The organism is Flavobacterium zhairuonense, from assembly GCF_004352915.1.
In the GTDB taxonomy this organism is placed as follows: Bacteria; Bacteroidota; Bacteroidia; order Flavobacteriales; family Flavobacteriaceae; genus Flavobacterium; species Flavobacterium zhairuonense.
Window position 1 is genome coordinate 1 of sequence record NZ_SJSY01000062.1, and the last position, 57,671, is coordinate 57,671.

General features: G+C 34.0%; 57 protein-coding genes (1 of these 57 running past the window's edge). 20 read left to right on the plus strand and 37 right to left on the minus strand.

All coding sequences use genetic code 11. The features are described 5' to 3' along the window. Window positions 1-666: T9SS sorting signal type C domain-containing protein (locus EYY60_RS02225; RefSeq protein WP_132987778.1), on the plus strand; the 666-nt coding region annotated here is incomplete at its 5' end. Window positions 667-736: 70 nt separating this feature from the next. Here EYY60_RS02225 and EYY60_RS02230 read toward each other — a convergent pair. The 16 genes from EYY60_RS02230 to EYY60_RS02305 form a co-directional block, all read right to left on the minus strand. Next, window positions 737-1,906, minus strand: a complete 1,170-nt coding sequence (locus EYY60_RS02230) for a beta-ketoacyl synthase N-terminal-like domain-containing protein (RefSeq protein WP_132987779.1) — start codon at window positions 1,904-1,906, stop codon at window positions 737-739. Window positions 1,907-2,079: 173 nt separating this feature from the next. Beyond that, the gene (gene bioA / locus EYY60_RS02235) at window positions 2,080-3,351 is read right to left on the minus strand and encodes an adenosylmethionine--8-amino-7-oxononanoate transaminase (RefSeq protein WP_132987780.1); all 1,272 of its coding nucleotides are present in this window, start codon (window positions 3,349-3,351) and stop codon (window positions 2,080-2,082) included. Window positions 3,352-3,449: 98 nt separating this feature from the next. Then, on the minus strand, window positions 3,450-4,067 hold the full coding sequence (gene bioD / locus EYY60_RS02240) for a dethiobiotin synthase (RefSeq protein ID WP_132987781.1): 618 nt from the start codon (window positions 4,065-4,067) through the stop codon (window positions 3,450-3,452). Between the two features lie 160 nt (window positions 4,068-4,227). Beyond that, window positions 4,228-4,845: a hypothetical protein gene (locus EYY60_RS02245; RefSeq protein ID WP_132987782.1), complete on the minus strand. Its 618-nt coding sequence runs from the start codon at window positions 4,843-4,845 to the stop codon at window positions 4,228-4,230. Then, the gene (locus tag EYY60_RS02250; protein ID WP_394346635.1) at window positions 4,835-5,266 is read right to left on the minus strand and encodes an RNA polymerase sigma factor; all 432 of its coding nucleotides are present in this window, start codon (window positions 5,264-5,266) and stop codon (window positions 4,835-4,837) included. Before EYY60_RS02250 ends, EYY60_RS02245 begins: the two co-directional genes overlap by 11 nt. Window positions 5,267-5,345: 79 nt before the next feature. Beyond that, window positions 5,346-6,209, minus strand: a complete 864-nt coding sequence (locus EYY60_RS02255; RefSeq protein WP_132987783.1) for a TraB/GumN family protein — start codon at window positions 6,207-6,209, stop codon at window positions 5,346-5,348. A gap of 87 nt (window positions 6,210-6,296) precedes the next feature. Then, entirely contained in the window at window positions 6,297-6,494 is a 198-nt protein-coding gene (locus EYY60_RS02260; RefSeq protein ID WP_132987784.1) for a hypothetical protein, read from the minus strand. Between the two features lie 225 nt (window positions 6,495-6,719). Then, window positions 6,720-7,874 carry an aminotransferase class I/II-fold pyridoxal phosphate-dependent enzyme gene (locus EYY60_RS02265; RefSeq protein ID WP_132987785.1) on the minus strand — a complete coding sequence of 385 codons (1,155 nt, stop codon included), beginning with the start codon at window positions 7,872-7,874 and terminating at the stop codon, window positions 6,720-6,722. Window positions 7,875-7,951: 77 nt separating this feature from the next. Continuing rightward, the gene (locus tag EYY60_RS02270; protein WP_132987786.1) at window positions 7,952-8,590 is read right to left on the minus strand and encodes an NAD(P)-dependent oxidoreductase; all 639 of its coding nucleotides are present in this window, start codon (window positions 8,588-8,590) and stop codon (window positions 7,952-7,954) included. A 211-nt stretch (window positions 8,591-8,801) separates the two neighbouring features. Continuing rightward, window positions 8,802-9,083 (minus strand): F0F1 ATP synthase subunit epsilon, encoded by a 282-nt coding sequence (locus EYY60_RS02275; protein WP_132987787.1) that lies wholly within the window; start codon window positions 9,081-9,083, stop codon window positions 8,802-8,804. A gap of 81 nt (window positions 9,084-9,164) precedes the next feature. Then, window positions 9,165-10,676 (minus strand): F0F1 ATP synthase subunit beta, encoded by a 1,512-nt coding sequence (atpD, locus tag EYY60_RS02280; protein WP_026727486.1) that lies wholly within the window; start codon window positions 10,674-10,676, stop codon window positions 9,165-9,167. A 234-nt stretch (window positions 10,677-10,910) separates the two neighbouring features. Beyond that, the gene (locus EYY60_RS02285) at window positions 10,911-12,380 is read right to left on the minus strand and encodes an SGNH/GDSL hydrolase family protein (RefSeq protein ID WP_132987788.1); all 1,470 of its coding nucleotides are present in this window, start codon (window positions 12,378-12,380) and stop codon (window positions 10,911-10,913) included. An 89-nt stretch (window positions 12,381-12,469) separates the two neighbouring features. Beyond that, window positions 12,470-15,259 carry a TonB-dependent receptor domain-containing protein gene (locus EYY60_RS02290; RefSeq protein ID WP_132987789.1) on the minus strand — a complete coding sequence of 930 codons (2,790 nt, stop codon included), beginning with the start codon at window positions 15,257-15,259 and terminating at the stop codon, window positions 12,470-12,472. 305 nt (window positions 15,260-15,564) lie between these two features. Beyond that, window positions 15,565-17,415: a glutamine--fructose-6-phosphate transaminase (isomerizing) gene (glmS, locus tag EYY60_RS02295; RefSeq protein WP_132987790.1), complete on the minus strand. Its 1,851-nt coding sequence runs from the start codon at window positions 17,413-17,415 to the stop codon at window positions 15,565-15,567. Window positions 17,416-17,424: 9 nt separating this feature from the next. Then, a complete protein-coding gene (locus tag EYY60_RS02300) occupies window positions 17,425-19,125 on the minus strand; it encodes a DUF4270 domain-containing protein (protein WP_132987791.1) in 1,701 nt (566 codons plus the stop codon). 18 nt (window positions 19,126-19,143) lie between these two features. Then, window positions 19,144-19,950, minus strand: a complete 807-nt coding sequence (locus EYY60_RS02305; RefSeq protein WP_132987792.1) for a glycogen/starch synthase — start codon at window positions 19,948-19,950, stop codon at window positions 19,144-19,146. A 78-nt stretch (window positions 19,951-20,028) separates the two neighbouring features. Between EYY60_RS02305 and panC the strand changes: the two genes are divergently transcribed. The 5 genes from panC to EYY60_RS02330 all read left to right on the plus strand — a co-directional run bounded on the left by panC (window position 20,029) and on the right by EYY60_RS02330 (window position 25,969). Continuing rightward, window positions 20,029-20,907: a pantoate--beta-alanine ligase gene (gene panC / locus EYY60_RS02310; RefSeq protein ID WP_132987793.1), complete on the plus strand. Its 879-nt coding sequence runs from the start codon at window positions 20,029-20,031 to the stop codon at window positions 20,905-20,907. A 14-nt stretch (window positions 20,908-20,921) separates the two neighbouring features. Further along, window positions 20,922-21,272 (plus strand): aspartate 1-decarboxylase, encoded by a 351-nt coding sequence (gene panD / locus EYY60_RS02315; RefSeq protein ID WP_008465481.1) that lies wholly within the window; start codon window positions 20,922-20,924, stop codon window positions 21,270-21,272. A gap of 196 nt (window positions 21,273-21,468) precedes the next feature. Then, complete coding sequence (locus EYY60_RS02320) at window positions 21,469-22,623, plus strand: alpha/beta hydrolase (protein WP_132987794.1); 1,155 nt, start codon at window positions 21,469-21,471, stop codon at window positions 22,621-22,623. Beyond that, entirely contained in the window at window positions 22,623-23,984 is a 1,362-nt protein-coding gene (gene radA / locus EYY60_RS02325; RefSeq protein ID WP_132987795.1) for a DNA repair protein RadA, read from the plus strand. Before EYY60_RS02320 ends, radA begins: the two co-directional genes overlap by 1 nt. A gap of 20 nt (window positions 23,985-24,004) precedes the next feature. Continuing rightward, window positions 24,005-25,969, plus strand: coding sequence for a transglycosylase domain-containing protein (locus EYY60_RS02330; protein ID WP_132987796.1), 1,965 nt, complete (start codon window positions 24,005-24,007; stop codon window positions 25,967-25,969). 161 nt (window positions 25,970-26,130) lie between these two features. Here EYY60_RS02330 and EYY60_RS02335 read toward each other — a convergent pair whose 3' ends face one another. The 5 genes from EYY60_RS02335 to EYY60_RS02355 all read right to left on the minus strand — a co-directional run bounded on the left by EYY60_RS02335 (window position 26,131) and on the right by EYY60_RS02355 (window position 29,874). Beyond that, complete coding sequence (locus EYY60_RS02335) at window positions 26,131-27,168, minus strand: aldo/keto reductase (RefSeq protein ID WP_132987797.1); 1,038 nt, start codon at window positions 27,166-27,168, stop codon at window positions 26,131-26,133. Window positions 27,169-27,341: 173 nt separating this feature from the next. Further along, window positions 27,342-27,635 carry a type II toxin-antitoxin system RelE/ParE family toxin gene (locus EYY60_RS02340; protein WP_132987798.1) on the minus strand — a complete coding sequence of 98 codons (294 nt, stop codon included), beginning with the start codon at window positions 27,633-27,635 and terminating at the stop codon, window positions 27,342-27,344. After that, a complete protein-coding gene (locus EYY60_RS02345; protein WP_132987799.1) occupies window positions 27,628-27,879 on the minus strand; it encodes a hypothetical protein in 252 nt (83 codons plus the stop codon). Before EYY60_RS02345 ends, EYY60_RS02340 begins: the two co-directional genes overlap by 8 nt. 206 nt (window positions 27,880-28,085) lie before the next feature. Further along, a complete protein-coding gene (locus EYY60_RS02350; RefSeq protein ID WP_132987800.1) occupies window positions 28,086-29,030 on the minus strand; it encodes an OmpA family protein in 945 nt (314 codons plus the stop codon). Between the two features lie 82 nt (window positions 29,031-29,112). Continuing rightward, on the minus strand, window positions 29,113-29,874 hold the full coding sequence (locus EYY60_RS02355; RefSeq protein ID WP_132987801.1) for an exodeoxyribonuclease III: 762 nt from the start codon (window positions 29,872-29,874) through the stop codon (window positions 29,113-29,115). 120 nt (window positions 29,875-29,994) lie between these two features. Between EYY60_RS02355 and EYY60_RS02360 the strand changes: the two genes are divergently transcribed. Then, a complete protein-coding gene (locus tag EYY60_RS02360; RefSeq protein WP_132987802.1) occupies window positions 29,995-31,797 on the plus strand; it encodes a GNAT family N-acyltransferase in 1,803 nt (600 codons plus the stop codon). 86 nt (window positions 31,798-31,883) lie between these two features. On the opposite strand, the gene EYY60_RS02365 is transcribed toward EYY60_RS02360, so the two are convergent. From EYY60_RS02365 to EYY60_RS02375, 3 genes are all read right to left on the minus strand, one after another. Then, entirely contained in the window at window positions 31,884-32,249 is a 366-nt protein-coding gene (locus EYY60_RS02365) for a DUF805 domain-containing protein (RefSeq protein WP_132987803.1), read from the minus strand. A gap of 197 nt (window positions 32,250-32,446) precedes the next feature. Next, on the minus strand, window positions 32,447-32,722 hold the full coding sequence (locus EYY60_RS02370; RefSeq protein ID WP_132987804.1) for a TM2 domain-containing protein: 276 nt from the start codon (window positions 32,720-32,722) through the stop codon (window positions 32,447-32,449). Between the two features lie 173 nt (window positions 32,723-32,895). After that, window positions 32,896-33,858 (minus strand): 2-hydroxyacid dehydrogenase, encoded by a 963-nt coding sequence (locus EYY60_RS02375; RefSeq protein ID WP_132987805.1) that lies wholly within the window; start codon window positions 33,856-33,858, stop codon window positions 32,896-32,898. Between the two features lie 155 nt (window positions 33,859-34,013). Here EYY60_RS02375 and nhaA point away from each other — a divergent pair, with 155 nt between their 5' ends. The 3 genes from nhaA to EYY60_RS02390 are packed head-to-tail and all read left to right on the plus strand — an operon-like array spanning window position 34,014 to window position 35,872. Continuing rightward, complete coding sequence (gene nhaA / locus EYY60_RS02380; RefSeq protein WP_132987806.1) at window positions 34,014-35,162, plus strand: Na+/H+ antiporter NhaA; 1,149 nt, start codon at window positions 34,014-34,016, stop codon at window positions 35,160-35,162. Continuing rightward, window positions 35,162-35,461 carry an antibiotic biosynthesis monooxygenase gene (locus EYY60_RS02385; RefSeq protein WP_208749445.1) on the plus strand — a complete coding sequence of 100 codons (300 nt, stop codon included), beginning with the start codon at window positions 35,162-35,164 and terminating at the stop codon, window positions 35,459-35,461. The genes nhaA and EYY60_RS02385 overlap by 1 nt, the downstream gene beginning before the upstream one ends. Window positions 35,462-35,473: 12 nt before the next feature. Further along, entirely contained in the window at window positions 35,474-35,872 is a 399-nt protein-coding gene (locus tag EYY60_RS02390; RefSeq protein ID WP_132987808.1) for a c-type cytochrome, read from the plus strand. Window positions 35,873-35,896: 24 nt separating this feature from the next. On the opposite strand, the gene EYY60_RS02395 is transcribed toward EYY60_RS02390, so the two are convergent. The 8 genes from EYY60_RS02395 to serS all read right to left on the minus strand — a co-directional run bounded on the left by EYY60_RS02395 (window position 35,897) and on the right by serS (window position 43,439). After that, a complete protein-coding gene (locus tag EYY60_RS02395) occupies window positions 35,897-36,196 on the minus strand; it encodes a type II toxin-antitoxin system RelE/ParE family toxin (protein WP_132987809.1) in 300 nt (99 codons plus the stop codon). After that, a complete protein-coding gene (locus tag EYY60_RS02400; protein WP_132987810.1) occupies window positions 36,186-36,413 on the minus strand; it encodes a DUF2683 family protein in 228 nt (75 codons plus the stop codon). Before EYY60_RS02400 ends, EYY60_RS02395 begins: the two co-directional genes overlap by 11 nt. Before the next feature lie 221 nt (window positions 36,414-36,634). Then, complete coding sequence (gene proC, locus EYY60_RS02405) at window positions 36,635-37,420, minus strand: pyrroline-5-carboxylate reductase (RefSeq protein WP_132987811.1); 786 nt, start codon at window positions 37,418-37,420, stop codon at window positions 36,635-36,637. Window positions 37,421-37,533: 113 nt separating this feature from the next. Next, window positions 37,534-38,883 carry a magnesium transporter gene (gene mgtE, locus EYY60_RS02410; RefSeq protein ID WP_132987812.1) on the minus strand — a complete coding sequence of 450 codons (1,350 nt, stop codon included), beginning with the start codon at window positions 38,881-38,883 and terminating at the stop codon, window positions 37,534-37,536. Next, window positions 38,867-39,652 carry a 16S rRNA (adenine(1518)-N(6)/adenine(1519)-N(6))-dimethyltransferase RsmA gene (gene rsmA / locus EYY60_RS02415; protein WP_132987813.1) on the minus strand — a complete coding sequence of 262 codons (786 nt, stop codon included), beginning with the start codon at window positions 39,650-39,652 and terminating at the stop codon, window positions 38,867-38,869. The genes mgtE and rsmA overlap by 17 nt, the downstream gene beginning before the upstream one ends. Before the next feature lie 196 nt (window positions 39,653-39,848). Then, entirely contained in the window at window positions 39,849-40,160 is a 312-nt protein-coding gene (locus tag EYY60_RS02420) for a DUF4286 family protein (RefSeq protein ID WP_132987814.1), read from the minus strand. Window positions 40,161-40,299: 139 nt separating this feature from the next. Continuing rightward, entirely contained in the window at window positions 40,300-42,081 is a 1,782-nt protein-coding gene (locus tag EYY60_RS02425) for a tetratricopeptide repeat protein (RefSeq protein ID WP_132987815.1), read from the minus strand. An 86-nt stretch (window positions 42,082-42,167) separates the two neighbouring features. Continuing rightward, on the minus strand, window positions 42,168-43,439 hold the full coding sequence (gene serS / locus EYY60_RS02430; RefSeq protein WP_132987816.1) for a serine--tRNA ligase: 1,272 nt from the start codon (window positions 43,437-43,439) through the stop codon (window positions 42,168-42,170). Between the two features lie 417 nt (window positions 43,440-43,856). Here serS and EYY60_RS02435 point away from each other — a divergent pair, with 417 nt between their 5' ends. Further along, the gene (locus EYY60_RS02435) at window positions 43,857-44,339 is read left to right on the plus strand and encodes a hypothetical protein (protein WP_132987817.1); all 483 of its coding nucleotides are present in this window, start codon (window positions 43,857-43,859) and stop codon (window positions 44,337-44,339) included. A 40-nt stretch (window positions 44,340-44,379) separates the two neighbouring features. Here the strand turns inward: EYY60_RS02435 and EYY60_RS02440 are convergent, their stop codons facing one another. The 3 genes from EYY60_RS02440 to EYY60_RS02450 form a co-directional block, all read right to left on the minus strand. Beyond that, complete coding sequence (locus EYY60_RS02440) at window positions 44,380-45,930, minus strand: patatin-like phospholipase family protein (RefSeq protein WP_162847838.1); 1,551 nt, start codon at window positions 45,928-45,930, stop codon at window positions 44,380-44,382. A gap of 86 nt (window positions 45,931-46,016) precedes the next feature. Then, window positions 46,017-46,583 (minus strand): hypothetical protein, encoded by a 567-nt coding sequence (locus EYY60_RS02445; RefSeq protein ID WP_132987819.1) that lies wholly within the window; start codon window positions 46,581-46,583, stop codon window positions 46,017-46,019. 153 nt (window positions 46,584-46,736) lie between these two features. After that, window positions 46,737-47,432 (minus strand): DMP19 family protein, encoded by a 696-nt coding sequence (locus EYY60_RS02450; RefSeq protein WP_235832271.1) that lies wholly within the window; start codon window positions 47,430-47,432, stop codon window positions 46,737-46,739. A gap of 321 nt (window positions 47,433-47,753) precedes the next feature. Between EYY60_RS02450 and EYY60_RS02455 the strand changes: the two genes are divergently transcribed. The 4 genes from EYY60_RS02455 to EYY60_RS02470 all read left to right on the plus strand — a co-directional run bounded on the left by EYY60_RS02455 (window position 47,754) and on the right by EYY60_RS02470 (window position 51,096). After that, window positions 47,754-48,203, plus strand: coding sequence for a protease complex subunit PrcB family protein (locus EYY60_RS02455; protein WP_132987820.1), 450 nt, complete (start codon window positions 47,754-47,756; stop codon window positions 48,201-48,203). 54 nt (window positions 48,204-48,257) lie between these two features. Beyond that, window positions 48,258-48,815 carry a YdeI/OmpD-associated family protein gene (locus EYY60_RS02460; RefSeq protein WP_132987821.1) on the plus strand — a complete coding sequence of 186 codons (558 nt, stop codon included), beginning with the start codon at window positions 48,258-48,260 and terminating at the stop codon, window positions 48,813-48,815. Between the two features lie 520 nt (window positions 48,816-49,335). Continuing rightward, window positions 49,336-50,238 (plus strand): PhzF family phenazine biosynthesis protein, encoded by a 903-nt coding sequence (locus EYY60_RS02465; protein WP_132987822.1) that lies wholly within the window; start codon window positions 49,336-49,338, stop codon window positions 50,236-50,238. A gap of 123 nt (window positions 50,239-50,361) precedes the next feature. After that, a complete protein-coding gene (locus tag EYY60_RS02470; RefSeq protein WP_132987823.1) occupies window positions 50,362-51,096 on the plus strand; it encodes a hypothetical protein in 735 nt (244 codons plus the stop codon). Window positions 51,097-51,149: 53 nt separating this feature from the next. On the opposite strand, the gene EYY60_RS02475 is transcribed toward EYY60_RS02470, so the two are convergent. Together EYY60_RS02475 and EYY60_RS02480 are read right to left on the minus strand one after the other, a co-directional pair. Next, a complete protein-coding gene (locus tag EYY60_RS02475) occupies window positions 51,150-52,286 on the minus strand; it encodes a DinB family protein (RefSeq protein ID WP_132987824.1) in 1,137 nt (378 codons plus the stop codon). 143 nt (window positions 52,287-52,429) lie between these two features. Then, window positions 52,430-52,657: a CDGSH iron-sulfur domain-containing protein gene (locus EYY60_RS02480; protein WP_026727451.1), complete on the minus strand. Its 228-nt coding sequence runs from the start codon at window positions 52,655-52,657 to the stop codon at window positions 52,430-52,432. Window positions 52,658-52,957: 300 nt separating this feature from the next. Between EYY60_RS02480 and metG the strand changes: the two genes are divergently transcribed. From metG to EYY60_RS02505, 5 genes are all read left to right on the plus strand, one after another. Further along, a complete protein-coding gene (gene metG, locus EYY60_RS02485; RefSeq protein ID WP_132987825.1) occupies window positions 52,958-55,093 on the plus strand; it encodes a methionine--tRNA ligase in 2,136 nt (711 codons plus the stop codon). 101 nt (window positions 55,094-55,194) lie between these two features. Further along, window positions 55,195-56,082 carry a DMT family transporter gene (locus EYY60_RS02490; protein WP_132987826.1) on the plus strand — a complete coding sequence of 296 codons (888 nt, stop codon included), beginning with the start codon at window positions 55,195-55,197 and terminating at the stop codon, window positions 56,080-56,082. A 110-nt stretch (window positions 56,083-56,192) separates the two neighbouring features. Next, entirely contained in the window at window positions 56,193-56,900 is a 708-nt protein-coding gene (locus EYY60_RS02495) for an HAD family hydrolase (RefSeq protein ID WP_132987827.1), read from the plus strand. Then, window positions 56,900-57,529, plus strand: coding sequence for a chloramphenicol acetyltransferase (locus tag EYY60_RS02500; RefSeq protein WP_132987828.1), 630 nt, complete (start codon window positions 56,900-56,902; stop codon window positions 57,527-57,529). Before EYY60_RS02495 ends, EYY60_RS02500 begins: the two co-directional genes overlap by 1 nt. A 107-nt stretch (window positions 57,530-57,636) precedes the next feature. Beyond that, on the plus strand, window positions 57,637-57,671 hold the beginning of the coding sequence (locus EYY60_RS02505) for an OmpA family protein (RefSeq protein ID WP_132987829.1). It continues 1,099 nt past the right edge of the window; only the first 35 of its 1,134 coding nucleotides appear in the window; its start codon is at window positions 57,637-57,639; its stop codon lies beyond the right edge, outside the window.

Consider the following 57,671-nt stretch of genomic DNA (forward strand, 5'->3'; position numbering starts at 1 on the left):
CTTTGGTTGAATATGACTAACGATGGCGGAGCTTTCAAACAATTATTAGTGGCTTATATCGAAGGCGCAACTAATAACTATGAGAGATTATATGATGGAAAAACTTTTGATGGAAATCAATATTTAGATTTTTATAGTATTAATGAAAATCAAAAATTAGTTATTCAAGGACGTGCTTTGCCTTTTACAGATATTGATGAAGTGCCACTAGGTTATCGTACAACGATTGCAGGTGCTTTCACCATTTCGATCGATCATGTTGATGGAAGTATGACTTCTCAAGTCATTTTTATTGAAGATAAAAAGACTGGAACAATCCATGATTTAACTAAGAGCAACTTTACCTTCAATACTGAAATTGGAACTTTCGGCGATCGTTTTGTACTTCGTTATACTAATAAATCTTTAGGAACTGGGGATTTTGAAAATATCGAAAATGGAGTTTTAGTTTCGGTAAAAAACAAAACGGTAAAAGTACTTTCATCTAAAGAAAATCTGAAAGAAGTCAATATTTATGATATTTCAGGAAGACTGCTTTACAACAAAACAAAAGTAAATTCAACTGAATTGCAAATTCCAAACTTACAATCAAGCAATCAGGTATTAATTGTAAAAGTCACTTTGGAGAACGATTTTACTGTTTCGAAAAAAATCGTTTTTCAATAATTCACAATAATAATTTACAAAAAAATCCAGTCTGTATAAGACTGGATTTTTTTATTTCTACAAAACGTTATTATCTTTTTTCAATCAAAACACTAACCGCATTCCCACCAAAACCAACTGCGTTTATCAAAACTTTTTTAATTGGTTTAGTTTGAATTTGTTTTTCTCCAAATGGAACTCCAATAAAAGCATTATGTTCCATCATCAAAAGAGCCAATTCTAAGCTCAATATCCCTGAAGCTCCAAACGTATGCCCGATTTTCCATTTATTTGTCGTCAATAATGGCACATTAGAACTGAAAACCTTCTCGATTGCACGAAGTTCTGTCAAATCACCTTTAATCGTTCCTGGCGCGTGCATTACGATCGCATCAACATTTTGAATATCTTCATTTTCCAAAGCCATTTTCATTGATTTCTGAAAACAAGTAGCCTCGGCTGAAATCGAAATATTATGCTCCAAAACTTCGGTTGCATAACCAACTCCTGTTACATAAGCAATTGCATTATCTTTTTCTCCAGCTTCTAAACAACACACAGCGGCGCCTTCGCCCAAAATCATCGTGTTTTGTGTTTTCTCAAAATCAAAAGCCAAATTTGGCCAAGCTTCCTGATCTTGATCAATTCGCGAATAAATCTTCAAAGCTCTCATTTGAGCAATTGTAAAGTCGGTCAATGGCGCTTCACTTCCACCCACCAAAAATTTATCTGCCATTCCTGATTTTAGCCATGCAATGCCATTCAGCAAAGCATGAAGTGCCGTTGAACAGGTTATAGAATGCGAAATTTCAGGACCAGCACTCTGCAAATCATGAGCAATCCAAGATGAAATATTTCCTAAAGTTGTTGTTGGAGAAGCTAAAGTCTGTGCTTTTCCAGTATCGATATATTCTTTATAATGCTTTTCAAATAAATCTGTAGCCCCTCTCGAAGATCCAATATTTATTCCGAAAACATCCTCTGAATTCCAGCCAGCTTGTTCTACTGCTTTACGTGAAGCAACCAAAGCAAATAATACTGAATCATCCAAAAACTTATATTTAGGATCAGATTCTCTTAACTCAGCAACAATTCGCTTCGATTCCTCGCTAAGTGGAGCTGTTGAAGTTTGCTGTTGATCCAAAAATTGTTTTGAAAAACAATGATTCCCGTTTAGATAGTTTTCCCAAACTTCGTCAGCATTATTTCCTAATGGAGAAATCGATGAAAAAGCCGTTATGGAGATTTTATTTGTATTCAAAATAATGTTTTTATGCGTGATGCATTATTAACCGCAATCCCGACAGCTATCGGGAGCAAAAGTTTACGCAAAGCTCGCTCAGTTTGAGTGCAAAATTAAACCATATAAGTGATATAAGTAAATTTAAGAAGGTTTTATTAAATGAACTTAATCACTTATATGTTGAAAAAACATTACACCATTTCAATCGCTTCTTCGATTGTTTTATAAACTTTCTGAAGTTGTTCGTCAGTCATTATATACGGTGGTAAAATATAAACAATATTCCCAACCGGTCTTAAAACAACTCCATTTTCAATAAAGAAATTATACAATTTGGTACGCATTGAACCATAATAACTTTCTTCTGAATCTGATTTTATTTCCACTGCAAAAATAACTCCAAGTGTTCTAGCTGTTGTTACTTTCGGGTGATTTTGAATTTTCTTCTGAAACTCTAAATGGCTTTTATTTATTCTTTGAATATTGGCCTGCATTTCATCTGTTTGCAACAATTCAATACTTGCCAAAGCGGCTGCACACCCAGTTGGATTTGCAGTAAAAGTATGACCGTGAAATAATGCTTTATTGATATCATCATCATAAAAAGCATCAAAAACTTCTTGCGTAAAAGTAGTAATCGCCATTGGAATTGTTCCTCCGGTTAAAGCTTTCGACAAACAAATCATATCCGGATCAGCATCGACATAATCCATTGCAAAGGTTTTTCCTGTTTTACCAAATCCTGTCATTACTTCATCAGCAATAGTCAAAACGTTGTTTTTTTTGCAAATTTCAATCAGTTTCGCCAATGCTTCAGGCTCATACATAACCATTCCGGCTGCACCTTGTACCAAAGGCTCGAAAATAAATCCGGCGCAATTATGATTTTCAATTGCATTTTTCAGCGCTTTAAAACTGGTCTCTTCTTCCCCTTTTACTGGAACCGGAATTCGGACCACATCGATAAACATTCCTTGAAAAGCCTGCGTATAAAATGAAATGCCACTTGCAGCCATTGCGGCAAAAGTATCTCCGTGAAAAGCATTTTCGAAAGCAATTATCGTAGTTCGTTTTTCGCCTTTATTAAAAAAATACTGCAATGCTACTTTTATTGCTACTTCAACCGCGGTTGAACCATTATCAGAAAAGAAGATTTTTTGCTGATTCTTTGGCAGAATTTCCATTAACTTTTCAGCCACTTTGATTGCTGGTTCGTGCGTGAATCCACCAAACAAAACGTGTTCTAAAGTTGTCAGTTGTTTGTAAATCGCATCAGCAATAAATCTATTGCTGTGCCCAAACGGATTTACCCACCAAGATGCAATCGCATCGATATATTCTTTATTGTTTTCGTCCCAAAGCAATGCACCTTCGCCTCTTGAAATCGCAATTGGTGTTTTTGAAGTTTTGTGCTGGGTATAAGGATGCCAAAGGTATTGACTGTCTTTTTCTGTTAATGTCATTTTTAAGAAAATAGAAGAAAGAGAATAGAACAAAGACTAAACTCAATTGTTTTAGCAAAGATAGGAAAGTCTATTTTCTTTATTCTATATTCTTTACTCTATAAATTCAATAGATTCTCTCGAAACAAATCGGCGTATTCTTTAATTACGTTTTGATCGAAATATGGTTCTTCATCAATTCTTCCGATGCATTTGATTCCGGTTTTATTCAGAATCAAACTTTCTGTTGATTTATTTTCGCTTCCGCTGAAGATAATTCCGTCGACTTGAAAACCACGATTCTGAATGGCCTCAATAGTCAGTAGAGTGTGATTGATACTTCCGAGATAATGTCTTGAAACCACAATTACTTTATAATCCTTCTGAATCAAATCGGCAATAGTATCTTTTTCGTTTAACGGAACAAAAATGCCGCCCGCGCCTTCAATCACCAAATGATTTTCTGTTTTTGGCTCTTGAATTTTCTTCAAATCAATTTCGATTCTGTCAATTTCAGCCGCTAAATGCGGACTTGCAGGTGTATTCAACTCATAGGCATTTGGGAAAAATTGAGATTTAGAGTTTGAAATTTTAGATTTTACTTTGTGCATGTCACTCAAATCTAAATCTCCGGCTTGTATCGGTTTCCAATAATCAGCTTCTAAAGCTTCAACGACAATTGTCGATGCTACTGTTTTGCCAACATCGGTTGAAATTCCTGTAATAAATATTTTCATAGATTGTTGTTTCTCAGAGATTCGTAAAGAAAACACAAAACAACACAAAGAGTAAAAAAACTTTGTGAACCCTGGTGTATTCTTTGCGAATCTCCCTGTAATATTCTTTGCAAAAATACCAATAAAAACAACAAACCCATCAATTGCGATGGGTTCCATTTTACTCTTCTTTCAGTTCGTCGATTACTTTCTTGATTTCTTTGGCATATTTTCCGTAAAATAATTTTGTATGTCCTTCTGTCATAAACCACATCAAAATCATAAATACGAAAACGATCAATATAAAAATTACTGCAACATATTCTTTATTTGAATTTAAAATAAGATTTAAAAGTTTCCCCGATTTTTTTCCTAAAGGCAATAAAAACATATAAAATAGTCCAAAAGGAAAAAAGGTATAACTACATGATTTATAAGTTTCAATAAACAGCCTTATGTTATAATATATCTCATATAAATTATCTTTAGTTGTTGCCGCAACATTTGCAAAATTCTTATAATACATATATAATCTTATTGTGAATCCAACTGAGATTATTATTGAAACTGCATAAAGCAAATAATATGCAAGAAAAAAACCATATTTCAAATCGATAATTAACGGAATTATCGGGACTAAAATCATCGAAACTAATTGAACTATGCATTCTTTTTTTAAATTTTTTCTGATTTTATCCAAAGGCGTATTCACCGATTGTATTTTTTCTAAATTATCTGGAAGAACTACATTATCGGTCTTTTCGCTGTTCCATGCGTTTTGTATATCGTTAAAATCCATATCCTTGATTTTTAATTATTTCTTTTAATTTTTCTTTTGCTCTATTCAATTTCACTCTGGCATTTCCTTCTGAAATTCCGAGATTTTCGCCGATTTCTTTATGAGAAAAACCTTCTAACTGATAGAAAATGATAGCCTTATCAATTTTTTCCAATTTCTGAACTGCTTTGTAAAAATGATCGAGCTGACTTTCTTTTATATGTGAATCGCCTTCATCATCTTTAATATTTTCTGATGCAATTTCGTATTTGTCAACCTTTCGTTTTTCTTTTCTAAGGAAAACAATTGCGGTATTTACGGCCACCCGATACATCCAGGTCGAAAACTGGCTTTCATTGCGAAATGTTTCATACGATTTCCAAAGCTGGCAGACAATTTCCTGAAATAAATCCTGCTGATCATCATAATTATCCATGTACATTTTTGAAACCTTGTACAGAATTCCCTTGTGACTTTCTATCCGATTTAAAAACTCTTGTTCCTTCTCTTTCAAAATAGTTTTAGTTCATTACTGGTTTTACAATATATCCTGCTTTTTTTAATAAATAAAGTACTCCTTGCTCACCTACTAAATGTGCTGAACCAACCGCCACAAATAAACTTTCCTTTTTCATCATGCCAGACATTTTTTGCACCCAATCCTTGTTTCTATCATCCAACATCCATTTTTTGGTATTGTTGCTCATTTCTTTTTCACTTGCGGTATCATCATAAAGATTAAGCAAGTTTTCATCTTTATAGTCTTGAACCATTTTTTTTGTTTCTTCCTTGTTTATATCTTCTATAGTTGCTATTAATTCAGCGTCACTGTAAGCATTAGACAATGTATTTAACTGTCCTTTTACCGTTTCGAAACCTGCAATCTCTTTATTCTCACTTTTCGCCAAAGACATAAATTCCATTTCGTAAGATTTTAATATTTCACAATCAAATGCCTTCATCGAAATTAAGCTCATTATGGTTGCTAAACTATAATTATCGAGCTGTTGCAATTTTAATCCAGCAGTTTTCTGTAAAATTAAATCTAACTTAGAAAATTGCTCTGGTGTTAATTTTTTGCTTAACGGCTCTGAAGATAATGCTAATTTTTGTACATCGGCCATTTCATTTGGATCAGAAAAGTTGATTTCGACAATTAATTTCTCTGATTTCTCAAATGCTTTTTTTGTTTTTTCCGATAAAAAATAATCGGTCGGGCAAATAGAATGAATTGTTCCGTAAACATAAGAAGGTTTTTCTAAACCATTTCCTGAAACTTCCCATAAAAGAGAGTTTTCAAGTTTTGGAGATTTTGTTTGTGCTTGCGCAGATGAACTAAAAACAAGTACAATAATTGCTATAACTGATGTGATTAAATTTTTCATGATTTTGATTGATTAAAATTGATTGATGATTGATTTGATTAATTGTTTGATTGACTAATAATGATTTGATTGATGATTGAAATCCAGTTATTTTTTACTGTACTTTTTTCGAAGCCAAGAGGCAATCGATGCAACAAATAAACAGATCATTGGCACAAGCGAACCGTTGTCTGGTTTACCAAAAATAAATTGTTTTGCTAAAACATATCCAAGTCCCAAAGAGGTTAAAAAGATAAATATGTAAGCTGATTTTTTTTCGCTAACAGAAGTTGATGTAGTTTTCATAATTATTTTGATTTATTTGATTACGGCTCGTAAGTGACCAAACAATCAAAACGTTACAAAAAAAAATAAAAAATTTTAAAATTTTTTAAGAAAGCGAGCAAACAAAGCACTTCAGAAGAGAATATTTTTTTTTTGCACAGAGATTCACAAAGAAAAAAAACACAAAGATTCTCAAAATTAGCTTTGTAAATCTTTGTGTTTCTTTTGTGTATCTCTGTGAAATAACTAAAAAATAAAATCTCTAAGAAATTCTAAAATCTGATTAATTTCTTCCTCAGTATTATAACTATGAATACAAAAACGAAGTCGTTCCTGACCTTCCGGAACAGTAGGCGACAAAATAGCTTTGACATCAAAACCTTTATCCTGCAATTGCTGTGCAATTCGTTTTACATTTTCATTGCCGGGAATAATAGCTGACTGAATTGCCGATTTACTTCGTACAAACATTGGCTTTAAGCCAAGCAAATTTTTCTGCTGATTAAAGAATACGATGTTTTGACGGAGTTTGTCAATCATTTCTTTTTCAATCTCCAAATGCTGATAAGCAGTCAAAATTGTAGCAACAGAATGCGGAGATAATCCTGTAGTATAAATAAAGCTTCTTGCAAAGTTGACTAAATACTCTTTGAGTTCAGGACTTCCAAGCACAACAGCACCATGACAACCCAGACCTTTCCCGAAAGTCATTATTCGGGCAAAAATTCTGTTATGCAATTGAAGATTTTGCATAAGTCCTTCGCCTTTTTCTCCAAAAACACCTAAAGTATGTGCTTCATCAACGACTAAATAACAATTGTATTTTTCAGACAACTGCACTAATTCTTCGAGATTTGGACTGTCGCCATCCATTGAAAAAACCGTTTCAGTAACGATATAAATATTAGTTGGAGTTTCCGATTTAGAAAATTGGAATTTAAGAATTAATCGTTCTAAATCCTCAAAATCATTATGATTGAATTTATACGATTTAGCATTAGACATTGTAATTCCATCTCGTATTGATGCATGACTTAATTCATCATACAAAATAACATCATTTCGTTGCGGTACAGCGCTAAAAAAACCCGCATTAGCATCATAACCCGAATTAAAAATTAAAGCGTCTTCAGCTTCATGAAATTGCGTTATAAAATTTTCTGCTATTTGGTACAAAGAATGATTGCCTGAAATCAATCTAGAACCAGTCGCGCCATTTTGAACAATTTCGTTTTCAATTAAATAATGATGACTCTGTTTAAAAATAGCTTCCGACTTAGAAAAACCAATATAATCGTTTGACGAAAAATCAACCAAATTATTAAAACTTGGCAATTTTCTCAACGAGTTATTTTGCTTCCTGTTTTCAAGCTTTTGAATAAGATTTTCAGGTAATTTCATAAAAGCAAAGTTATGAAATTGAAATTTGATATAAATAAACAGCGGGATTTCATATTCCCGCTGCTTTCTAATTTATCTTAATTAGTACTTATAAAAGGCGATTGCCTGCCATAATTTGATTCGGTCATTTCTTTTACCATAAATCGAGCAATGTCAAAGGAGCTGATTTTATCTCCTAAACAATCTTCAAGACTTACCGCAATTTCAGAGCGCTTACTAACAAATTCAATAAATGGAACACGAACTTGTGTCCAATTAATATCACTTTGAACCAAAAGATCATAAGCTTTCTGACGATCTTCTTGAATTAATGGAAAATTAGTTTTCATCCAGTCGGTAGCCAAAATCGTTTTTGAGCTTTTTTTATCAAATGGCGTATCAATGTTGAGCCCCGCCAATAAAACAAATCGATCGATTTCTTGTTCCTTCATGATTTTAAGTACATTCTTCACCGATTGACTTGCAACCATAGCTTCGCCTGGTCTTTGACCAATCGTACTAATCACCGCTTCACAATCTTTTAACAACAACCGAATGCTATTCTCATCAACAGCATCACCTTTGATGATTTCTAAATTAGAATTTTGATTTGTGAATTTATCAGGATTTCTGATTAATGCTTTTACATTGAATCCTTTCTCCAACAACTGGTTTATAAGATAGTTTCCAGTTCTTCCTGCACCGCCAAGAACAGCGACTTTTGATATATTTTTCATTTATCTTTTTTATAAAATTTGACATAAACAATTGCGCTTTGTCCTGTTGACAAAACGAAACTGTAAAAGCTTACTGAGCTTTTACAACAAAATCAATATTTTATAAAGAGATTTTAATATTTCAAAAGTAAAAAATAATTTTCAAAAAAGACTTAAAAACAAAAAACCATTCACTTTCGCGAATGGTTTTAAAATTATTTCGAAACTGTTTTTAGTCAACTAAAACAATTACTTTATTGTCTTTCATTTCGATAGTACCTGACGTGATCTCTAATGTATAAGTTTGGTCATTAACTTTCGAAAATTTATCTGCTACCTCTTTAGAAAAATTAAAGCTAGATGCTGCAATTTTTACAGTTCCTTTCTCAAGAGTAGAAACAATAGGTGCGTGATTATTTAAGATCTGAAAGCTTCCATCAACCCCAGGAACTGTAACCGAAGTTACTTCTCCTGAAAATAATTTTGCCTCTGGTGATACTATTTCTAAAATCATGTTTTTTTAGTTTATAGTTGATGGTTGATGGTTGATGGCTGCTTTCTAACAACTGACAACTAACAACTAACAACCAAATTATTACGCTTCAGCTAACATTTTCTCTCCAGCTTCGATTGCATCTTGAATAGAACCTTTCAAGTTGAAAGCCGCTTCTGGAAGGTGATCTAACTCACCATCGATAATCATATTGAAACCTTTGATAGTATCTTTAATATCAACTAATACACCTGGGATACCTGTAAATTGCTCTGCTACGTGGAATGGCTGAGACAAGAAACGTTGTACACGACGTGCTCTAGATACTGCAAGTTTATCTTCTTCAGATAACTCTTCCATACCTAAGATTGCGATGATATCTTGTAATTGTTTGTATTTTTGAAGAATTTCTTTTACTCTTTGTGCACAGTTGTAGTGCTCATCTCCTAAGATGTGTGGAGTTAAAATTCTTGAAGTAGAATCTAACGGGTCAACCGCAGGATAGATACCTAGCTCAGCAATTTTACGAGACAATACAGTTGTAGCATCTAAGTGCGCGAAAGTTGTAGCCGGCGCAGGGTCAGTTAAGTCATCCGCAGGAACGTAAACCGCTTGTACAGACGTAATAGATCCTTTGTTTGTAGATGTAATACGCTCTTGCATTGCACCCATCTCAGTTGCCAATGTTGGTTGGTAACCTACCGCAGATGGCATACGTCCTAAAAGTGCTGATACCTCAGAACCTGCTTGAGTAAAACGGAAGATGTTATCAACGAAGAACAATACATCTTTACCTTGGTCAGATCCAGCTCCATCACGGAAATACTCAGCGATAGATAATCCTGAAAGTGCCACACGTGCACGAGCTCCAGGTGGCTCATTCATTTGTCCGAAAACGAAAGTAGCTTTAGACTCTCTCATTCCTGGCATATCTACTTTAGATAAATCCCATCCTCCATTTTCCATAGAGTGCATGAAATCATCACCGTATTTAATAATTCCTGACTCTAACATCTCACGAAGCAAGTCATTTCCTTCACGTGTTCTTTCACCTACTCCAGCGAATACTGAAAGTCCACCGTGACCTTTTGCGATATTGTTGATCAACTCCTGAATCAATACTGTTTTACCAACACCAGCACCACCAAACAATCCAATTTTACCTCCTTTTGCATAAGGCTCGATCAAATCGATTACTTTGATACCTGTGAATAAAACTTCAGATGAAGTTGATAAATCTTCGAATTTTGGAGCTTGTCTGTGGATTGGCAAACCGTTTTCTCCAGTTTTTGGCAATTCACCTAAACCATCAATTGCATCTCCAACAACATTAAATAATCTTCCATATACATCTGGACCGATTGGCATTTGGATTGGGTTACCAGTTCCAACTACCTCATATCCTCTTGACAAACCGTCTGTAGAGTCCATAGAGATTGTACGTACAGTGTTTTCTCCAATGTGAGATTGTACTTCTAGAACTAATAAAGTTCCATCTTTTTTTGTGATTTCTAATGAATCATAAATTTTTGGAAGTTCAACATCCTTACCGTTGAAAACTACGTCAACTACTGGTCCAATGATTTGAGCAACTTTTCCTATTACTTTTGACATTACTTATGTATTTATTAAATAGCTATTTAGGTTTATCGAAAATACCTCTTTTTTCAGAGCGCAAAGATAATTTTTTAAAATATAAAATCAATTTTTTTTTCATAAAAAATACCATCATTTTGTTTGATTCCTAAAAGTTGGGCTTCAAATAACTAAAACAGTAAATTTTAACACTATAAAAAAAAGCCACTGCATTTTAAAAATGAGTGACTTTCTTACTAAAAAAAATTGGCTTTATTGAATTGTTTGCGGATATTGAATTGGATATAAAGCCAAATCAACATGGCGCAATGTAGAACCATATTTTGCATTGATTGCATCGATAAAGATATTAGCGATCAAACCATAACCTCTTGCACTTGGATGAACTCCGTCTAAAGAGAACGCCCCTCCAGTAACATATGTAGATGACATTACATAGTTTCCAAATTTAATTCCTCCGCTTGACAACTGCGTCAAAACTGATCTTGTATCCACGAAAGCTAAGCCTTTTTCAGCAGCAACTGCTTGAATTGCGACATTATATGCATCTGTTGCTTTTTTAACTTCAGCAACTTCGTCTTTTGTCAAAACCCAGCTGTCTGCCAATGGCACTGAAAGCCCATTTACTTTTGTTGGGTCTCCTCCAACAGTAGTCCCTATGAATGTTCTTGCCGACAAAACAACTAAATCCTCTTTTGTAGCTTGTCTGTATGACGGAATACCATAAGCAGAAAGATTAGTCAAATAGCTATCAACCAAAACAACTGCATTACTTCCTGCTTTAAAATTAATTGTTCTTCTAGCGGCTTCATCAGCTGTCAACAATTTATTAGCAACCATTTGCTGCAAACCTCCATTATATGCTGCATAACCAGCATTCAATTGAGTTGCTAAAGTAGCCGTAAGTGTAGCTGGATTATAAGGTACAGTTATAAAATAAGGCAAACTTGTGATATAAGGCAAATTAGCCACAACACCTTTTGCTCCTTTTGAAGTCAAAGCTGTTGCTAAATTCGTAAAAACAGTTTTGAAAACAGCTGGATCTGTTATGTCACTTCCTCCATAAGTTGAAGGATCCATATTTCCAGTCTGATCTTTCCCAGTTCCTCCAGAAGTTGCATATGCCAAGACATCATTTCCTCCAATAAACAAAGAAAAGAAAGTTGGATTTTGCGCCATTGCATCTGCCAAAACAGTTGTAGATGGAGCACTTGAGAATCTAGCAAAATACGGATTAGCTAAACCCGAAGCAACTCCAGCAGTATTTCCGTAACCTGCCGCAATCAAGTGATAACTTTTTGCTCCCGGAACCCCCATGTTATTAAATGCACCTGAGAGATGTGATGTAACTTCAGTTGTAGGCTTCCCTGCAACGTTAACTGGCGCCTGACCATTAAAATACATACGCGTACCCGCAATAACGTTACCACCTAAAAGCAAACCCCCAATATTGTCATTCGTTAAAGGCGTTTTAAATTCTCCTCCTCCTGCAGCAACAAACTGCTGTGCTAAAATATTCGGATATGCATTACCCTGTCCTTTTATAAACAAAGCGTTATCACTGTATCCCGCCGCAAAAGAATCTCCAAGCGCTACATATTTAGTAAAAACCGCCGACCCAGGAACAACCGGCACTTCTGCTGGTGTATCACTGTCATCACTATTACATGCTGCCATAAAGGTTAAAGAAACCAATAAAAGCCATTTTATATTTTTTTTCATGTCATTTAAAATTTAAAAATTATTACTTCTTTCCATTCATTTTCATCAGAAGAAAAGAAAACCCACTTCATCAAATTAACTTCTTTTAATTATGGATTGATTGTCCAAGAAGCAAACCACATCTGACCAATTGCTCCGGCACCAATTACTTGAATATAATCTTTTCCGAAAAGGTTAGTTGCTCCAACTTTAATAACCGATTTAAGTTTTGGCAAAGCATAATTAACTTGTGCATCAAGAACAGTATTTTCTGGAATCATTCCGTCTCCAAAAGAAGATTGCCATAAATATTCTGTATTCCATCTCACATTTACATTAAATCCTAAATTTTTAGCCACTTTTGCATTTCCAAGAGAAGCTTTAATTCTATGTTTTGGAGTGTTAAATCCAGCCACAAAACCTGGATCTTCTGATTGATCAAAATCAAATTGAGCATAATTATAATTCACACCAACTTCAAAATCTTTATAAACTTTTTTAGACAAACCAACTCCGAAACCAAATGATGAAATTTGCGCCGTTGTGTTTGTATAAACTTGATACACTCTTCTGTCTCCAAAAGCCAATGCAGCATAAGTCATTTGAACATTTGGATCTGCAGCATTTGTTCCTACAGTACCATAGTAAGGAGAAATTACCCTTGCTGTATTCATAAAGTCATTATAAATATTGTAATAAGCATTCAAATCGATTGACAAATCATTTTGAACTACAGAACGATATCCAACCTCAAAAGCCTGAACTTGCTCTGGTTTCACTAAACCAATGTTAGCCACTTGAAGATCTGCAGGATTTGCTGAAGCAGCAAAAGCCTGAACTGAAGCTAATGTATATGCATTGTGATATGCGTTTTGACCTGATAAATTAACAGTCGCAGGAACCCCCAATGCTTGACCCGCTAAACTCACTGGCATAGTTTCTTGGAATCTATCTAAGTTTTCAGGCGCTGAACCAATCAAAGCGAATGGCCCTAAATCTAAACCAATATACTGATCTTGTGTTGTTGGGTTACGGAAACCTGTTTGGTATGACGCTCTGAAATTATGTCTTTTTGATTCTCCTGCAGCGTATGTAAACGATACTCTTGGAGAAATATTTCCATCAAAATTCTGGCTTTTGTCATAACGCAAAGATCCCGTAAATTTCAATCTGTCGTCTAACCATTTTTTTTGCAATTGCGCATAAGCTCCGTATTCTTTATATTCAATCGGACCGTCATAATCGGTAAAAATAGTTCCTTCTGAATCCATGATGTATTTTCTCCAAGAACCACCTACTTGAATTTCTGCCCATTTAACCAAATCTCTAAAATTATAATTCACATCTGAATGGTATAATTTTGAATGATCTATAAATTTCGCTCCCTGAGTCAAATCAGGATTTACAATTACTTTTGCTAGAGCACTGTTAAACTGTGAAGAACCTGGTTCAAATCTAGCAGAACCTGTTGGCTTTGGAAGGAAAGAAAGTGCAGGAGGAAGAATATTGTAATCTGCAAAATTTCTCGCAATAGCAGCAGATTCGTTTGCATTTGTTCCCATTACCGCTCCAGAATATTGATAAGCTGTTGCATAATTAGTAAACCATTCTTGGTCTGATTTTGCCGCTCTGTTTACGTTCCAGGCCGCGAATCTCATATCGTAAGAATCTCCAGCATCTTCACTTGTAAAATAAACTCTACCAAAGAAGTTTTTACCTTTTACCTCAAATTTCCCTTGTTGCATTAAGAAATCTTTTAATGCATATCTGTTTGCACCTTGATAAATTGTACTTCCTGTACCAATTTTATATTGTAAAATAAATTCAGTATCGTCTTTCCATGGCTTGAAATGTGCACTGAAATCAGCTTTCATACTTTTAACTTTATTATCAGTCAAGTCTTGTTCACGATATCCAGTTCTACTTACTTGCCCAACATTTGGAATAAATGTAGTTACCTCGTCACCATAAATGTTCAATCCATCATAATTCTGATTTACCGCATGGCTGTCACCTCCTGCCGTCATACTTCTTTTATCCGCAGCAATCCATTCCGTTGCTTCCATATAAGTGAAATTCGCTTTTAAAGCAAAAGTCTCTGTAAATGCTTTTGCAGCTCTAATTCCGAAATCATTATAATCATTAGTTCCGGCAACATCCTGAGATGTTTGTCCGTATTTATAGTAAACACTAATTCCTTCATTTGTAAAAGGACTTTTGCTGCTCATAAACATAATACCATTAAATGCATTTGCTCCGTAAAGTGCTGAAGATGCTCCAGGCAAAAGCTCAACACTCGCAACATCAATATCAGAAACACCAATTAAATTCCCCAAAACAAAATTTAATGCTGGTGATGAGTTATCCATCCCATCAACTAATTGCATAAAACGCGTATTTGCAACCGTAGCAAAACCACGAGTATTGACAGATTTGAATGAGATACTGCTGGTATTAAAATGCACCTCTTTCAAATTCTCCAAACCATCATAAAAAGTTGCCGCTGTTGTATTTTTAATTTCCTGAATTCCCATTCTTTCAACAGTTACAGGCGACTCAATAATCCTTTCAGGAGTTCTGGAAGCCGAAACTACAATTTCATCCAATTTATTCTCCTCATCCTTTAGGACTACATCAATTTTTTGGCTTAAAGACGCAACACTAATTGTTTTTGTTTCAAAACCTACTGCAGAAACCTTAATAGTAAAAGGTGGTTTTGAAGTAGTATTCAACTTAAACGTACCATCAAAATCGGTCGAAGTTCCAGTTGAACTTCCTACAATATTAATGTTGGCACCAGGAATAGATTGTTTGTTACTATCGGTAACAGAACCAGTAATCGTATTCTGCGCAAAAGAAACGCCACAGAAAAACAACATAATCAGCAAGTAGATTCTCATTTTGGGTTAGGTTTTTGGTTAGTTTATATAGCCAAAATACAAATATTTTTGAGATTAATAAAAAAACGTTAAAAAAAATTAATATACCGCATAAATTTTGTTAGTATTTTAACTTTTTCTCATTATGTTTTATTCAATTAACAGCAAGAACAGGGCTTTTCAAATCTTAAATAGTATGCATACATATAAAATTTGATTAAAAAAATGAGGATTTAATAAAAATAACGGGGTCAGAAAAAAAATTCGACAATAAAAAAAAGCGAGACCTAAATCTCGCTTTTTTAACATTTATATGTCGTAAAATATTATTCTACTGTAACTGATTTTGCTAAGTTACGCGGTTGATCTACGTTACAACCTCTCATAACTGCAATGTAATACGAAAGCAATTGCAATGGAATTGTCGTAATAAGTGGTGATAAAGCATCTGAAGTTGCTGGAATTTCAATAACATAATCAGCCAATTCACGAACTTGAGTATCCCCTTTTGTAACAACTGCGATAATTTTACCACTGCGAGATTTAATCTCCTGGATGTTACTTACAATTTTATCATAATGACCTTGACTAGGCGCAATTACAATAACCGGCATATGCTCATCAATCAAAGCAATCGGGCCGTGTTTCATTTCGGCTGCAGGATATCCTTCAGCGTGGATATACGAAATCTCTTTTAACTTAAGAGCTCCTTCTAACGCTACTGGAAAATTGTATCCACGACCTAAATAAAGACAGTTTGGCGAATCTTTAAAAGCAGCAGCAATTTCTTTTGCCTTATCATTTGTTTCCAAAGCCTCAGCTACCTTCTCTGGAATTATTTCTAATTCTTGCAGGTAAGCATGAAAATCGCTGTTAGTCAAAGTTCCTTTTGCCTTTCCTAATTTCAAGGCAATCATAGTTAAAACTGTGATTTGAGTAGTAAAAGCTTTAGTAGAAGCTACTCCAATTTCTGGCCCAGCATGTGTGTAAGCACCTGCATGGCTTTCTCTTGAAATAGAAGAACCCACAACATTACAAACTCCAAAAACAAAAGCACCATTCTCTTTTGCTAATTTGATAGCCGCCATTGTATCTGCCGTTTCTCCAGATTGAGAAATTGCAATTACGACATCATCTTTATTAATGATTGGGTTTCTGTATCTAAATTCAGAAGCATATTCAACTTCAACTGGAATACGCGTAAATTCTTCAAAAATATATTCTGCTACCAAACCTGCATGCCATGAAGTACCACAAGCTACAATCAGAATTCTTTTTGCATTTAAGAACTTTTCAAGGTTATCTTCAACACCTGCCATTTGAACAATTCCTTCATTTGCATGAAGTCTTCCACGGTAAGTATCTTTAATTACACTTGGTTGCTCGTAGATTTCTTTTAGCATGAAATGATCATATCCGCCTTTTTCAATCTGCTCCAAATTCATTTGAAGTTCTTGAATATAAGGATCTACTAATGAGTCATCTTTTATTTTTCTAACTTTAAGAGGCTTGTGCAATCTGATATTTGCCATCTCGCCATCTTCAAGATAAATTGCATTTGAAGTATATTCAATAAAAGGAGAAGCATCAGAAGCAACAAAATATTCGCCGTCACCAACACCAATTGCTAATGGACTTCCTAATCTTGCCGCAACAATTTCATCAGGATTTTTTTTATCAAAAACTGCAATTGCATAAGCTCCTACAACTTGATTTAAAGCAATCTGAACTGCTTTTCCTAATTTAATATTTTCTTTTTTCTGAACTTCCTCAATTAAGTTTACTAAAACCTCTGTATCTGTATCCGATTTAAAAGTATAACCTCTTTTGATCAATTCTTCTTTAAGAGGTGCATAATTTTCAATAATTCCGTTGTGAATAATAACCAATTCACCAGAATTAGAAAGATGCGGATGCGAATTTACATCATTTGGCACTCCGTGGGTTGCCCAACGTGTATGCCCAATACCAATCGTTCCGTTTGTTTTCAAGCTTTCTTGTGCTTTCGCCTCAAGATCCGAAACCTTACCTTTTGTTTTACAAAGTTTTACTCCAGATTCGTTGTCAAATAACATAACACCGGCACTGTCATAACCTCTGTATTCGAGTCGTTTTAATCCTTTGATAACAATAGGATACGCCTCTCTATGGCCAATATACCCAACAATTCCACACATATATATTTATTAATTTGGTTTCGTGTAGTAAACTTCGAGTTTCAATCTTTTGTCTTCAGGAACATTTGAATTCCCTCCGAACAATATTGTTCCTAACGGACCCATAACTGAACCTCTAGGTGCATCAGTAAAATATTCAATTGGGCTAGTCCCAGGTATTGCTATTTTGTTTTTCAATTTATTAGAAGTGATTACACCAATATCTTCGGTTACAGCCAGCCCTAATTTCACATTAACTGCAGTCGTATCTTTTATAAGATTTCGAACATGATTTGTAATTCTTACCTTATAATAGTTTCCTCTTTTAGTATTAGCATCAATATTAATAATACCTCCAAAAACATATTTAGTAGCTTTTGGATTGTTCGCTAACGCACCAGTAGTTCCATCCGAATAATCTATTAGAGGCACATTATTAGTCATATCGTACAGATAAACCCTTTTCGGCTCTTCTGCCTGAAGACCGTTGGCATCTTTCACTGCCATTTTATCAGCATCAATATTAAAGACTAGATTTACTTCATTTATCCTCCAATTTTTAACTCTAAAATCATGCCTCATTTCATCCAAAACATCCGGAACACCATTAGGTTTATTTACCAAAACATCGCTCTTATTATAACCTATCGCATCTGTTTTACCAAAAAGTTCGATTATAGTAGTAGATCCCTGGCCTCCTTTAATATAAAGACTTTGATCTCCCTGTGTCCTGTTTATATTTGATTCACTTATTGCGCTCGCATAACTAGCGCTTTTAGCATCCTGTTGAAGGCTTGCTGTTGCACCCGTCAAGTTAATAGTTATACTCTTATCCTCTGTTGTAGCCTCAGGATCTGTAGTAATTGCAGTTCTTGCTTTGTATTTAATGACAATTTTACCTGCTTTTGCAAAATCCATCAAAGCTAAATTCGCAGGACTTCCTGCCACTCTTTCTACTTTAAAATACAATCCTCTGAACCAATCTTGAAATACGGTTGCATTTGCTAATTTTTCAGCAGGGGCAGCCAAAATCTTATCCATGAAAAATTTCTTATTCAACATCAATCGCATTTCTGGAGCCACTTTGGTTAAAGTAACTTTTCCGCTTGCATCAACAGTCCTGTCTGTTATTTCAGAATTATCAAAGTAAAACTCCGAATTTTGTTTTTTACTGCCAGAATCATTTAACCTTGACCCCATTTTATAGGTATCAAAAGTTGTGTTTTCGTCTGTATAATACAATTGTGGCAATTGTGTGCCATTATCGTAAAAATTGCTGCGCATTTGAACGCCAGATTCATAGATGCTTAAATTCAATTTTCCTTCTGCAGGTCCAAAAACAGAATCTAATTCAAATGTACGCTTTCCATCAGCATCAGTAGACACTACGTGATTAAAATAAGGAACGCTCAAATAAACACTATCAATAACTGGAGCTTCTCCAATTGTAGGAGCATATTCTGCCAAAGTTACCTGAGTTGCATAATTTCCAATCGTTGTACCCAAAACCGGATTATCATAAATACCCAAGGCATTTGTAGCTAACCCATTTGATTGAACAGGTGTTACTTCTTGATTATAGGCTAAAACATCATATTTTTCTGGTGTCAAATCAAAATGATTATCTCCAATTATATCATCACCAATCGCATTAAAATCTCTATCGCAGGAATATAAAAAAACAACCGTAGCTGCCACTAGAATTTTCTTAATAAAAGAAGTATTATACATGTTTAAATTTAAAGTTAATTAAAGACCCATTTTTCTATAGAAATTTGTATACGCCTCAGCGAACGCATCTTTCGGGGTGAAAGGTAAAAAAGGTTTTCCTGAAGATTCTATAAATTTTGTTAAACTTGGGGAAACATTTTCAGACGCAATAATAACAGCATCTGAATGCAATATACTTGCTTTTAAAACATTTTCATAATTAGGAACTTCCAAATCAGCAACAGATTCGTGAGGCACACCATCAAATTTAACTTTGTTGATCATTTCCATATCTAAATTCTCATCGAAAGACTGTCCGTAAACCGATGTCACAATTTTAGTTTCAGAAAACAAAGCTTCATTTTTATAATAATGCTTCATATAAATAGGAAGCATTGCTGCCAACCACCCATGTACGTGAATAATATCTGGAACCCAATTCAATTTTTTAACGGTTTCAACAACCCCTTTGGCAAAAAAGATCGCACGCTCATCATTGTCAGGATACAACGCACCTTCTTCGTCAGCAAAAGTTGCCTTACGCTTAAAATACTCATCATTATCAATAAAATAAACCTGAATTCTTTCTTTAGGAATTGAAGCAACTTTAATAATCAATGGCATATCTAAGTCATTCACTACCAAATTCATTCCAGAAAGCCTGATCACTTCGTGTAATTGATGTCTTCTCTCGTTGATATTTCCATATCTTGGCATGAAAATTCTTATCTGACCTCCTTGATCGTTAATCATTTTCGGAACGTCATAAGACATTAAAGAAACCTCATTTTCAGCCAAATAAGGCACGACTTCAGATGATACATATAATATCCTCTTATCTTTCATAATAGTATTTTACTTAATTTTTGGTAATAAAAACGTCGCAAAATTACAAAATTTTATGCAGTTTATAACTAATATATTATGTTTGCACTAAATTTTAATAATACCGCCATGCATATTTTTTACGGTAAAGTAGCTTTGATAGCTTATTTAAAAACTATCAAAACCGCAAATTCAACCATCGGATTTGTACCAACCATGGGAGCTTTACACCAAGGGCATCTGGCTTTAATGCAACGATCACTTAAAGAAAATGACGATACCGTTGTAAGTATTTTCGTAAACCCTACTCAGTTCAATAATCCTGAAGATTTAGAAAAATATCCTCGAACTCTTGAAGAGGATGTAAAAAAAATGAGAGGATTAAGTGACAAAATAATTTTATACGCTCCTTCTGTCGAAGATATTTACGAAGGAAACACAATTTCGCAAACATTTGATTTTGACGGTTTAGAAAATCAGATGGAAGGAAAATTCAGACCTGGGCATTTTAACGGTGTTGGAACCATAGTAAAACGTCTTTTTGAAATTGTAACGCCAACTAATGCCTATTTTGGAGAAAAAGACTTTCAGCAGTTGCAAATCGTCAAAAAAATGGTCGAAAAAAACAATTTGCCTGTAAACATTATTGGCTGTCCAATTTTTAGAGAGGATAATCTTTTGGCAATGAGCTCTCGAAACGAGCGTTTGACTGCAGAAGAAAGAAAAGAAGCCGCAATTATTTACAAGACTTTAACGGAGGCAAAAGAAGTTTTCCAAAAAGGAACTCCTGAAGAAACCATCAAATTTGTAGAAGATGCTTTTAAAGACAACGAAAGATTTGACCTCGAATATTTCGTGATTGCTGACGAATCTACATTATTACCTATTGAACATAAAATTAATGACAAAAAATACCGTGCGTTTATAGCGGTATTTGTTAATTCTATAAGGTTAATTGACACCATTTCATTAAATTAAATTACCTTTGCATCATGCAAATTCAAGTTATAAAATCAAAAATTCATCGAGTAAAAGTTACTGGTGCCGATTTAAATTATATTGGCAGCATCACTATTGATGAAACACTTCTCGAAGCTTCAAACATTATTGAAGGCGAAAAAGTATCTATCGTTAACATTAACAATGGCGAACGTTTTGAAACGTATGCTATAAAAGGCGAAAAAAATTCAGGCGAAATCACTCTGAATGGTCCAGCTGCAAGAAAGGTTCAAAAAGATGACATCATCATCATCATTTCTTATGCAACTTTAGATTTTGAAGAAGCCAAAACCTTCAAGCCGTGGATTATTTTCCCTAACGAAAACGATAATTCGTTAACATAAAACTAGTTTCAAACTTATTTTTATTTTCTATTTGTCAAAATCTTTTTGCACAAACGGATTTCTTGTGCCTTAAATTAAAAAATTTAACGTAAGAAATCATTGCTTTTTTTTAGCCCCAAAATACCAAAAAGCAAATAAAGTATTATATTGCCATACAATTTTCAATACTTTTTAATTCACTGAAATGCCACAAATCATGAAAAAAGTTCACCTACTACTTGTATTCATCTCTGTTTCTGTTTTTTCTCAGAAAAAATTCGACAATATAAAATCTGAAAAACTAGGAGAAGAACGAAGAATAACAATTGGACTTCCTGCTTCTTATGATGAAAAATCAGATAGAAAATATCCGGTTTTATACTTATTAGACGGCGATTATTTATTTGATCCATTTTCCGGAGCTATAAGTTATGGATCTTATTGGGATGACATTCCAGAAATGATTATCATCGGGATACATCAAAATAAAAATGACGAGCGTGAAGACGATTCCACAATTGATCAAAATGAAGGTCTGCCATTTGAAAAGGGAGCAAAATTTTTCGAATTCATAGGAGCAGAATTAGTTCCATATATTGAAAAAAAATACCACACAGCGCCTTTCAGAATTATTGCAGGCCATGACATAACAGCGAGTTTTGCTAATTTTTATTTATATAAAGAAGAACCACTTTTTAACGCATATATCTGTTTTAGCCCTGAGCTTGCTCCAAAAATGGAAGTTAGAATAGCGGAAAAATTTGCAAAAATTCAAAAACCAATATTCTATTATCTTTCCGCAGGTGAAGGTGACAATAAAAGAATTAAAGAACCTATTGAAAAATTAAACAGCAATATTAAAATCGCAAATAATCCGTTAGTGAATTATAAATACGACGTATTTAAAGGTGCAACACATTATACCGAGGTTTTACATTCAATCCCGAATGCGCTGTATCAAATTTTCGAATCGTATAGACCAATTAATTCTGCTGAATACAATGAAAAAATTGCCGTTCTAGAATCTGGCTATTCAGATTATTTAGAAAAAAAATACGCTACAATGTCTGAAATTTTAGGATTTCAAGTGCCAGTGAGAATGAGTGATTTCAAAATAATCGAAAATCTTATTTTGAAAAAGAATGCTTATGATGAATTAGGGAAAATGGCTGAAATTGGAAATGTAAATTATCCAAAAGCCATGTTGGGAGAATATGAATTAGGCTTGATGTACGAAAAAATGGGCGATCCAAAACATGCTTCAAAAAAATACCAAAATGCTTCTCAAATGGAGCCAATCGGAGATTTGAATAAAGATTTGATGTATGAGAAAATTGACGAAATGAATACGCTTGCCAAAAAAACTAAATAATGTCAAAAGTTAAAACTTCCTTTTTTTGTCAAAATTGCGGCACTCAATATGCCAAATGGCAAGGGCAATGCAACGCCTGCAAAGAATGGAATACAATTGCTGAAGAAATTATTCAGAAGCAGGAAAAAGTAGCTTGGAAAAGCGAGCCAACTCCAACAAACAGAGCGCCACGTCCTTTAAAAATAACAGAAATCGATTCGGCTCAAGAAATCCGAATGGATACCACTGACGGAGAATTGAATCGTGTTTTGGGAGGCGGAATCGTTCCAGGATCATTGACACTTTTGGGTGGCGAACCAGGAATTGGAAAAAGTACACTTTTACTCCAGATTTCATTAAAATTACCTTATAAAACATTGTATGTTTCGGGCGAGGAAAGTCAGAAACAAATAAAAATGCGCGCCGAAAGAATTACGCCAAACAGCGACAACTGTTATATTCTAACGGAAACCAAAACGCAAAATATCTTTAAACAGATTGAGGCAATTCAGCCAGAAATTGTCATCATTGATTCTATTCAAACTTTACATACAGATTATATCGAATCAACAGCTGGAAGTATTTCTCAAATCAGAGAAACTACTGCCGAATTGATCAAATTTGCGAAAGAAACCAATATTCCGGTTATTTTAATTGGACATATTACCAAAGATGGAAATATCGCCGGACCGAAAATTTTGGAACATATGGTCGATACCGTTCTTCAGTTTGAAGGCGACAGAAATCATATTTATCGAATTTTGCGTTCATTAAAAAACCGTTTTGGCTCAACCTCTGAACTCGGAATTTATGAAATGCTTGGAAGCGGTTTACGAGAAGTAAGCAATCCGTCAGAAATATTGATTTCACACAAAGACGAAGAGTTATCAGGAACCGCAATTGCCACAACTCTGGAAGGCATGCGCCCATTGATGATCGAAATTCAATCTTTAGTAAGTACTGCTGTTTATGGAACTCCGCAAAGAAGCACAACAGGCTACAACGCAAAAAGGCTAAACATGATTTTGGCTGTTTTAGAAAAAAGAGCCGGATTCCGACTTGGCGCAAAAGACGTCTTCCTGAATGTTACCGGAGGAATATCTGTTGATGATCCTGCTATTGACTTAGCGGTTGTTGCCGCAATTTTATCTTCAAACGAAGATATTCCAGTTGGAAAAGGTTTCTGTTTTGCAGGCGAAGTTGGACTTTCTGGTGAAATTCGTCCGGTTAACCGAGTGGATCAGCGTATTCAGGAAGCTGAAAAATTAGGTTTCGACACTATCTTTGTTTCAAAATACAACAAAATTGCTTTAAAAAATACAGGGATCAAAATCGAATTGGTTGCAAAAATTGAAGATGTTGCCAGCATTCTTTTTGGTTGATTTCTGATAAAAATACCACTATGAATTTTCCAAAACAAAAAATATACAAAGCCCTAAAAATACTCTTGGTACTATTGATTTTGCTTTGTGTTGGCCTATACTATTTCCGAAATTCTCTCCTAAAGCAGGTAATTGCAAAAGTTACCCATAAGATGGCTGTGAGCTACAACAGTGATTTTTCTGTAAAAGAAGCTTCTTTTAGCGGGCTGTCAACTATTAAACTTACCGATATCGTTTTGGTCCCAAAAAACGCTGACACACTTCTAAAAATTAAAAACATTGAAACCAGCGTCAGCTTAAGCAATCTTTTGATTGGCGATGTCCAGGTCGGAACTTTAAAAGTCAATAATGGTTATATCCAATTAGTCAAAAAAGGAAAAGTCCGCAATTTTGATGCTTTCTTAAAAAGAGATCGTGACGATTCTGAGCCAAATGAAAAGCGAAAATATGGCGCTTTTGCCTATCGAATTATTTCGAAACTGCTCAATTTAGTTCCAACTGACATGAATTTGGAAAACTTCCAATTCAAAATTGATGATAACGGAAAAAAGACAAATATCGCAATAAACAAACTAGTCTTAGACAACAAACAGCTCGAAACCAATATTCATGTGGTAAGCAAAGATTTTGACCAAAAATGGAACTTAAAAGGCTTTGCTGACCCAAGAAATAAAAAAGCTGATATTCGATTTTTCAATTTAGATACTGGCGCTATTCGTGTTCCGTATCTTGACGAACGTTACAATCTAAAAGCAAGTTTTGATTCTATTCGATTAAATGTCGAAAAAATTGACAAAAGCGGTGGCGAACTTCATATTGATGGTTTTACTTCTATTACCAATTTAAAAATCAATCACCCAAAAATTGCCAGCAAAGATGTTGTGATCAAAAATGCACGTTTTGACTACCGATTTTTACTAGGAGACGATTTTATTTCGATTGACAGCACTTCAACAATGCAGTTGAACAAAATAAAAGTGAAACCTTATATTTCGTATAATACTGAAAAAGACACTGTTTATACATTGAAGGTTGATATTCCAAAAATGAAAGCGCAAGATTTTATTGTTTCTTTGCCTGATGGATTGTTTACGCATTTCCAAGGAATGGAAGCAACCGGGAATTTTGACTATAAGCTGGATTTCAAGTTCAATAAAAACAAACCAAATACACTTGTTTTTGACAGCAAGCTCAACAAGGAAGATTTAAGAATAACAAAATATGGCGAAGCCGATTTAAACAAACTAAACGGCGAATTTGTTTATCGCGCTATAATTCAGAATGTATTGCAACGACCAGTTTTGGTTGGAACAGGAAACCCAAATTACACGCCTTTAGATCAAATTTCGCCTTATTTGAGAAAATGTGTTCTAACAACTGAAGATCCTTCTTTCTTCTCGCATCGCGGTTTCATTAATGAAGCTTTCAAACAGTCAATTCTGAAGAATATTAGAACCAAAAAATTCTCTCGAGGCGCTAGTACAATCAGCATGCAGTTAATTAAGAATGTCTTTTTAACTCGTGAAAAAACGCTTTCGCGAAAGCTTGAAGAAATCCTATTAGTTTACATTTTAGAAAACAACCGAATTGTTAGCAAAGAAAGAATGCTGGAAGTCTATTTCAACATCATCGAATGGGGGCCTAATGTGTACGGAATTGGCGAAGCAAGTCATTTCTATTTCCAAAAAAGCCCAGCCGATTTAAATGTAGATGAATGTTTGTATCTGGCAACCATTATTCCGAAGCCAAGAAAATTCATGTATCAGTTTAATGATCAAGGAAATTTGAAAGATTTCGCCATTAAAAACCAAAAATTCATAAAGAATTTGATGTTTAGAAGAGGACTTTTAGTTCCAGAAGACACACTTGGGCAATTGCCAGTTTATATTTCAGGAAGTGCGCGTTCGCTGATAAAAATCAAAGCTCCAGATTCTACGGCAGTCAAAAATGATTCTTTGGCTGTGGAAGATGAGTTTGATTTGTAATTGAGAGAAGTTTAACCGCAAGGTTCGCAAAGATTTACGCAAAGCACACAAAGATTTTTTAATTATAAAAGGAAAATCTTTGTGTGCTTTTCTATTATTTTTTCAGTTAAAACATTGCGAACTTTGCGTAAATCTTTGCGAACCTTGCGGTTAAATACTTTTTAAGGCGCCGGATCAGGAATAATAGCCTGAACCGCATCAATCTCTGCAAGAATTTCTTTAGAAAGCACCACATCAATTGTATCAATATTTTCTTTCAATTGTTCCAAAGTTGTTGCACCAATAATCGCACTTGTTAAAAACGGTTGTTGCAAAACAAATCCCATAGCCAATTGCGTTAACGTTAAACCGTGTTTTTTAGCTATTTCCTGATATAATTTTGTTGCTTGCGTACATTGATCGCTATTGTAACGTTTGTATTGCGGAAAAAGATTGATTCTCGCTTTCGGATGACTTTCTCCTGTTAGAAATTTCCCTGTCAAAACACCAAATGCTAAAGGAGAATATCCCAACAAACCAACATTTTCATATTTTGAAACTTCCGCAGAATTCACTTCAAACAAACGATTCAATAACGAATACGGATTCTGTACGGTTTTGATTCTTGGCAGATTGTTGTATTTACTTTCTTCCAACAAACGCATCATTCCCCAAGCATTTTCGTTTGAAACTCCAATGTGTTTGATTTTCCCTTCTTTGATTAATCCGTCAAAAGTTTCAAGAATCTCTCTGAAATTATCTTCCCAAACATCATTATGCCCATGAAAAGCACGCTGTCCGAAATTATTAGTTTTCCTTTCCGGCCAATGCATTTGATACAAATCGATATAATCAGTTTGAAGTCTTTTTAAACTTTGCTCAACAGCAAATTTGATACTTGCCGGCGAAAAATCCAGTTTCTCACGCATGTATCCAAAACTCGGATTCGGACCTGCAATTTTTGAAGCCAAAATCACTTTATCGCGATTTCCTGATTTTTTAAACCAAGTTCCAATCACTTTTTCAGTACTTCCGTAAGTCGCTTCACTTGCCGGAACCGAATACATTTCGGCGGTATCAAAGAAATTTACACCTCTTTCAAGTGCATAATCCATTTGAGCATGCCCCTCTGCTTCTGTATTTTGTTGCCCATAAGTCATCGTCCCGAGGCAAATTTTACTAACTTTTATATCGGTGTTGGGTAGTGTAGTGTATTTCATTTTTTCTTTAAAGGTTCAAAGTTGCAAAGTCACAAAGGTACAAAGGGATTTTTCAAATTGAAATTTGATAAAGGTTAAAAAAAGTACAAGGTTTCAAAAATCCTTGAAGAAACAAAAAAGCTCAAAAGTAAAAACCTTTGAGCCTTTGTATCTTTACAACTTTGAACCTTAACTTATTTTAAACTTTTTAATGGATTTTGAAATGTATTGAAAATCCTAACAATGAAAACAGAATCATCTTTTATTTGATATAGAATTTTAAAATTTCTGACCAAAATTCTACGACAATCTATTCTATATTCATCGAATTGAAATTGCTCGGCAAAAATGACATTATTCGCGCTATTAAATAATTCGTCTCTAACTTTTAATCCAGTTTCTTTCGAATATTTACTTTTAAGTTCAAAATAAATTTCCTTCAAATCCAATTTTGCATTTTCTGACCAAAAAACTGTTGGTTTATTCATTATCCCAATCTTTCATTTCTTTTGACAAATCTTCGCTGGAAATTATTCGATTATATCTAATATCCTCTAAACCTTCTTCTACTTTATTATGATAATCAATCAATGTCACCGGATTTCCTTTCGCATCATACGAAACCACTTCATTTAAATAATTATCAAATACAGAAGAAACGATTCGCAGAACTCTTTCATCAGCCAAATCCAATTGATTTTTTATTTTCTCTTTTAATTCTGGAAGTCCCATAACTTAAATTTTTGAAATCCAAAGTTACGAAAATAATAAAAGAAAAATTCCAATTTGAAAAATCCAAATTACAGAACTAAAGCTTCAAATCAAATAAGAAATTTTCAAGGTTTTTAAAACCTTACAGGAAATAAAAAAGGTTCAAAGTAAAACTTTGAACCCTTTTTTAAAACCTTAGTATCTTAGTATCTCAGAACCTTAGCCTCTTAATTTATGCTATTAAGCATCTCCGCAATCTCATCTAATCTCGGAGTCAAGATAATTTCGATTCTACGGTTTTTAGCTTTTCCTTCTGGAGTCGCGTTGCTTGCTAGCGGAGAAAACTCGCTTCGTCCCGCTGCAGTTAATTTTTGTTTATTAATTTTAGTATTTTCACTTAAAATTGCCACAATTGCAGTTGCTCTTTTGGTTGATAAATCCCAGTTGTTTGCAATTGGTCCAGAACCTGCATACGGATCATCATCTGTATGTCCTTCAATTAAAACTGAAAGATCTGGATTCTCACCTAAAACTTTACCAAGTTCTACAACAGCTTTTCTACCTTCTGTTCCAACGGCCCAGCTTCCTGAATTGAAAAGCAATTTATTTTCCATTGAAACATAAACTTTACCGTTTTTCTGTTCAACAGTCAAACCTTTACCTTCAAAACCATTCAAAGCTTTAGATAAAGTTTCTTTTAATTTTCGCATTGATTCTTCTTTTGCTGCGATCATGTCTTCAAGCTCTTTCAAACGGCTTGCTGTTTTATCTAAACGAGCTTGTTCGTCTGCAAGCTTTTTAGATTTTGCTTCTAACTGCGCTAGCAATTCACGGTTTTTAGCCATATTGCTTTCTAACGCATCATTGCTGTTTTTCTCTAATGCATTATAAGAATCTTGCAATACTTTATATTTTTTTTGTTCTGCAGCAAGATCTGCTTTTTGTTTTGCAAGGTCATCTTTAGTGCTTGCCAAATCTTTTGTCAGCTTATCTTTGTCTAATTCTAACTGATTTTTTGCTGTTTTTAAATTTGCATTTTCATCAGCAATCGAACGATTCTCTTTTTTTAAATCTGAATATTTTGTTTCAAGATCATTGTAAATCTTTTTGGATACACATGAAGTTGCAGACAAAGCTAAAACTACTAATCCAATGGAGGCCTTTTTAATCATTGTGTTTTTGGTTTTTATTTGGAGCTTTAATTAATAATTCTGTTTTTGATTATTCTTCTTTCAGCAAGAACAATACCAAACTTTAGTCAATTTCGACTAAAACTGGACAATGGTCTGAGTGAACAGCATCAGGAAGAATAACTGCACGTTTTAGTCGGTGCTCCATCGAATTGCTCACCAAGTTATAATCGATACGCCATCCTTTGTTGTTTCCGCGCGCTCCCGCACGGTAACTCCACCACGAATAATGATGTGGGTCTTTATTGAAATGACGGAAACTGTCTATAAAACCAGACTTCATAAAAGTATCAAGCCAAGCACGTTCAGCTGGCAAAAATCCAGAAACTGTTTTGTTACGAACAGGATCATGAATATCAATTGCTTCGTGACAAATATTATAATCGCCACAGATAATTAAATTCGGAATTGTCAATTTCAGTTCATTGATATAAGTCTGAAAATCGTCCATAAACATAAATTTATGATCCAATCTTTCAATATTTGTTCCTGACGGAAGATACAAGCTCATTACAGAAACATCCTCAAAATCGACACGAAGATTACGTCCCTCAAAATCCATATGATGAATTCCCGTACCGTAAACTACCTCTTTCGGTTCAATTTTAGACAAAATCGCAACACCACTATAACCTTTTTTAGTTGCAGGATAATAATATTGATAAGGATAGCCAGCAGCCGTTAACGCTTCAACTGGAATTTGATCTTGTGTCGCTTTAATTTCCTGAAGGCATATAACATCTGGGCTTGCCGCTTGTAGCCATTCGATAAATCCTTTAGTAATTGCAGCGCGAATTCCGTTTACATTATAAGAAATAATTTTCATCTAGGTATTTTTTTTAGGATTCCAAATGTAATAAAAAAGTGGAAAGTTTAGGATTGAATAAAGGAAAAGTAGAGTTTTTTGTTATCTTTGTTCGCTACTCTAATAATTTAAAAATAGTACATGGGTTTAGTTACCGCGAAAGAAGTTGCAAAGGCAATAAATGTTGATAAGTACGGCGTATTTGGTACTTTTTCAGGCTGGATTCTTATGAAGGTTCTTAAGATCTCGACCCTTAATAAAATTTACGATCGCAATAAACATTTGGAAGACCTTGCGTTTTTGAACGGGATTTTGGACGAGATGGAAATCAAATTTGAAATTCCTGAAGAAGATTTAAAACGTCTGCCGAAAGATGGTGCTTACATTACTATTTCAAATCATCCGCTTGGAGGAATTGATGGGATTTTGCTTTTGAAATTAATGCTTGAAAGAGAACCTAACTTCAAAATCATTGCAAATTTCTTATTGCACAGAATTGTTCCGATGAAAAAATACATTATGCCGGTTAATCCTTTTGAAAATCACAAGGATGCAAAATCGAGCGTAATTGGAATTAAAGAAACTTTGCGTCACTTGAGCGACGGAAAACCTTTAGGGATTTTCCCAGCTGGAGAAGTTTCAACTTATAAAGATGGAAAATTAGTCGTGGATAAACCTTGGGAAGAAGGTGCGCTGAAATTAATCAGAAAAGCAAAAGTTCCAGTTGTTCCTATTTATTTTCATGCCAAAAACAGCAAACTATTCTATTGGCTTTCTAAAATAGACGATACATTGCGTACTGCAAAACTTCCGTCTGAATTACTTACGCAGAAAGACCGCGTAATCAAAGTTCGTATTGGAAAACCAATTTCTGTAAGCGAACAAAACGAAATCGAATCTTTTGAGGAATACTCAGAATTCTTAAGAAAGAAAACCTATATGCTTGCCAATCCTTTTGAAAAGGATACCAAACTTATTGATACAGCAAGTTTAAAAATACCAAAAGCACCTAAAAAAATTGTTACGCCAGCAAACGAATCAAAATTAATTGATGAAGTTCAAGCGTTGAGAGATAGTGATGCACGGTTTTTGCAAAGTAAAAATTACGAAGTATTCTTTGCAAGTGCAAAACAAATTCCGAACATCTTACATGAAATTGGGCGTTTGCGCGAAATCACTTTCCGTGAAGTTGGTGAAGGAACAAATGAATCTATCGACTTAGACGAATACGACAAATACTACCACCACATGTTTTTATGGGATGATGAAACCAAAAAAATTGCTGGCGCATATCGTATGGGACTAGGTTCTGAAATATATCCGAAATATGGAATCGAAGGTTTTTACCTAACTGATCTTTTTAGATTCGAACAGGAACTTCACGATATGATGCACAAATCGATCGAGATGGGCCGTGCATTTATTGTAAAAGAATATCAGCAAAAACCAATGCCTTTGTTTTTATTATGGAAAGGTATTATTCATACAACTTTGCGTCATCCAGAGCACAAATATTTAGTTGGTGGCGTAAGTATCAGCAATCAATTTTCTGATTTCTCTAAATCATTGATGATTGAGTTCATGAAATCAAATTATTACGATCCGTATATTGCACAATATATTCATCCGAAGAAAGCTTATAAAGTAAAATTAAAAGACGCTGATAAAGATTTTATCTTCGATGAAGCGGAATCTGATTTGAACAAGTTTGATAAAATCATTGATGAACTGGAACCAGGAAATCTTCGTTTACCAGTTTTGATTAAAAAATACATCAAACAAAATGCACGAGTTGTAGCTTTCAATGTCGATCCATTATTCAACAACGCAATAGACGGTTTAATGTACATCAGAATCGCCGATATTCCAGAAAGTACAATGAAACCTGTTATTGAAGAGTTTCAGATTGAATTAGAGAAAAAATTATCTGAGAAAGAAGATTAAATCAATAATCTATCCAAATAAAAAATCCCATCCGCCAAGGCCGATGGGATTTTTATTTTTACAATTTTTATTTAAAACTATTGAAATTATTCTTTCCCTATTTCATCAATTCCTTCTAATTGATTCTTAGGATCAGCACCATATTGATTTGGCCCTTTTTCTCCTTCAGTTGCTAACAAAAAAATATTGTAAATAGGAATAAGAATAAACCATCCACTTTTACCAATATCATGCATCCTTCTAATTGCAACTCCAATTCCTGGAAGCAAAACAGCCAAACTGTATATGTTACCAATAATTGCTAAACTTGGTGAAATTAATCCCACAACAAAACCTAAAACAATACTGATTATCATATTTATCAGAAAAAACATCCAATATTCTCGTCTTCTTGCTCTTCCATTAAAATTTGCATAGTTTTCAAAAACTACTTTTTTGTACATTTCTAACATAATATTCTTTTTTTCAATTAGCCTACTCTTAAGGATTTTCGGTTACTCCGTTACTTTTTAACAAAAAGCAAGAATACCGACTATTGAATTTATTTATAGGAATTATATGTTATTATTATGTCAGATAAAGACATTTCTAATCATAAAAAAAGAGCTATCCTTTAAAGGATAGCTCTTTTTTTATGATTGATTTTAAATTAAAACCAGCCTTGATAGCCTACTTGATAAGTCTGATAAAATTCTTCATCGGTTTTGGTCAAGTACAGAATTCCTTCTATTATACCGATAACACCACCAACACCACACATCAATCCTAAAAGCAACTGAATAATACCTTCTTTCGTATAACCCAAATAAAACTTATGAATGCCTAATGCTCCAAGCAAAATAGCCAGAATTCCTGCTGAAATTTTTTTGTTTTCCTGTCTTGGCTGTGATGGGGTATTCCAAGCCTCGTGCCTTGTATTTTCCATTTTTTATTAGATTAAATCAATCCTACTCTTTTTAGGATTTTCGGTCGCTCCTTTTCTAAATTCTTGTTAAAAAATTCATAACAATATTAAAAAAAAATAACTTCAAAAACTAATAATCAATATTATGGTTAATCAAAAATCTTACAATTAACGAAGAGGAACCATAAACTAAATCAAATACCAGTAGATTTACTTGAATAAACCATTTTAATTTTATCTACAATCACTTGAGCCAAACGCTCATGGCTTTCAAAAGTCCACCCAGCGATATGTGGTGTCAGTAAAGCGTTTTTAGCTTCCAACAAATATTGAAATGCCTCAGGTGTGTTTTTATCCTGAAATAAAGTTTCAAAAGATAATTTCTCATACTCCAAAACATCCAAACCTGCTCCAAGAACCTTTTTAGACTTCATTGCTTCAACCAAATCTGCTGTGACTATATTTTTGCCGCGAGAAGTATTTATGATCCAAAATGGCTTCGAAAATGCGTTTATAAAATTTGCATCAACCATTTTGTCGGTTTCAGGCGTCCAAGGCAAATGCAAACTCAAAACATCGGCTCTTTTTTGCAATTCGGCTAATGAAACCTGTTTGGCATTTTCATCACCAATATTTTCTAAAATATCATAAAACAAAACTTCAGTATCAAAACCGCGGAGTTTTTTGGCGAAAGCCTTTCCCATATTTCCATAACCAATAATCCCGACTGTTTTTCCATCGAGTTCATGACCACGATTGCTTTCTCTGTTCCAATGTCCTGCTTTAACTTCGGCATCGGCCTGATTTAAATTATTGAAAAGCGATAATATTACACCAAGCGAATGTTCTGCAACTGCATTACGGTTTCCTTCCGGAGCTGCGATTAGATGAATTCCTTTCGCTTCAGCATATTCACAATCAATACTTTCAAGTCCTGCGCCTACCCTGGCAATAAATTGCAAGTTAGTTGCATTATCTAGAAAAGTCTTGTCAATCTTGAAACGGCTTCGAATTACAATTCCGTTATAATCTTGAATTTTAGCTTCTATTTCTTCTTTCGAAGATTTAAAATCGGCGTGATTTTCAAAACCTGCCTCTTCTAATTGATTCCATAAAATAGGATTATTGCTGTCGATATGAAGGATTTTTACACTCATTTCTATTGTATTTTATATAAAGCAAAAATACGGCAATTCTCTAAGATTCCTTTCATTTTCTCAAGTACAAAAAGTGCAAAACATTAATTCATTTTATTTTTTTAACTTTGAAAATACGAGATAAAATCTTTCACATCTCCAGAAAATCTGATAAAATGAAATTGACCAAGACATTTAACTCCTTTTTTAATAACGAAAAATCAGGAGGATTGCTTTTATTATTTGTGACGATCTGTTCACTTTTTTTAGCGAATTCAACTTACTCAACAGAATATATTGCTTTTTGGGAAAAAGATTTGGCCGGTCATTCTATTACGCATTGGATCAATGACGGTTTAATGACGATTTTCTTTTTATTGATTGGCTTAGAACTGGAACGCGAAATTTATCATGGCGAATTATCCAATATCAAAAATGCTTCTTTGCCAATTATGGCAGCGCTTGGCGGCATGTTAGTTCCTGCAGCGATTTTCTTGGCTTTAAATTTCGGAACAGCAACTCAAAACGGAGCCGGAATCCCTATGGCAACTGATATTGCTTTTGCAATTGGGATTTTATCTCTTTTAGGAAAAAAAGTTTCAACGTCATTAAAAGTATTTTTAACTGCTTTGGCCGTAATTGATGATTTAGGCGCTATTATCGTTATAGCTATTTTTTACACTACCACAATTTCATTTTTGAATCTCGGTATAGCATTAGCCATTTGGGGGCTCTTATTCATTTTAAACCGGATGAAAATTCACAATTTAATTCCCTATTTAATCGGTGGCATAATTATGTGGTATTTTATGCTAAATTCCGGCATTCATGCTACAATTACCGGAGTAATTCTGGCATTTGTAATTCCGTTTGGCGATGGTAGCGAAAATACTTCTTCATATAGATTGCAGCATTTTTTACATAAACCCGTTGCATTTATTATTTTACCACTTTTTGCTGTTGCCAATACTTGCATTGCGATAACTCAAGATTGGCACCAAGGCTTAAACCATCCAAATACTTTCGGAATCATTCTTGGATTAGTAATTGGAAAACCTTTGGGAATTGTTTTATTTTCTTCAATTGGCGTAACAGCCGGTTTGTGTGCTTTGCCAAAAAACCTAAAATGGTCACATCTTTTAGGTGCTGGAATGTTGGGTGGAATTGGCTTTACAATGTCAATTTTCATTACAATTTTAGCTTTTAAAGACCCTGAAACGATTGTTTTTTCGAAAATTGCAATTCTGATTGCATCAATGCTTTCCGGAATTTTCGGATTTATTTATTTAAAATATACTTTGAAAAAGAATCAAAAATCAAAATAATGATCGCAAGAATCTGGCACGGAAAAACAAAAATGGAAGATTATGAAACTTATACCAAGTTTTTGATCGAAACCGCCATTCCCGATTATGAAAAAACCGCAGGATTTGTAAAACTTTCTTTTTTAAGAAATATCAAAAACAATGAAGGCCATTTCACGCTTATTACTTATTGGAAAAATTGGGAAGTGATAAAAAATTTTGCTGGAGAAAATATTGAAAAAGCGAAATACTATCCAGAAGATGATGCTTTTCTGTTGGAATTTGAAGAGAATGTCGAACATTTTGACGTTTTTGCTTAACAAGAACATATCATGAAAAAAAACAGATTTTTATTCCTCTTTTTTATAACCTTGATTATTCTAATTGGAGGCATCACCTTTTACAAGACAATAATTAAATCTGAAGATCGTGAATGTGGTTTTAAAAGCCCGAAACAATTCAACCAAAAACCTTTAACACTCAACCAACGAAAAGGAAGGGAAGTATTTAATTCTAATTGCGCCGCTTGCCATAAATTGAATTCAAAATCCACAGGACCTGCACTTAGCGAAGTTGATTCTATTGTTTTTGTCAACTGGCTCACAAACAAAAAACATAAAATTGATAGCTCTAAAGTAGAAATATTGGCAATTGATTATCATAAAACAATGTTTTCAAAAACTTTAAACAGTGACGAAGTGGGCTTTTTGATTGATTATATCAAACATTAACTTTAACTGTTTACAGTAGCAAAATTATCTTGTGGGATATTTTTCAGGATTCTGTGAAGTATGAAAAACAGCATTTAAAAATACCTTTTTCGACAATTCATCTACAATAAAAAATGCGATGTATGGAAATTTTTGAAATGGCAGATAACGATAATTGTTATCGTGGAATTGATAAAAAGGATTTATCTGTAATGCTTTATAAACTTTTTTGTAGTCATTAAGAAAGTCTAATGCCACTTTTTTACTGACTTTCAAAATATAATACTCAAGAGCTTCTTCAATATTTTTTACTGCAATTGGAGAAACAATAATCTTATAGTTCATATTTCTTCTTTAAGTCAGTATAAATTGATTCCGCATCTGTGTAAAGGCTTTTATCTGAATTCAATTGACTATTCAAAATCTCTTGTTGCTCATCAGATAATTCATAAGGCTTTACATTTGCAATCTCAAATTTGATCTTTAGTGATTTCATAAAAGCTTTTACAGCTTCAATTTGAGAAGCATCCTCGGTATATGCTGTGATGTTAATTGCTTGCATGATATTGATTAACTAAAGTTGATTAACAAAGTTAAAACATAAAGCCTAACTTTCATGTTAATTTTTCTCAAACAAAATTCCAACTGAAATACTTTCTAGAATTTCTTATGAAATGCTTCATTATTCAGCGTAACAAAAATAAGTACTTTTCAAAAACAAAGAATTCCAAATCCCAATTAGAAATTTGGAATTTGGAATTTGATATTTTAAAAATTAAAATTTTATTTCAACAATCCTTTGATTTGCTTCAAAGAAGTTTTGATTCCTTTTATCAAAGACGAACTGAAACCATTGTGTTCCATTTCATTCAAACCGACAATTGTACAACCCTGCGGCGTTGTTACACGATCGATCAATTGTTCAGGGTGCACTTTCTCTTCTAACAACATTTTTGCAGCTCCTTTTGCTGTTTGTGCTGCTATTGCCAAAGCGGTATTCGAATCGAATCCGATTTCGATTCCGGCCTGCATAGAAGCACGTATATAGCGCAATGCATAAGCTGTCCCGCATGCACCTAAAACAGTTGCCGCGTCCATTAATTTTTCATCAATAACTGGAGCTGTTCCCAAATCCTTAAATAAATCTACAATTGGCAACGCTTCTTGGCGGTCTGTTTCCGGAAAAGAAATACAAGTTGCTGATTCTCCAAATTGCGCAGCAATATTTGGCATGATACGCACAACCGGAAATTCATTATTTGTCTTATCCTGAAGCATGTCTAAAGACAATCCGCTCACTGCAGATGCAATTGTTTTATTTTTAACTACGGGAAGAATTTCAGCTAAAACCGTATCAACCTGATAAGGCTTTATTGTCAAAATCACAACATCAGCTTCCTGAATATTGTGTTTATTATCATTAGACACTGTAATTCCATATTCAGATAAATATTGAATACTGGCAATGTTTCTTCTTGTTACGGTAACTTGGTTGTTTTTTGAAAATTTAGCAATTCCCAAGGCAATAGAAACCCCAAGGTTTCCTCCCCCAATTATATGTACATTCATACTGCTTGGCTTTAATTTATTTTTGGCTGATTAACAGTCTGTTTTTTCGGCTACAAATTACATAGAATTTAAAGATTTTAAATCACTGTAATCTATTAATTTGTGCCAAAAATCTAAAATCCAAGAATCATTTTTGCTACTCCAAAGTAGAGCATAATTCCAAAAACGTCATTTGTTGTTGTGATAAACGGACCCGTTGCAATTGCAGGATCGATTTTATTTTTATGAAGAAACAAGGGCACAAGTGTTCCTAAAGTCGCTGCAAATAAAATCACCACAATCATAGAAATCGAAATCGCCAATCCAACAGAGTACTGTCCATACATAAGCGAATGATATCCTAAAAGAAGAAAAGAAATAATACTTCCTGAAATCATCGAAACTGTAAGTTCCTTGCTGAAATAACTGCGACTAAATTCTTTTAATGTTCCATTAGCCAAACCTTGCACAACAATTGCCGAAGCCTGAACGCCAATATTTCCAGCTGTTGCCGAAAGTAAAGGCACAAAAATAATTAAAGTTGAATATTTCTGGAAAGCGCTTTCATTGTCTTTCAACACAAATGAAGCTACAATTTCAATCACCATTCCAATTAAAAGCCATGGCAAACGTGCTTTTGTCAATTCAAGAACACTGTCATTACTTTCAATGTCCTGCGTAATACCCGCTGCCAACTGGTAATCTTTATCGGCTTCTTCCTTGATCACGTCAACGATATCATCGATGGTGATTCTTCCCACCAAACGACCAAGCTCATCAACAACTGGAATTGCCTCCAAATCGTATTTTTGCATAATACGCGCTACCTCAACATCTTCGGTATCAACATTTACAAAATTCAATTTTCGGATATAGACATCGCCAATTTGAGTTTTTGTAGAAGAAGTCAGCAAATCCTTAAGAGATAATCTTCCTTTTAACCTATTTTCATCGTCAACAACATAGATAGAATGAACCCTTGAAACGTTCTCGGCTTGAATACGCATTTCTTTGACGCAAGTCAAGACATTCCAATTTTCATTGACTTTTACAAGCTCTTTACCCATCAAACCACCCGCTGTGTTTTCGTCATAGCGCAATAATTCAACGATGTCTTTTGCGTGTTCAACATCTACTAACTCCGAGATTACTTCCGCTTTAATATCTTGCGAAAGCTCAGCGATAATATCGGCAGCATCGTTTGTTTCAAGCTCATCAAGCTCTTCGGCGATTTCTTTAGGCGAAAGTCGGCTTAAGATGTTTTCACGAAGATCTTCTTCTAATTCAAGAAGAATTTCGGCTGTTTTGTCACTATCTAAAACCTTGAAAATATAAGTTGCTTCGTCAAAATCTAATTCTTCTAGAATTTCGGCGATATCAGCATGGTGAAGGTCATTAAGTAAAATTTCAAGTTCGTTGTCATTTTTCTTAACGATTAGTTCCTCTAATTGGTGGATAAATTCTTTGCTAACTTTGAACTCCATCGGCTTCTATTTTTTGAGTCAAAACAATAAATTCCTCAACGCTAAGCTGTTCGGGACGTTTATCAAAGATAGTGTCTTCTCGCAGATTATCTGATAAATTTAATGTTTTCAAACTGTTACGTAATGTTTTTCGTCTTTGTTGAAAAGCTGTTTTTACAACCGTAAAAAACAACTTTTCACCACACGGAAGGCTATAATCTTCCTTTCGGGTCATTTTCATCACACCCGACTTGACCTTGGGCGGAGGAATAAAAACATTTTCGTTTACAGTAAACAAATACTCAGTATCATAGAAAGCCTGTGACAACACAGACAAGATTCCGTAGGTTTTTGATCCTTTTTTCTCGCAGATTCGCTCTGCAACTTCCTTTTGAAACATTCCAGAAAATTCTGGAATCTGATCTCTAAATTCTAATGTTCTAAAAACAATCTGAGATGAGATGTTATAAGGGAAGTTACCAATAATGGCGAACTGTTTGTTCTCGTAAACCTGATTTATATTGTATTTCAGGAAGTCTTCTGAAATAATTTTGTCTTTTAACTTTGGGTAATTTGCATCTAAATACGCTACAGATTCAGTATCGATCTCGATTACTCGTGTTGTGATTGGCTTATCAAGCAAGTATTTAGTAAGCACACCCATCCCTGGTCCTATTTCTAAAACCTCATCATATCCTTTTAGACTCAAAGTATCGGCAATTGCTTTTGCGATACTTTCGTCTTTAAGGAAATGCTGTCCTAAATGTTTTTTGGCTTTTACTTTTTCCATTTTCTTACCTGTTTTGCCACGAGGCTGCAAAAGTATTCTTTTTAAATCAAAGGCTCAAAGCTTATTCTTTTTTTTTTGCCACAAAGGCACCAAGACATAAAGCTTTATGCTTTTTTGGCCACGAATTCCACAAATTATCACAAATTATGAATATAATCATCCTCATAATTCGTCAAATCTGCAATCTACATTTTTATTAATGTTCTGAAATAACCTCCAATTCTGTTCTAAAAGAAAGCATTTTATCTGCAAACAATTCTAAAGCTTCTCTGTCAAACTTCGGTTGATCTTCTAGATAATATTTTTCCAACGTTTCCTTGCTGTCCGTTGTATATTGCACCGAATATGTTATACCGCCCATTTCTTCTTCAACCAAAACCTTTACAATTCGTGCAGATGAAAATTTTTGCGTAGCCAGAATTTCTGGAATATGTTTTTCCTGCATCCATTTCAACCATTGGTCGTGAGCGCTTTCGTGTATATTGGTGGTGATGTTGTAAATAATCATTTTTTTTTTAAGGTTCTGAGATTCTAAGGTTCTAAGGTTCTAAGTTTTTCTTACTAGACGCTTAAAAGCAAATCATCCTATTATTAATTCTTTTAATTTATTCAATTAAACGGTTAAACGAATAACCGATTAAATCAAATCACAAATTCTTGTCTCCTCTTAATTCTCTATATTTTTTTCTGGCATCAACAAAGTAAATACTGTCTTGATGATTGAAAATTACCTTTTCATACAAAGGTTTTGCTTTTTCGATATCGTGAAGTTCATCGCTGTAAATTTCTGCTGAAAAAAACAATGCTTCATCAACATAAATTCCATCTCCATGATGGTCTATGATTTGCTGATATTGGCTTAAAGCCGAATTATAATCTTTCAGGCTTTCGTATATTTTTCCTAAACGCAACATTGTAACGGCTTCAATTTCCTGTCCTTTAAAGGTTTTCAAGATATTCTGAAACTGTGTAATAGCTTCTTGCTTTTTATTCTGATAAATTAAAAAATCGGCTTTAGCGAATTGTTTCAATGCTGTTTGCGTCGAATCGGCCACGGTATTGTCGTTTATCAGTAAAAAATACTCAAGAGCGTCGTTTGCAATCAATTGCGTGTTAGCCGACTTTAATTCTTTAAACTGTTTTAAAGCCCATTCAAAATCGGTTTTATAATAACTTGTTTTTGCCGCTTTCAAACTTGCTTCATGCGCCATGACATCATTTTTCAAATCCAGTTGAATCTGGGAATAATAAATCAACGCCTGATTGAATTTTTCCTGCAAAAGCAAAATATCCCCCAATTCCATTTTAGCATCTGCTTGCTGATAATCGTTTAAATTGAGTTCCAAAGCATGTTTGACAATCGCAATACCTTCTTCTGGGTTTTTCAAGTTAAACGCCGCAAAATGTGCCTTAATTAGCTGTAAAGATAAAGTAAAAGGAGTTGTTCCATAAGTTGTAAGCAATTGTTGCAACTCAGCATCAATTGCCGGATAATCTTTTTCTTGTGCTTTGTCAATTTTGATTTGCATCAAATAGGCATTTGACTGAATCAACAAATCCTGATCTTTAGTATTTTGAAGAATGAAGTTTAAGATTTCCGAAGCGGTTTCATCATCATCTTCATTCATTGCAAACTGACTTAGGTTTATTATGCTTGAAAGCGATTCAGGTTCGCGTTTGTAAATCGCTTTTTCTTGAATAAACGCTTTTCCAAATTCTTTCTGTTGTACATAAAACCAGCTCAAATAATGATTCCAAAACACATCTTGATCTTTTTGTGTTTTTAAAATCAAAGCTTTTCGCATGGCATCTTTAAAAGCAGTATTATCTGTTTCACCATTCATAAAACGAGATAATTGCGTTTGGATCAAATTTGCATTTTGCGGATTTCTATAGGATTCGTTCAACAACAGATCAATCATTTCATCTGTTTTACCCAATTGCCCGTACAACATTCCAATTTGAAAATTAAAATTGTAATTCGGCTGCATCTGCATTGCGGTTTGATATGCCTTTAAAGCATACTCCAACAATACTTTTTTCTCAAACGAATTTCCAATTCCGTAAACATCATTTGGATTTACTTTGATTTTTTCTATTGCCTGATCGTAATAATTTCGGGCTTTAGACTCGTTTTTCTGAAGTTGGTAATTGTATCCCAATTCCACCAAAAAAACGCCTTGTTTATATTTGCTATAACGATCCAAAATTGCTTTTTCGGCAACCTGAAATTGCTGCAATTGCTGATAGCAGTCAATAGTTCTTAAAAAATATTGGGTATTTGAAGGCGCACTATTCAAGAGCTCTTCATAACTGACTTTTGCTTTTTCAAAATCGCCTTTATCGTAGTAATATTGAGCCAATTGCTCATTTTGGGCGAATGCAAAACCAGACCACAACAAAACGATATAGATAAAGATGTTTTTCATATTTCAGTTTTTAATGTGGGATTTTTGAAATTAGTAAAACCTAACAGCTTTTTAAAACTGTTAGGTTTATCTAAGTTACTAAAAAATTAGTTTATAATATCAAAACCACAATAAGGACGCAATACTTCTGGAATTACGATTCCTTCCGGCGTTTGGTAATTTTCTAAAATTCCGGCCAAAACTCTAGGCAAAGCCAATGAACTTCCGTTTAATGTATGCGCCAATTGGTTTTTTCCATCTTTGTCTTTGAAACGTAATTTCAAGCGGTTTGCTTGGAAAGTTTCGAAGTTAGAAACAGAACTAATTTCTAACCAACGATCTTGCGCTGTAGAAAACACTTCAAAATCATAAGTCAAAGCCGATGTGAATCCCATATCGCCTCCGCAAAGACGTAAGATTCTGTATGGCAATTTTAATTCCTGCAAAATGTTTTTTACGTGTTCTACCATTCCATCCAAAGCCTCGTATGATTTTTCAGGATGCTCGATGCGTACAATTTCAACTTTGTCAAATTGGTGCAAACGGTTTAATCCGCGTACGTGCGCTCCATAAGAACCTGCTTCACGACGGAAACATGGCGTATAAGCAGTCTGTAAAACTGGCAATTCGCTTTCATTTAAAATCACATCGCGGAATAAATTCGTAACTGGAACCTCAGCAGTTGGAATTAAATATAAATCATCAACTGTTGCATGATACATTTGTCCTTCTTTGTCTGGCAATTGTCCTGTTCCGTAGCCAGAAGCTTCATTTACCAAATGAGGAACTTGAACTTCATTATATCCTGCAACTGTATTTTTATCTAAAAAATAATTGATTAAAGCACGTTGTAAACGAGCTCCTTTTCCTTTGTAAACAGGAAAACCAGCGCCAGTAATTTTTACACCAAGCTCAAAATCTATAATATCATATTTTTTCACCAATTCCCAGTGTGGTTGTGCGCCTTCGTGCAAAACCGGAATTTCTCCTTCTTGAAAAACATTCAAATTGTCATCTGGAGTTTTTCCTTCAGGAACAATATCAGCAGGCAAATTTGGTAAAGTGTACAGTTTATTTGTTAGCTCAACAGCAAGTGCTTCGGCTTTTTCGCCAAGTTCTTTGCTTTTTTCTTTTAATGAAACTGTTTTTTCTTTTAAGATTGCAGCTTTAGCTTTCTCTCCAGCTTTCATCAATTCGCCAATATCTTTGGATAATTTATTAGATTCAGATAAAACATTGTCCAATTCTACTTGCACAGCACGACGGTTTTCATCTAATTGCACCACCTCTTCAACAACGCTTTTAGCATCGATATTTCGTTTTGCTAAAGCCTTGATTACTTTCTCTTGATTCTCTCTAATAAATGCGATTTGTAACATAGCTTGTTTTTTATAACTATTGTATTTTTTATAACGGAAGCAAATTTAAGCAAATGTTTGGTAAGATTACCACAAAGTTTTTAAGGAAAAACGTATTCCGCAAAGACACACAAAAATTGCATGAAGGCTCACAAAGCTTTTTAAAAATAATCTTTGTAAAACTTGCTGTGATCTTTACCTACTTCTGTCAAAAAAACACACAACAAAACTATAATACCATATTAATTGTGTTCAAATTTTGTCACGCAGCTTGATCTAACGTTTGTTTAATCCTAAGAAATTCGCACATAAATTCATAAAAAACACTTAAACCTCAAGAGACTAAAAATCAACAAAATGAAAAATTATATTAAAAGATAACTTACTAAAATAATTCTGATATATTTGTTTTAACAATAATTTAGAACGATTAAGCCTATGAAAAAAATTACTTTATTACTCGTATTGTTTGTTTCTGTAGTATTTACTGGTTGCGGTGAACAAACTACAACAAGTTACAACAATCAAATTGTCGAAGCACACAAAAAACTTTTTGATGCAAACGATGCATTTTTAAGTAGCAGTTTAAATTTTATTGGAAAACCAGAATCAAAAAAAGACTTTCTAAAATTAATTGCTTCAACTAGAAACAAACTTGTTGCTGCGCAAAAACCTGTTGACCTTTTAGCTCCTTTGAACACAGATCACGGTCTTAGAAAAACAATGCTGGAAATGTTTGACCTTAGCATTGCCTCAATGGATGGTTTTGAAGCAAATATAGACATGCTTACAACAAAGGACAATGAAGAAAAAGCAGCTACAATGATGCAAGGCGCTTTTAGCGGATTATTAGAACTTGACAAAGAAATCAAAGCAATTCAAGTTGAATATGCAGATGCTAATAATGCTCAATTAAGATAAAATCTTAATTGGGCATTAGTCCCTTTTTAGCAGTCAGGATTTATAATCCTTTATTCTCTGCCAATAACTCTTTCAATTCATTTGTTTTTAAAAAGGCGGCAAAACGTCCGGAAAGCAGTAACATTTCCTTTTCTTCTGGAGTTATTTTGAGTTTGGTTTCAACGTGCGATGTGTATTCGTAAAGCATCAAAAGCTCGCTTGCGCCAAAATCCTTAAACGTTTCTTTATCTAAACTAGAAAGCTGCAACTCGCCATTTTTATCCTTCTTAAAACGATCTTCCCCAAACTTTTCAATTAATTTTGCTTTGAAATCATCATGAAGTTTAAGCCAGCTTGCTGCTTCATCATTGGAATTTTTTAATTGAGTTACTAAATCTTTGTAAGCTTCATCTTTTTTCAAGGTCAACAAATAATCTCTCAAAGTTGTGAAACCAATAACTTGGTAATTTGAAGTCGGGATTTTATATTTATCCAACACATTTTCGACATCTTTCTCAAAAGTAATATAACGCGTTTGAACCGTATATAACGATGCCGTTTCAAGCAATGAAAGCAATTTGATTTTCTCGTCGTTTATAAAAGGCGCTTTTTTGCCAGGTCCTAAACAATCAATAAAAAGTGCTTTTTTGTTTTTGTCTTTTACTTTGGTATCGCTGTGAAGCAATTCAATCAAAGTTTCATAACCCATATTATCTGATGCACCACCATCAATCACACATAAAATTTTATCCTGATTTTTAATTCCGAATTTCGTTTTCGGAAGAACGCCCGGAAACGCAGAACTTGCCGTTATAGCATACGTTAGCGGAAAATCGTAACCATTATTAATTTGGTTTCCGTCAAGCGGAAGTGAAGCTTTGTTTGGAGCTAAAGAAGAATTGATTTTCAAGCCATGAATAATGTGAGGCATAAACGGAACGCGTTCTCCATTGTTGTACGCTGTTCCATTAGCCACTATCATTGGAAGTCTCGGACTTAGTTTGCTTTCTTTCGGAATAAAAAAGTCAGATAAAAGCATTTGAGTTTTGAACTTATTCTCATTTTCTGGATTTGCGCTATCGTATTGCAAAACCTCTAAATCCAAACGTTGCGCCATCGAGATTTTCTCGCCTTTTTCATTTCGTCCATTATTAAGAAGCGATAAAATCGAAGCTGATTTGCTTACATCAGATTTATAAGCGTCGGCTTTTGAGAAATAAAATTCATTAAAACTACAATTGTCATATTGCAGTTTGTTTTTTAGAATCGTCAAATAATATCCTGCCGAATAACAACCGCCCGAAACCGTTGAGAAATAATCAATTTCATTCAGAAAATTCCGGCCTGAATCATCTTCCTGAATGTCTTCTAAACCTAAAAGCACACCCAAGCTAAAAAACTGCGCTCGTGATCCACCGCCAGAAATCCCGACTCCTAAAGCAATATTTGGATTTTGAATCCGCGAATCACGATCCTGCACCGATTTATAATCATTTAAAGAAACAGCTGGGATCGAATTATAATTGATCTCTGAAAAAAGATTGATTTTGTTTTGAGAAAACCCAATTTGCATCAAAAGAAAAAACAATATCAGATTGTATTTATATCTCATTTTGAAACTATTAAAAAGCTTAAACATGATAAGCGAATTTACAAGAATTTAGGAATAAAGTTAAAAACCAAATCCAAAAATCTTTTTTATTCAGTATTGAACAATCGCAAAATATAAGAAAGCTCATAAACGATAAACAAAATTGCCAAAACAGTATGAAAAATTTTATTATGAATTCTAATTGCCACAAAACAAAGCAAAATGTGGCTGATAATCCTGATGTAATATTCCGTTTGGTTATACAAAAAGTAATCGCCTCCTTTAATGGCTGTATCAATCATATCAGCAAAAAAACTGACCGCCAATACCGCAAAAAACCAATTTTTCCTTGAATAAAAATAATCTTCATAACCTGAATAATCTACCAAATCATCGGGATATAAAATCGCACAAAGCAAATAATAAATTAATATGTAGCAGATTATGAAAAAATAATCTGCAAAATACCATTCCTGAATTAATTTCAGATTAAACTCCCACCACCAAAAATGAATGAGAAGCAAAAAGACATAAAACACCCAAAGCGAATGCACAAAATAGATTTTCTTTCGGCCTGGATGCTGGATAAAAATAACCGAACCCTTGATCAAATGCGTCAAGCCCAAACCCAGAATAATTCCAATAACCGATTTAATATGTGTAAGCTCCTCCATAAAACATTACTGATTTTAGAAAGAACTAAAATTAAATCAATTAATTGAAAAACAATATTTTAAGTCAATATAATTTTATCAAACAGATTCAAAAAAGAAAAAAAACTTTGTCACTTTGTCCCTCTGAACCTTTGGACCTTTGGACCTTAAAACCTAAGCTCTCTTAATTTCGTGCCCAACAAATTCTTCCAAAACAGCAAACATATCATCAACAGAAAGCACTTCAAAATCAGGATGCGTTTTTAAGAAATTCGCATTCAATTCGACCAAGTTTTCTTCCAATTCAAAAAAAGCATTAGTATTAAAAGAATCTCGAAGCGGATTTGCGCCTTCAAATTTTCCTTTCAAAAATTTATCCAGTTTAATATTGCTCGTAATTCTGACTTTTTTGCTTTGTTCTAGAAACAATTCCAAATGTTTTTCGGCACCAATTAAAGCCAAACCTTCTTCAATCAATTCATTCAAATCTTTATTCCAGCCCGAATTATGCACAAACTGCGCAAAATTTCCCTGTGTATATTGCGACCAGTAATAATCTAGATAATAACTCGTCAAAGCATCTTCATGAATAAATTCATCGTCAACACCTTCCTCGCGCATCAAATTGATCACCGAAATATTAGAATGAATCACATCCTGCGGATTTTCGCTATTCATTGCTGTTTCTGAAACTAATATTCTCCCAAATTCTTCCATTTCTATATCATTGTTTTGATTTGATTTTGCCACTATTTCTTTCAAACGAAGTTTCTGCGCTTCCTTCTCTTCACGAAGTTTCGCTTTCTTTCGGTTTAGCAACTTAGTATGCAAAGCCTTGTTTTTTGTGTTTTTTTCCGGTCCTTTTGCCATGATTTTTCTTCTTTTATCGTATAAAATACTCCAGAATCATTTTGCAAATTTCGGAGAAATATCAATATGTTTCCCAATATTTTTTTGGGCGTTCCCCGCCGATCGGCGGGTCGGGCTATCCGCTTCAAGTCCTCGCTCTTCCTTCGTCAGGCTGTGGGCTTTCCGCTTCTATCCCTAACGCAATCACGGTTTCATAAGAAAAAATCTTTTTTTATGTTTTTCAAAAAGATTGAAAATGGATACGCAACCTTTTAACAAAAACGCTATCTGTTTAATTAGTAAAACGTTACAATTACATTTTCAACCTAAAAGACCAAAACCATGAAACAGATTTTTTTATTCTTAACCCTTGCATTAACATTAACTGGCTGCAGCAACGACAATTCTGAAAGCTCAGACACTACCTTTACAACGATTCTGAAAAGGGATAATTATGGCAACTATCCGGGAACAATTCCTAAATCAAATCTTGTAATCACAAATCAAACCGAATGGAATGCTTTATTATCAAAATTAAATATCATTACGCAAGCTTTATACACATCGCCTGATGTAACTGTCGATTTTACAAAATATCAAGTTATTGCTGTTTTTGATGAAGTACATAATTATGGTGGTTATTCTATCGATATCACTAAAGTAACCGAATCAAAAATTCAAACAATCATTAAAGTTGAAAAATTACTAAAAGGCAATTTTACAACAGTAAATACACAACCTTATCATATTATTAAAATCGCCAAATCGAATAAAACTGTGGTTTTTAAATAATTCTGTTTTATTCTGTTATTTGTAATATTTTTACAGAAACAACAACTGAATAAAATGGAACCAACCTTCTTCTCCACCCAAGAAAAATTCAGAGAATGGCTAGAAAAGCATCACGAAAAAGAAACCGAACTTCTTGTTGGTTACTATAAAGTGAAAAGCAAAAAGCCGTGCATGACTTGGTCAGAATCTGTAGATCAGGCGCTTTGTTTTGGTTGGATCGACGGCATCCGAAAAACGATCGACGAAGAAAGTTATACAATTAGATTTACTCCGAGGAAAAAATCAAGTATTTGGAGCGCCATCAACATCAAAAAAGTCGAAGTACTCACAAAATCCGGACTCATGAAAGAAGCCGGAATTAAAGCTTTTGAACACAAATCTGAAGAAAGAACCAAAATTTATTCTCACGAAAACGAAGCATACGTTCTCGATCCTGAGCTCGAAAAGCAATTTAAAGCCAACAAAGCAGCTTGGGAATATTTCAACAATCAAGCACCATCTTACAAAAAAGTAATAATTCACGTGATTATGTCGGCCAAACAAGAAAAAACCAGAATTGCAAGATTAGAAAAAGCAATAAAATTTAGCGCTGAAGGAAAACGAATGTTGTAAATTAATATAATTCACAAATATGGAAATCCTACTGAATGCAATATCATTTGCATTGCTTATTGCTTTATTCGCAACACCCATTTTCATTCTAAACAAGCTTTATAAACGTAGTATTAAAAACACCTTGTTTTTCTATTTGATAATTAGCCTGACCACAACTTTTTCATTGTGTTTATTTATAGGCTGGTGGTCAGACTTTTCAAAGGAAATATTATTGTCTCATTATGGATATGATTTTGATTCGATGAATGATCATTGGAAAAATGTCTCGATCGAAAACTTAAATAAAGTCAAAAGTCTAAGAAAAAGTATAATGGGGATTGGGTGGCCCTTAAAAGTTTTCTTCATTTTCCCTTTTTATTCCATATACATATTTATTGTTTATCCATTGTATTTTCTCAATAAGAATAAACAAATAAGTGCCACGCACAAACGAATATTATAATACCTATTGTTTTAGTATAGTATAAACAGTAACTTTATTCCGTCCAAAAAAAAGTCTCAGTTAAAATAAAAAGGAATGGAAGAAAGAACAGCATTAGAATATTACGTTTTAGATGTATTTTCAAATAAAAGCTATCAAGGAAATCCACTTTCTGTAGTTTTCACAAATGGCAATCTAAAATTAGAAACCTATAAAGATATTTCTAAAGAATTTCGCTATTCTGAAACCTCTTTTGTTTACTACTCTACACGAGACAAAGCGCTCGTAGTTCGTTCGTTTACCCCAACCGGAATCGAAATCGACGGTGCGGGACATAATTTATTGGGCGCAGTCTGCGGCGCATTGCTAAAAGGAATGCCCATTTTTGACGAACAAAACGAAAGCGAGCCGTATGTAGTGATGAACCATTCAGCAATTCCAGTAACCGTAAGCTTTGATCCCGATACATTTTATCCTGTGGTTCAAATGCATCAAAAATCAGCTGTCATCAAACAGGAAATCCCAACTTATAAAATTGCTGTAGCGCTCGGCTTAAAAATTGAAGATTTGGATGTAAATGCTTTTGTTCCAACAGTAGTTAAAACAGAAGTCGCCCACACGATGGTTCCTATAAAAAACAGTTATTTACTTAACAGCTTTGTTCCAGACAATCAGCTTTTGATCGAAATCTCAAAAGAATATAATTTTGAAGGTTTTTATTGTTTTACCATTGCTGATGAAGGCCAAGAACATATCGTTGAAACACGATTTTTCAATCCAATAATCGGAATAAATGAAGATCCAGCAACAGGAACTGCTGCAGGTCCTTTAATTGGTTTTTTAACCCAAAAGAAATTCACTAAATCGGATAAAGAATACAAAATTCTTCAAGGTGTAAGATTGAAACAGGCCTCAATGATTGAAGTAATGAATCGTGAAGAAGATATTTTGGTTGGGGGTTCTTCGATAATTACGATGAAAGGCGAACTTTATATTTAACTGTCAAACATTTACTTAATTCGATACGGAATTAAAACAGTAATTGTTAAAAGATGAAAAATAATAATATATTTGGGTTAATTTAACATTTAACCCATAATCTACTTTTAACAACTATTAAATATGGATCGAATCATAATTCTTTTTAGGCTTGCAGTAGCAATTTTTCTATTTTACATTCTTAATTATTTATTATACAGCACTTTTAATCAAATCCCAGTTTTTATAAGTGCCCCAATAAATGGTATTTTAGTAATTGGAGCGTTCTATTATGTTTATAAAGGCAGAAAACAATTTATTATTGACAATGAAAGCGATGAAGACATGCCTCTTCATTTAGAAAAATCAAGTTATTTTTTCATACTAGTAGGAGCTTTTATTGCATTTTTTCTGGTTTCTTCTAGTTTTAGAACTACGCTTTACATTGACAATGGAAAATCTACTCCTGTAGAAATCAAAATAGCTTCAGAAACAGCACAAACCATCGCCCCAAATAGTTTTATTGTAACCGAAGTTCCTATTGGCAAAAATGAATTAATCATCGATGGGAAAACAAAAACCATAAACATACTTGGCAAAGGAGAATGGGTTTATAATGTTGATAATTTAAACTCTTACATCGAAGGAACCGTAGATTATGCAGAACAAGAAGTGAGAAGAATTAATAATACAAAAGATACCACTACTACAAAACTCTCTGCAGATAAAATTATCCATAAAGAATTCTTCAAACTAGAATCTGATTTTATTTTTGAAGCTCCTGAAACCATATCCATTTCAAAAAATGCACAAACAGGCGAGATACACACTCAAACTGTTTTATATCGATTGCCAAAGGAATTATCTCAAATAAAATAAATCCATAAAAAAAGCTGCACCTTGAAAATGCAGCTTTTTTTATATCCAATATTTTAATTCTTAATCTCTTGCTTAATTGGTTTAAGTGGTTCTTGTTTAGGCGGAATTCTCTTTTTTAAGAATAAAATTTGTCCCAAATGGCTCGATTGATGTTCCATAACATGAAACCAGCAATACTGATTGCTTATATCATATTTCATTTGAATTGTGGCAAACCATTCATCATCTCTTTTCTTTAATTCTTCAATTGTTTTTGCTCTTACTTCATTATAAATATCAAGATAATATTGAATGTCATGCCCTTTAAATTCATCTCGCGCGCCTTGATCGAGATTCAAAGCGGTCTCCCATTTTTTCTTTTCTTCTTCGTTAAATTCTCTGTTTTCAAAAGTAAAAACCTGATAGTATTTTTCGGCTGCAGCCAAATGCATTACAAGTGCTCCAATTCGGTTAGCTTTTTCATCATGTAAGTAATCAATTTCGTATTGATCCATGTTTTTAACCGTGTATTCAACACGATCTTTAAGATCTTCCAGCATTGAAATCATATCTGCAATTTTTGGTGAAGCACCTGGAACATTTCCTATTTTTCCGGTTTCTTTTATTATGATACCTTTTCCTTCAAGTAGTAATGAACGTTTACCATCTACGCTTGAATTATCTGAAGAAATGGTATATTCCTTAACCTTAGCATTTTTTTGTTTGGGTGTACCTAAACTCCATTTTGGAATATCTGTATTGATTGTGGGCATTTCAAAACTTGAATTCAAAATGGTTACCGGTTCAAAAACACCTTTTGCATTTTCGATAAACAATTGAAATTTATCAAAATAAAACTTTCCATTATACGATGAAACTCCTCCCAAAACTAATGTCTGACTGTTCTCATCAATTGTTCCTTCAACGGTGTACGATTGCCATTCTTTCGATTTTATTGGTCTGTCGTTCATGTTATCAAAAAAACCATCTTCATCATTTTTATTGTAAACTCTTACATAAAGTCCTGACCAGGCTTTTGGTTCGTCTGATTCTACTTTTGCCGAAGCAACAACCCTAAATTTTTTCTTTATCGGAGTTTGAATATCTATTGTTTGGCGAAAAACCATCCAATCGTTAGAAATTATTCTTTGTGTTTGCGCTTTTGCCGACACTAAACTTAAAAACAGGAACAATAATAAAAATCTTTTCATTTTTTATGTTTTAACATTTTTTTGTAAATATATACTGTTTTTTAAGACTAGGAAACAATTATTTACTTGAAAATTCTTTCAAAATAAAGAAATAAAAAAAGCTGCAATTAATGCAGCTTTTACTATAACAGAAATAGAATTTCTTAATTCGTTTTCATCGGAGGCAAATCAAATGCTTTTGAATCATGTTCAAAGTTATTTCTATGCGCTCCATCGCAAAATGGTTTGTTTGCCGAATGTCCGCAACGGCAAAGCCCTAAAGCTTGTCTTCCTTGTAATCCGTAAACAGTTCCTTCTGGATCCATGATTTCAAAATCGCCTTCAATTTTGATTGATCCATTTTTATTGATGATTAATTTTGTCTTGCTCATGATTTTATTTTTTTCGGATGCAAAGATTGCGAAATATATCGTGAAGATTTTAATGCGAATGCTAGTTTAAACTGGTTCTATTTTAGTGGCTATTCCACAGAGATGCACGGAGGTTTTTCGCAGAGATTCACAAAGTTTTTTTGTTAGAGTGAAATAATCTCGCAAAGTCGCAGAGACGCAAAGTTTTTTCAACCTAAAACGAAAAACTCAACTAATATCTACGCTTTTTCTTAGCGAATCTCCACGTAATAACGAAATCTCAATTCTATTGCTTATTTTTGCACTCAATAAAATTGAGTTATGATACAGAATCCAAAAAGATATACTATTACAGCGGCATTGCCTTATACCAATGGACCTATTCATATTGGGCATTTGGCGGGAGTTTACGTGCCTGCGGATATCTATTCGAGATATTTAAGATTGCAAGGAAAAGATGTAGCATTCATCTGCGGAAGCGATGAACACGGCGTTGCAATTTCGATGAAAGCTAAAAAAGAAGGAATTACACCACAAGAAGTTATCGATAAATATGATGGAATTATCCGCAAATCTTTCTCTGATTTCGGAATTTCCTTTAATAATTACTCAAGAACTTCGGCAAAAATCCATCACGATACGGCTTCAGAATTCTTTAAGACTTTGTATGATAAAGGCGATTTTATTGAAGAAGTTACCGAGCAATTGTATGATGCAAAAGCAAATCAGTTTTTAGCAGACCGTTTTGTGGTTGGAACTTGTCCAAAATGCGACAATCCAGAAGCTTACGGCGATCAATGCGAAAAATGCGGATCAACTTTGAATGCGACTGATTTGATTAATCCAAAATCAACCATTACAGGCGAAACTCCAATTTTAAAATCAACTAAACACTGGTTTTTACCTTTGGATCGTTACGACGCTTTTTTACGCGAATGGATTTTAGAAGGTCATAAAAACGATTGGAAAACAAACGTTTATGGACAAGTAAAATCTTGGATCGACGCTGGTTTAGAGCCTCGTGCGGTAACACGTGACCTTGATTGGGGAATTGATGTTCCGGTTGAAGGTGCTGAAGGAAAAAAATTATACGTTTGGTTTGATGCGCCTATCGGATATATTTCTTCTACAAAAGAATGGGCTGCGCGCGAAGGAAAAGACTGGGAGCCATATTGGAAAGATGAAGAAACCAAACTAGTTCACTTTATCGGGAAAGACAACATCGTTTTTCACTGTATCATTTTCCCGGCGATGCTAAAAGCGGAAGGAAGCTATATTTTACCAGACAATGTTCCAGCAAATGAATTCTTGAATTTAGAAGGAAACAAACTTTCGACTTCTAAAAACTGGGCAGTTTGGTTGCATGAATATTTAGAAGAGTTTCCAGATAAGCAAGATGTTTTGCGTTATGCGTTAACATCAAATGCGCCTGAAACAAAAGATAACGATTTTACTTGGAAAGATTTCCAAGCTAGAAATAACAACGAATTGGTTGCTATTTTCGGAAACTTCGTAAACCGCGTTGTAGTTTTAACCAACAAATATTACGATGGAATTATCCCGACGCCAAATGAATTTACTGAAGTTGATGAAGCAACTTTAGCTGAATTAAAAGCATATCCAGCTGTAATTTCAAGTTCAGTTGAGCGTTACAGATTCCGTGAAGCTTTGGGCGAATTAATGAATGTTGCGCGTTTAGGAAACAAATATTTAGCAGACGAAGAGCCTTGGAAAGTAATGAAAGACAATCCAGAGCGCGTAAAAACACAAATGTATGTGGCATTACAAATTGCTGCAGCGTTGAGCGTTTTGGCTGAACCATTTTTACCTTTTACAGCAACTAAACTTTCTAAAATCCTGAATTTAGGAGATTTGAAAGAGCATTTTGCGGGATTCAGTAAATTCTTGAAAGAGAAAGACCGCGATGCAAAAGATATTGTTATCGATAAAACATTAGGATGGAATGACATTTCTGAAAACTCAGATTTAATTCCGGCAGGACATAAAATTGGTGAAGCAGAATTGCTTTTCGCTAAAATTGAAGACGAAGAAATTCAAAAACAAATAGATAAATTGGAAGCAACAAAAACAGCTAATCTTGCTGAAAGCAAACAACCAGAACCGCAAAAAGATTTAATTCAGTTTGAGGATTTTGCGAAAATGGATATTCGTATCGGAACAATTTTAGAAGCTGAAAAAATGCCAAAAGCGAATAAACTTTTAGTTTTAAAAGTAGATACAGGAATTGATGTTCGCACGATTGTTTCGGGAATTGCTGAGAGTTTTTCTCCTGAAGAAATCATCGGGAAACGTGTTTCTGTTTTGGCAAACTTAGCGCCAAGAGCTTTACGCGGTGTCGAAAGCCAAGGAATGATCTTAATGACAACAAATGCCGAAGGAAAACTGGTATTTGTAAATCCAGATGCTGACGCTCCAAACGGATCGACTGTAAACTAAAGATTTATATACTATATAAATTGCGTGAGTCGATTATTTTAATTGATTCACGCAATTTTATTTTTAAACTATACGCCAAAAAACTTGAAAAATAAACTAAAATGAAACTCACCAAACCAAGATTAGCCCTAATCTGCGGTATACTCTGCATTTCGATTTTTCCTATATTGGTCAAATTACGATTAACACCAGGATTAATTTCGGCTTTTTACCGAATGTTTTTCGCTGTTCTTTTGCTTTTGCCCTATACAATTCTGAGCAAAAATTTCAAACTGCCAAGTCTAAAATTTACGCTTTTGGCAATGCTTTGTGGTGTTTTATTTTCGTCAGATGTTGCGGTTTGGAATATTGCTATTCAGGAATCCAGCGCAACTCAGGCTTCTTTGTTGACTAATTTATCTCCGGTTTGGGTTGGCGTTGGTTCATTTTTCTTTTTGAAAGCAAAACCTGCAACGAATTTTTGGATCGGGACATTGGTCGCTTTATTCGGAATGGTCACTTTAGTTGGTTTTGAGTTTTTTATCGATTTAAACTTTGATAAAGCATTTCTTTTTGCTGTTTTATCTGGCATTTTATATTCCATTTATCTTTTGGTTAGCAAAAATGTACTTTCACAGGTAGATGTTTTGTCGTTTATGACAATTAGTTTATCGGCTTCAAGTATCTATCTCGGAATTTTATGTTATTCATTAAACGAACCTTTTACAGGATTTTCAAATACAGGTTGGTTTGTGCTGGTTTTGCAGGCAGTCATTTGTCAATTGTGTGCGTGGCTTTCGATAAGTTATGCGACACAGCATATGCGTGCGACCAGAGTTTCCTTAAGTTTACTGAGTCAGGCGGTAATTACATCTATTTTAGCTTGGTTGTTTTTGGAAGAAAAAATAACTTTACAAATGATTTTCGGTGGCATCATATTGCTTTTCGGAATTCGAATTACTTTTTACGATAAAACAATTTCTTTAAAAAGGCTTTTTTCTAATAATTAAAATTTCTCTCGCAGATTTGGCAGATTGAGCAGATAAACATTATTCTAATCCTTTCAATCTGTGGCAAAGACCTGCAACAAAGAAAACCTAAAACTTCAAACAAAAACATTATGTTACATAAAACTAAAATTCCAAATTTAAAAGTAATCGCATTTGATGCTGATGATACTTTATTTGTAAATGAACCTTATTTTCAAGAAACTGAACATAAATTTTGTGCTTTGATGGAAGATTATCTTTCACATCAAGGCATTTCGCAGGAATTATTCAAAATTGAAATTGCAAATCTGCCTTTATACGGTTACGGAATCAAAGGTTACATTCTTTCTATGATTGAAGCCGCGATGAACATTTCAAACAATACCATTCCGATTGCAGTAATTGAAAAAATCATTCAATATGGAAAAGAATTATTGGAAAAACCAATCGAACTTTTAGACGGAATCGAAGAAACACTTGAAGCTTTAAAAGGCAAATACAAACTGGTTGTTGCCACAAAAGGCGATTTAAAAGACCAACATAGCAAATTGCATCGTTCTGGTTTAGGGCATTATTTTCATCATATTGAAGTAATGTCAGACAAACAAGAAATTGATTATCAAAAACTGCTTGGTCGTTTGGATATTCAGGCACATGAATTTTTGATGATCGGAAATTCACTAAAATCAGATGTTTTGCCAGTTTTAGGAATCGGTGGCTATGCGGTCCACATTCCGTTTCATACGACTTGGGAACACGAAAAAATTAATCATACTATCGAGCACGAGCATTTTAGTTCTTTTGAAACGATTGCAGAAGTGCTTCCGAATTTATTATAATGAAAACACTTTTAGACTTAGAAAATTGGAACAGAAAAGAGCATTTTGCCCATTTCAAACAGATGGAAGAACCATTTTTTGGTGCCACTGTAGAAATTGACTGCACAAAAGCTTATCAATCTGCAAAAGCACTCAAAACTTCTTTTTTCATTTATTATCTTCATAAAACATTAGTTGCGGTAAATTCGATTGAAAATTTTAAATACAGAATCTCAGGCGACAACATATACATCAACGATCGAATTGATGCATCGGCAACAATTGGCCGTGAAGACGGAACTTTTGGATTTTCTTTAATTGAATATAATTCTGATTTCAAAATCTTCGAAAAAAATGCTTTAGCAGAAATCGAACGAATTCAAAACACAACCGGACTTTTCACAAGAGAATTCAATGATGATAATTTAATTCATTTCTCGGCAATTCCCTGGTTGAACTTTACTTCACTAACACATGCTAGAAGTTTTACTTTTCCAGACAGCTGTCCAAAAGTTTCTTTTGGTAAAATGATGGTTTCTGAAACAGGAAGAAGAACGATTTCAATGGCCGTATATGTTCATCATGGATTGATGGATGGTTTGCATATGGGAAAATTTGTAGATTTCTTTCAGGAATTGATGAATGAATAATACCTATTTTTCGATTAACCTTATAATGTTATAATTTTGACTTTTTCTGGACGATAATTCCTACAATACATTGTTTTTTTGGGGCAAATTTAAAATCTCAAATAACAATGAAAAAAATTGTAATTACTCTGGCATTTGCATT

Bases quoted from the DNA above. Each gene is read 5' to 3' on its own strand.
- EYY60_RS02335 (WP_132987797.1), bottom strand. From the start codon at position 27,168: ATGAAATACACTACACTACCCAACACCGATATAAAAGTTAGTAAAATT.
- mgtE (WP_132987812.1), bottom strand. From the start codon at position 38,883: ATGGAGTTCAAAGTTAGCAAAGAATTTATCCACCAATTAGAGGAACTA.
- EYY60_RS02370 (WP_132987804.1), bottom strand. From the start codon at position 32,722: ATGGAAAATACAAGGCACGAGGCTTGGAATACCCCATCACAGCCAAGA.
- EYY60_RS02330 (WP_132987796.1), top strand. From the start codon at position 24,005: ATGAATTTTCCAAAACAAAAAATATACAAAGCCCTAAAAATACTCTTG.
- atpD (WP_026727486.1), bottom strand. From the start codon at position 10,676: ATGTCAAAAGTAATAGGAAAAGTTGCTCAAATCATTGGACCAGTAGTT.
- EYY60_RS02345 (WP_132987799.1), bottom strand. From the start codon at position 27,879: ATGGGACTTCCAGAATTAAAAGAGAAAATAAAAAATCAATTGGATTTG.
- bioD (WP_132987781.1), bottom strand. From the start codon at position 4,067: ATGAAAATATTTATTACAGGAATTTCAACCGATGTTGGCAAAACAGTA.
- EYY60_RS02300 (WP_132987791.1), bottom strand. From the start codon at position 19,125: ATGTATAATACTTCTTTTATTAAGAAAATTCTAGTGGCAGCTACGGTT.
- EYY60_RS02480 (WP_026727451.1), bottom strand. From the start codon at position 52,657: ATGAGCAAGACAAAATTAATCATCAATAAAAATGGATCAATCAAAATT.
- rsmA (WP_132987813.1), bottom strand. From the start codon at position 39,652: ATGGAAAAAGTAAAAGCCAAAAAACATTTAGGACAGCATTTCCTTAAA.
- EYY60_RS02465 (WP_132987822.1), top strand. From the start codon at position 49,336: ATGGAAGAAAGAACAGCATTAGAATATTACGTTTTAGATGTATTTTCA.
- EYY60_RS02250 (WP_394346635.1), bottom strand. From the start codon at position 5,266: ATGTACATGGATAATTATGATGATCAGCAGGATTTATTTCAGGAAATT.
- EYY60_RS02450 (WP_235832271.1), bottom strand. From the start codon at position 47,432: ATGGCAAAAGGACCGGAAAAAAACACAAAAAACAAGGCTTTGCATACT.
- nhaA (WP_132987806.1), top strand. From the start codon at position 34,014: ATGAAATTGACCAAGACATTTAACTCCTTTTTTAATAACGAAAAATCA.
- EYY60_RS02445 (WP_132987819.1), bottom strand. From the start codon at position 46,583: ATGGAGGAGCTTACACATATTAAATCGGTTATTGGAATTATTCTGGGT.
- EYY60_RS02440 (WP_162847838.1), bottom strand. From the start codon at position 45,930: ATGAGATATAAATACAATCTGATATTGTTTTTTCTTTTGATGCAAATT.
- panC (WP_132987793.1), top strand. From the start codon at position 20,029: ATGTTTGCACTAAATTTTAATAATACCGCCATGCATATTTTTTACGGT.
- proC (WP_132987811.1), bottom strand. From the start codon at position 37,420: ATGAATGTACATATAATTGGGGGAGGAAACCTTGGGGTTTCTATTGCC.
- EYY60_RS02490 (WP_132987826.1), top strand. From the start codon at position 55,195: ATGAAACTCACCAAACCAAGATTAGCCCTAATCTGCGGTATACTCTGC.
- panD (WP_008465481.1), top strand. From the start codon at position 20,922: ATGCAAATTCAAGTTATAAAATCAAAAATTCATCGAGTAAAAGTTACT.
- EYY60_RS02495 (WP_132987827.1), top strand. From the start codon at position 56,193: ATGTTACATAAAACTAAAATTCCAAATTTAAAAGTAATCGCATTTGAT.
- EYY60_RS02305 (WP_132987792.1), bottom strand. From the start codon at position 19,950: ATGAAAGATAAGAGGATATTATATGTATCATCTGAAGTCGTGCCTTAT.
- EYY60_RS02270 (WP_132987786.1), bottom strand. From the start codon at position 8,590: ATGAAAAATATATCAAAAGTCGCTGTTCTTGGCGGTGCAGGAAGAACT.
- EYY60_RS02385 (WP_208749445.1), top strand. From the start codon at position 35,162: ATGATCGCAAGAATCTGGCACGGAAAAACAAAAATGGAAGATTATGAA.
- EYY60_RS02475 (WP_132987824.1), bottom strand. From the start codon at position 52,286: ATGAAAAGATTTTTATTATTGTTCCTGTTTTTAAGTTTAGTGTCGGCA.
- bioA (WP_132987780.1), bottom strand. From the start codon at position 3,351: ATGACATTAACAGAAAAAGACAGTCAATACCTTTGGCATCCTTATACC.
- EYY60_RS02290 (WP_132987789.1), bottom strand. From the start codon at position 15,259: ATGAGAATCTACTTGCTGATTATGTTGTTTTTCTGTGGCGTTTCTTTT.
- EYY60_RS02365 (WP_132987803.1), bottom strand. From the start codon at position 32,249: ATGTTAGAAATGTACAAAAAAGTAGTTTTTGAAAACTATGCAAATTTT.
- EYY60_RS02350 (WP_132987800.1), bottom strand. From the start codon at position 29,030: ATGATTAAAAAGGCCTCCATTGGATTAGTAGTTTTAGCTTTGTCTGCA.
- EYY60_RS02390 (WP_132987808.1), top strand. From the start codon at position 35,474: ATGAAAAAAAACAGATTTTTATTCCTCTTTTTTATAACCTTGATTATT.
- metG (WP_132987825.1), top strand. From the start codon at position 52,958: ATGATACAGAATCCAAAAAGATATACTATTACAGCGGCATTGCCTTAT.
- radA (WP_132987795.1), top strand. From the start codon at position 22,623: ATGTCAAAAGTTAAAACTTCCTTTTTTTGTCAAAATTGCGGCACTCAA.
- EYY60_RS02500 (WP_132987828.1), top strand. From the start codon at position 56,900: ATGAAAACACTTTTAGACTTAGAAAATTGGAACAGAAAAGAGCATTTT.
- EYY60_RS02260 (WP_132987784.1), bottom strand. From the start codon at position 6,494: ATGAAAACTACATCAACTTCTGTTAGCGAAAAAAAATCAGCTTACATA.
- EYY60_RS02275 (WP_132987787.1), bottom strand. From the start codon at position 9,083: ATGATTTTAGAAATAGTATCACCAGAGGCAAAATTATTTTCAGGAGAA.
- serS (WP_132987816.1), bottom strand. From the start codon at position 43,439: ATGTTACAAATCGCATTTATTAGAGAGAATCAAGAGAAAGTAATCAAG.
- EYY60_RS02355 (WP_132987801.1), bottom strand. From the start codon at position 29,874: ATGAAAATTATTTCTTATAATGTAAACGGAATTCGCGCTGCAATTACT.
- EYY60_RS02425 (WP_132987815.1), bottom strand. From the start codon at position 42,081: ATGAAAAACATCTTTATCTATATCGTTTTGTTGTGGTCTGGTTTTGCA.
- EYY60_RS02255 (WP_132987783.1), bottom strand. From the start codon at position 6,209: ATGAAAAATTTAATCACATCAGTTATAGCAATTATTGTACTTGTTTTT.
- EYY60_RS02340 (WP_132987798.1), bottom strand. From the start codon at position 27,635: ATGAATAAACCAACAGTTTTTTGGTCAGAAAATGCAAAATTGGATTTG.
- EYY60_RS02395 (WP_132987809.1), bottom strand. From the start codon at position 36,196: ATGAACTATAAGATTATTGTTTCTCCAATTGCAGTAAAAAATATTGAA.
- EYY60_RS02420 (WP_132987814.1), bottom strand. From the start codon at position 40,160: ATGATTATTTACAACATCACCACCAATATACACGAAAGCGCTCACGAC.
- EYY60_RS02400 (WP_132987810.1), bottom strand. From the start codon at position 36,413: ATGCAAGCAATTAACATCACAGCATATACCGAGGATGCTTCTCAAATT.
- EYY60_RS02460 (WP_132987821.1), top strand. From the start codon at position 48,258: ATGGAACCAACCTTCTTCTCCACCCAAGAAAAATTCAGAGAATGGCTA.
- EYY60_RS02435 (WP_132987817.1), top strand. From the start codon at position 43,857: ATGAAAAAAATTACTTTATTACTCGTATTGTTTGTTTCTGTAGTATTT.
- EYY60_RS02470 (WP_132987823.1), top strand. From the start codon at position 50,362: ATGGATCGAATCATAATTCTTTTTAGGCTTGCAGTAGCAATTTTTCTA.
- EYY60_RS02285 (WP_132987788.1), bottom strand. From the start codon at position 12,380: ATGAAAAAAAATATAAAATGGCTTTTATTGGTTTCTTTAACCTTTATG.
- EYY60_RS02265 (WP_132987785.1), bottom strand. From the start codon at position 7,874: ATGAAATTACCTGAAAATCTTATTCAAAAGCTTGAAAACAGGAAGCAA.
- EYY60_RS02375 (WP_132987805.1), bottom strand. From the start codon at position 33,858: ATGAGTGTAAAAATCCTTCATATCGACAGCAATAATCCTATTTTATGG.
- EYY60_RS02455 (WP_132987820.1), top strand. From the start codon at position 47,754: ATGAAACAGATTTTTTTATTCTTAACCCTTGCATTAACATTAACTGGC.
- EYY60_RS02245 (WP_132987782.1), bottom strand. From the start codon at position 4,845: ATGGATTTTAACGATATACAAAACGCATGGAACAGCGAAAAGACCGAT.
- EYY60_RS02360 (WP_132987802.1), top strand. From the start codon at position 29,995: ATGGGTTTAGTTACCGCGAAAGAAGTTGCAAAGGCAATAAATGTTGAT.
- EYY60_RS02320 (WP_132987794.1), top strand. From the start codon at position 21,469: ATGAAAAAAGTTCACCTACTACTTGTATTCATCTCTGTTTCTGTTTTT.
- glmS (WP_132987790.1), bottom strand. From the start codon at position 17,415: ATGTGTGGAATTGTTGGGTATATTGGCCATAGAGAGGCGTATCCTATT.